Raw genomic sequence first — 55,356 nt, forward strand, 5'->3', positions numbered from 1 at the left:
CCACGTGCCGGTAGGAGCCGAGAACGATGCTCGCCAGCCGTACCGCGTCCAGACCCTTGCCGCGCACGTCACCGATGATCATGCGCACGCCGTAGGGCGTGTCGATCGCCTCGTACAGGTCACCACCGATCTCGGCCGTCGCGGTGGAGGAGATGTAACGTCCCGCCACCGAGAGCGTCCCGACCTGCGGCCCGAGCGGACGCAGCACCGCCTGCTGGGCCACCGAGGCGAGCTTGGTCAGCTCGACGATCTGCTCCGCCTGTCGCTGCCGGACCGACGCCACCGCCACCGCCAGTCCGGTGACGACCGCGACCGCGACCACGCTGACCGGGGTGATCATCGACATCTTCGGCTCGGTCAGGGCGAAGCCGGCCCCGGTCAGGGTCGCCACGACGCCCACCCCCAGCACCACCGGCCAGGAGGCCACTGCGGCGGCCAGCAACGGTACGGCCGACAGCAGCGCGACGTAGTGCGCGAAACGGCCGTCCGCCGCCTCCACCGCCGACACGATCGCGAGCAGGACAAGGGCCGCGCCGAGGCCGGCGCGGGATCCGGGGCTCAGCGGGCGACGGCCCGGCTGGAGGAGTCGCGTGGGTACGAGGAACAGTTTGCCTGATCCACGTGAACCGGTGAATGAACCTGACCCGTCGTCCGAGAAGGTTCTGTCCGGCCGGCCCGTTTGACCGGCCGAATCGGCGCGACCCGGCCCGGTCAGCCGAGGACCTCGTAGCGGACGGTGAGCGCGCCCACGTCGACCGAGGCGATGGTGGCGAACGCGGCCCGGGAGAGGTCGAGGCAGCGGCCGTCGATGAACGGGCCACGATCGTTGATCCGCACCACTACCGACTTGCCGTTGGCCGGGTTGGTCACCCGGACCTTGGTGTTGAACGGCAGCGTCTTGTGCGCGGCGGTCAGTGCGCTCGGGTTGAACGACTCACCGTTGGCGGTCAGCTGCCCGTCGGAGTAGAACGACGCGCCACACGAGCCGCTCTCCAGCACCTTCGGCGCCGCTGTGGTCTTCTTCGCGGTCGGCTTCGGCTTCGGCGGCGGCGCGGTACGGGTCTTGCCCCGGGAGGCGGCCTGCTGCGACCGGATGGCCGACGGGCTGGCGGACACGCTCGGCGAAGGGCTGGCGGTCGGGGAGACGGCCGGGGAACTGGGGGTGAGGCTGCTCGCGGCGGTGGTCGGGGTGAGGTCGAGGGTCGCCTGCCCCGACGAGCCGGAGCCGGAGGTCAGCTGCACGGCACCGACAGTGCCCCCGACCGCGAGGGCGACGCCGACCGCCGCGGTGGCCACGATGCCCGCCGGGGAGGAGAAGATGCGGGTACGGGAGTGCTTGGCTGCCACCGGCCCGGTCCTTTCGTCGTCTGAACAAACCGGGTCGGACCGTAACGAGAGAAGCACTTCCGAAGTCAACGTGATCATTGTGGTATGCCCGTATTTGCACTGGTACGTGTAGCCGATCATCCGACCCGGGGTGGGCCGGCCGGCCCGGGTGCCGACGCACCGACCACGGGTGCCGCAGGATGAGCGGATGCCCGCTGAGCTGACCGCACGCCTGGCCACCCTGTTCCAGTGGATCGACCCCGGTCCGGGCACCAGCCACCTGGTCAGCGACATCTCCGGCTGGTGGCGGGACCCAGCCGTGCTGGCGGAGCTGGGACCGGCCCTGGTCGCGCCGTACCGGGCCGCCAGACCGACGGTGGTGCTCGCTCCGGCGGTCACCGGGCTGCTGCTCGGGCCGTTGGCCGCCACCGCCCTCGGGGTCGGCTTCGTGGCCGCCCACAAACCCGGCGACGGTCGGTTGCCGGCCGGACCGCTCACCTGGGCGCAGAGCCCGCCGGACTACCGGGGCCGGCGGGTCGACCTCGCCGTCCGGGACCGGCACCTCGGCCCCGGCGACCGGGTCCTGGTGGTGGACGACTGGGTGCGTACCGGCGCTCAACTCCACGCCCTGTACGACATCTGCTCCGCACGCGGCGCCGAGGTGCTGGGCACCTCCGTGGTGGCCGTCGACTGCCCGCCGGAGGTCGCGGTCGAGCTACGCGTCACCGGCCTGATCAACGCGGCGGATCTGCCTGCTTGACGGCGTATTGCGGTGCCGGGGTGAGCCTGCTGGCCTAGCCTCGGCAGGATGTGGCCTCGGATCGGTGAACTGCGCACCCTCGCCCTCGGCACCCCCGGTGAGCTGCGGGCGACCCTCAACACCCTGGTACTCGCCGGCGTGAAGACCGCGACGGCCGGGCGGCTCGCCGAGTACGCGGAGGAAGGCGAGGAGTTGGAGCACGTCGGCGAACGGTTGGCGCTTGTCGACGACGACAACGCGCTGGCCGGCATGGTGGAGATTACCGAGGTCGAGGTGGTCCGCTTCGCGGACGTGTCCTGGGACTTCGCCCACGCCGAGGGCGAGGGTGACCGCTCGATCGAGGAGTGGCGGGCCGGGCACTCGGCCTACTGGGCGCGGCTCGGCACCCCTGTCGACGGCGACACCCCGATCGTCTGCCTCCGCCTACGGCTGGTCTCCGCCGGTGAGGGCGGGGTGGCCAGCGGCGACCTCGGCACCTGAGCCGGTCGCGTCGGCAGCGCGGGCTGGCGCCACCGCCCCGCCGTCGGCCTTGTCCCGCCGCTTGTGGTGCGTGGTCAGCCGCGCAGCTCCGGGAGCAGTCGGGTCGCCACGTCCACCAGGACACCCTCGTCGCCCGCGTACCAACTGCTGGCACGCGGCCAGTGCGTCACCACGTCGGTGAAGCCGAGGTCGGCGGCCCGGCCGACCTGGTCGGCGAAGAACTGCGCGCTGCTGAGCGAGAAGACCGGCGCGGCGTCCAGCGAGAGATAACGGTCCAGAGTGGCCGGATCACGGTCGGCCTCGGCCAACGTCCGGTCCATCCGCGCGGACAGTGTCGCCACGCTGTCCCACCAGCCGGCCAGGTCGTTGTCGTCACCGGTGCCAGTGGTCACCCAGCCCTGACCGAAGCGCGCCACCAGCCGCATCGACCGTGGCCCGTTGGCGGCCACCACGAACGGCACCCGGGGCTGCTGCACGCAGCCGGGGTTGTTGCGGGCGTCCACGGCGGCGAACCAGTCACCACGCCAGGTGGTGCCGTCCTCGCGGAGGATCAGATCCAGCAGCTCGGTGAACTCGGCGAAGCGTTCGACCCGCTGGCGCGGTGGCAGCGTCTCGCCGCCCAGCACCGCCGAGTCGAAACCGATGCCGCCCGCGCCCAGGCCGAGCAGCAGCCGACCGGCGGAGACGTCATCCACCGTGGTGATCTGCCGGGCGAACGCGGCCGGGTGCCGGAAGTTCGGCGACGCGACGAGGGTGCCCAGCCGGATGCGGGAGGTCACCGAGGCGGCGGCGGTCAGCGTGGCCATCGAGTCGAACCACGGGCCGTCGACGAGGTCCCGCCAGCCCAGGTGGTCGTACGTCCAGGCGTGGTCGAAGCCCCACTCGTCGACCTGCCGCCAGCGATGCTGCGCATCCGCCCAACGCTGGTCCGGCAGAATCACGATGCCAATCCGCATGATCACCACCCTAGCCGGGCCCGACACCCGCGCCCTAGCATCACGCTCATGCAGGGGAACGGGCCAGCCGTGCGACCGGCGAGCCTTCCGGACGTGCCGGCGCTTGTGGAGTTGCGCCTGGCGAACGCCGAAGCGCACCTCGCACTCGACCCCGACGTCTACCGCCTGCCGCAGCCCGAGGCGGTCATCGAGCACTTCACCGCCGTCCTCAGCAACGCGACCGGCCGAAACGCGGTCCTTGTCGCGGAGCATGACGCGCAGGTGGTCGGGATGGTCGAGGTGCTGCGCCTTACCCGATCTACCGCCGCCACGGCTACGCACCCTCGGGCACCTCCCTGAACAGGCACCTCGGGGGCTAGACCCGGTGCGCCACCGCGCAGGGCACCGCGCGTGCGTGGCTCCCGCTACCGTTCGGCTGTGGACTTACAGTCGCAGCGGGTCGACACCGTACGAGCGTTCGGCACGGTGTCACTGGTCGCCGGCTTCATGACCTCGCTCATCACCATGGCGTCCGACTACGGCGGCCTTGAGCCGCACATCCTCGCCACCTTCCTCATCCTGACCGGCCTCGGTCTGCGGATCGAGGCGGCGATCGTCGACCGGAGGTCGTAGCCCCACCCGCCGGGCCGGGCATCAGGTGACACACGTCACACTTCGACCCGGTAGGGAGCTGTCGTTCGGCTCCGACCCCTCGGGGAGCGACACCCGCGATGAGGTGTCAGCCAACGAGAGGACCAGGCGCGATGACGAAGGTGACAGCACAGCTGTCGGTGTCGGTGGACGGCTTCTACGCCGGCCCACGGTTCGACGGGAACGGCGACTGGATGGACTCGGCGGAGAGCGCCAAATTCTTCCGGATCACCCGGTGGGCGACCGAAGCGGCGGCCTGGCGCGAACGGCAGGGCTTTGCCGGCGGGGAGCAGGACACCAACTCCGAGGTGATCGCCGAGTCGTTCGGCGCGGCCGGCGCGTACGTGATGGGGCGCCGGATGGCCGACGGGGGTGAGATCCCCTGGGGTGAGGAGCCGCCGTTTCGCGCACCGGTCTTCGTCGTCACGCACCGCCCCCGTCAGCCACTGCTGAGAGGAGGGGGCACCAGCTTCACCTACGTCACCGATGGCGTGGCCAGCGCCGTCGAGCAGGCGCGCGCCGTTGCCGGTGGCAAGGATGTCGCGGTTGCCGGGGGTGGCAGCCTGGTGCGGCAGGTGCTCAAGGCCGGCCTGCTCGACGAGTTGGAGTTGCACGTCGTACCCGTCGTGCTCGGCACCGGTCTCCGGCTGTTCGACGCGGACCTCGACCTCGGCGAGAAGGAGGGGGTCGAGCTGACGCCGACCCGCGTCCTGGCCACCCCCCAGGTGACCCACATCCGGTACGCGGTGCGCGGTCGCGCCCCGCTCGTGCTCGACGATCGGGGCAGCGGCGGCGGCCCGACGGCGACCACGAACTGAATCCGACCCGTCAACCTGAGAGGGGATCCTCATGTCGCAACTACTGCGGGTGCAGTGCTTCAACGTGTCACGCGACGGGTTCGGCACCGGAGAGGGGCAGAGCCTGGAACGGCCCTTCGGCCACGCGGACCCCACCCCGCTGTTCTCCTGGCGTGCCGCCACCGCCAGCTTCGTGTATCGCACCGAGCCCGGCGGCACCCGCGGCCTGGACGACTACCTGACCCGCGTCGCCGAGTGCAACATCGGCGCGGAGATCATGGGTCGCAACAAGTTCGGCCCCCAGCGTGGCCCCTGGGAGAACCATGATTGGCAGGGCTGGTGGGGGAACAACCCGCCGTTCCACACGCCGGTGTTCGTGCTCACCCACCACGAGCGCCCGTCGTTCACCCTGTCCGACACCACGTTCCACTTCCTCGACGCCAGCCCGGCTGAGGCCCTGGCGCGGGCCAAGCGGGCAGCCGACGGTCGGGACGTACGCCTCGGTGGTGGGGTGGCGACCATCCGCGAGTTCATCGAGGCCGATCTCGTCGACACGATGCACATCGCCGTCGCGCCCGTCGACCTCGACCGGGGCGAGCGGCTGTGGGACAGCCCCGACGAACTTCTCGACCGCTTCCACCTCGAGTCGGTGCCCAGCCCCAGCGGGGTCACCCATCTCCTGTTCTGGAGACGATGACGGCGCCCTTCCCCAACGCCTGAACGGAAACTGTCCAAGATCTGCGAGGTTTCAGAGCCTGGACAGCACCAGTAATCGGTTGCCGTCGGGGTCGGTGACCCGCGCGGACCGCTCTCCCCAGGGCTGGTCGACCGGCTCCTCGGTGACTGTCGCTCCACCCGTGCGCAGCGCGCCGACGGCCGCGTCGCAGTCGTCGGCGTAGACGCACAACTCCCAGCGGTGCGAGTCGGCCGGCCCGCCAGCCTCCGGGTTGGCGGCCAGGCCGAGTTCGCTGCTGCCCAGCCGGAGAGCGACGAACTCCGGGACACCCTCGTCCGGGAACCGGTAGGTCAACTCGAAGCCGACCACGTCCCGGTAGAACGCGATCAGTCGTGGCAGGTCAGGTGTCGTCACGATCGGAAACGCCTCGGTGAACACGAACCACCTCCACGCCGGACCCTAGCCGGTGCCGAGGTTCGGCAGGAACTACCACTGTCGATCCCCGCAGATGTCAGCACCGCGCTGAAACACTTGCGCAGAATGCTTTGCGATGCAAACCTCTTGGCAGTGCAGCATCCGTGCAGCAGCCTGGAGGTCACCGTGTCGGACCGATCGAGCAGCACCACGCCGAACAGCGGCAACACACCCGCAGAGCTGCTGGCCTCGGTGACCGCCCTCCAGCGGCGTACCCGGGCCGTCCGCAACGCGTACTGGCTGCCGCTGCTGCTGTTCGGCCTCCTGATGGCGGCGGCCGCACCCCTGTACGTCGAGTCGGCCGAACCGCTCGCCATGCGTGTCGGGCAGGACAATCCCGCACTGACCGGCCTGGGTGGGGATTTCCTCGAACGCTCGGCGGCGCTCGGCTGGTACTGGCTGGCGGCGCTCATCGGCGGCTACCTGCTGAGCCTCTGGTGGTATCGGTGGCATGGTGTGCGGGTGGGCGTCCAGACACCGGCTCGGCCGTACGTCATCGCCGGCATCGTGGGCACCATCGTCGGGCTCGTGCTGCCGATCGTGCTGCGGTACCTGCTGCTCAACACGGCGACAGTGATCTCGAACGGGACCAGTTGGGTGACCACACCGCTGCTGGGCATCTCCGATCGCGGCATGATCCCGCACCTGGTCATCGCGGTGGGGCTAGTGGTCCTGGCTCGACTGGAACGCAGCCGTGGCCTGACGGTCGTGGCCGCGGTCTACGCCGCGGCGGTCGTCCTCGTGAACATCTACTTCCAGACCACCGACTTCCAGCCGGGGGACCTGAACCGCCACAGCTTCCTGCTGGCGGCCCTGCTGCCCGCACCGATCCTGCTCGTCGGCGGCGGCCTCGCCCTCCTCAACACGATCAAGAGGTCGGCGTGAGCGGTAACGCGGAGGCCGCCGGCCCGGGCAACGGCGGGCACCCGACGAACGGACTCAGCGACACCGTCCACCAACGCAACAGGCTCGGCATCCTCACCATCGCGGCGGAGGCCGATCGGGTGGAGGTCGCCTACCTGCGCGACGCCCTCGAACTCACCGCCGGAAACCTCTCCCGACACCTCGCCGTGCTGGAGGAGGCGCAACTGATCCAGATCGAGAGGGGCTACCACGGGCGCAGGCCCAAGACCTGGATCAGGATCACCGAGCAGGGGCAGGCCGCGCTGACCGCCGAGATCGAGGCGCTGCGGGAACTCCTCCGTCGCCACCAGGGATTCCGGGCCTCCACCTGACGGGCGGCGGGTCGGGGGCGCAGCGGCGTCCGACCTGAACTGGTCGCCGGAGCGGACCCCTGCCGTGGACGTCGCCGACATCGAGAAACACGGTGTCAGGGGCCGTGTCACGGTCGCGTCAGGGCGGTGACAGGGCGGCCGCCGATGGTAGCTGCATGACGAGTTCAGCGATTGCGGTCTCCGGGCTGCGGAAGACCTACAAGGACAAGGTCGTGCTCGACGGCATCGATCTGGATGTCCCGGCGGGCACGATCTTCTCCCTGCTCGGTCCGAACGGGGCGGGCAAGACGACGACGGTGAACGTACTGACCACGTTGGTGAAGGCCGACGGTGGGACCGTACGCATCGCAGGGCACGACGCCGCCACCCAGGCCAAGGCGGTACGCGCGGCGATCGGTGTCACAGGTCAGTTCGCGGCGGTGGACGAGTTGCTGACCGGCCGAGAAAACCTGGAACTGATGGTGGATCTCAGCCAGGTGCCCGGCAAGGACGGCAGGCGAGTCGTCACGGAGTTGCTGGAGCGGTTCGATCTGGTGGAGTCGGCACAGAAGCCGGTGTCGACCTATTCCGGTGGTATGCGCCGCAAGCTGGATCTGGCGATGACGCTCGTCGGCGACCCGCGGATCATCTTCCTCGACGAGCCGACGACGGGGCTGGATCCACGGAGCCGCCGCACGATGTGGTCGATCATCCGTGACCTGGTGGCCGACGGCGTGACGATCTTCCTCACCACCCAGTACCTGGAGGAAGCCGACCAGCTCGCCGACCGGATCGCCGTGCTCGACCACGGGCGTCTGGTCGCCCAGGGCACGCCCGACGAGCTCAAACGCCAGATCCCCGGCACCCACGTCCGACTCCGGTTCACCACCGTCGCCGAACTCGACGCGGCCGCCCGGGTGCTCGTCGTCTCCACCCGGGACGACGAGGCACTGGCCCTGCGGGTGCCAAGCGATGGCGGCACGGCCTCGCTGCGCGCCCTGCTCGACCGGCTCGACGAGTACGCGATCAGCGCCGAGGGGTTCTCCGTGCGGACGCCCGACCTCGACGACGTCTTCCTGGCCCTGACGGGCAGCCGCACCCAGGAGGTTTCCGCGAAATGAGCACCAAGTCCCACTCGATCGTCATGCTGCGTCGCAACTTCAAGCACATTGCCCGGAACCCGACCTCGGTGTTCAACGCGGTCCTGATGCCCATCGTGATCATGTTGATGTTCGTCTACATGTTCGGCGACGCCTTCAATGTCGGTGTCGACTACATCGACTACGCGACTCCCGGACTGATGCTGTTGGCGGTCTGCTACGGGCTGGGGGCCACCGCGACCGCTGTGAACTCCGACATGACGAAGGGCATCATCAACCGGTTCAAAGTCATGCACGTCTCCCGCGGTGCGGTGCTGACCGGCCACGTCGTGGCCAGCGTGCTGACCAACCTGGTCGCCATCGCGGCGCTCGTCGGGGTGGCCTTCCTGCTCGGGTTCAGCCCGTCGGCGAGCCTCCTCGACTGGCTCGGCGCGATTGGCATCATCGTGCTGCTCGGCTTCGCCGCAGGCTGGCTCACTGTTGCCCTGGGGCTTTCGGCGAAATCTCCGGAAACGGCGGGGCTCGCCTCCGTACCGCTTGTCATGTTGCCGTTCTTCAGCAGCGCGATCGTGCCGGCGGAGAAGATGGGACCCGGGCTGCGGGAGTTCGCGGAATACCAGCCCTTCACGCCGATCATCGAAACTCTGCGCGGATTCCTCAGCGGCACGCCGTCCGCCGGTGACGTGATCCCCGCCCTCGCCTGGTGCGTCGGCATCGCTCTCGTCGGATACCTGTGGGCACGTTCCACGTTCACGAAGCGAGCGTGACCGCGACCAACCGATTCCAGTCCGTCCGACTGCCGTCCCGCGCCGCCTCTGCGAATTCCCCTTCGCCGAGGCGGCGCCGTACTTCCCGCTCGATCCGGGCCACGTCCGGCTGGGAATGATCCTGTCGTCCTCGCACCCCGCTGCTCGCGGTGAGCAGCCGCGCGGCCTGCTCATACTGCTCACCGCGCAGCGCCAGGTCCGCGACTCCGACGAGGGCCCGCGCGATCGAGGGCGCGTGCCCCGTCTCGGCTGCCGCCGCGCAGGCCGAAGAATGGTGCCTGCGCGCCTCATCGAGATCGTCAGCGACATAACCGAGCAGGTCGTGAGTCAGCAGGCGGATGTGCGCCTGCTTCGCTTCGTCGCGCAACAGGGTCGTCGCGACACCGACCTGCCGGACCACCTCTTCGGCATCGCCACGCCAGCGGGCGAGTTCCGCCTGGGACAGGGCCAGCACGGCCAACGCGCCCGGCCAGGTGACCCGCGCCGCGCATCGCCGCGCCTCGGCCATGGCAGCCGCGCTGGACTCCTCGTCGCCGAGCAACCAGTACAGCTGAGCCTGCCGGGACCGCATCCGGATGATGTCCTCGAAGGTGCCGACCTCGGTGACGACCGCTGTCGCCTCCTCGTAGTGCTCGCACGCACCGGCGAACTCACCGCGTACGGCAATCAGCTCCGCCAGCTCGGTCAGGGCGAAGGAGATCCCGAACCGTTCGCCGAGTGCCCGGAACTCGGCGAGCGCCGCCACGAGATACGCGTCCACATCCCGGCCGTCCTGGCCGAGGATGATCCGCATCTTGCCGAGTTGCAACCGGGCCAGTGCGCGTACCCAGGGATCCTCGTCGTGCAGCAGCGGTTCCCAGGCGGGCAGGATCGCGTCCGGGGCTCGCAACATGCGTTCCAGCGGGACGACGAGCGCCATGCCCGGATGGCTGCCGTGGCTGCGCTGGCTGAACTCGTACGCCTTGTGGATCCACTCGGCGGCCTGGTGTTCGTCACCCGGCCCCGAGTTCACGAAGAGCACGACGAGCGCGTACACAGTGGCTCGGATCTCGTCGCTGACGTCGCCGCGCGTCTCGGTGGCCGCCGTGATCAACTCCATGCCTTCGGTGCGGTGGCCACCGAGCCACCAGTACCAGCCGGCACCCGCGGCCAGCCGCATTGCCGCCTGCGCCTCACCGGCGGCGAGGGCACCGCGCATGGCGGAACCGATGTTGTCGTGCTCGACGTCGAGAATGGCGAGCCATTTCACCTGGTCCGCACGGCGAAGCTGCGGCTCCGCGGTCGCGGTCAGTTCAGTGAAGTACGTCAGATGCGCGTGGCGCGTCAGGTCCGATTCCCCCGCCTCGACAAGGCGGTGCGCGGCGTACTCCTTGATCGTGCCGAGCATCCGGTAGCGCGGGGCCTCGTCGCCCTCGGCGACCACCAGCGACTTCTCGGCCAGCGCGGTGACCAGTTCGAGCACATCCTCCTGCTCGACGTCATCGCCGGCGCAGACCCGTTCGGCCGCTTCCAGGCTCGCCCCGCCCGAAAACACCGAGAGCCGGCGCAGGACCGCCCGTTCGGCGTCGGACAGCAGCTCCCAACTCCAGTCGACCACCGCGCGCAGCGTCCGGTGGCGGGGCAACGCGGTACGGCTGCCGCCGGTCAGCAGGCGGAACCGATCGTCGAGCCGCCTGGCGAGTTGGTCGATGGACATGGTGCGCAACCTGGCAGCCGCCAGTTCGATAGCCAGCGGCATCCCGTCCAGCGCCCGACAGATCCGCGCCATCGTCGACAACGTGGGGGCGTCGGCCGCCAGATCCCTGCGCACGGCGCCCGCTCGGTCCCGCAGCAACCGGACAGCGGGAGAGGCTTCGATCCCAGCACTGTCGGCGTGGACGTCCGGCAGGGCCAGCGGCGCGACCGGCCAGAGCGCCTCACCGGTGATGCCGAGCGGTTCCCTGCTCGTCGCGAGGATCCGCAGTCGCCGACACTCCCCCAACAGCCGGTCAGCGAGCACCGCCGCCGACTCGATCACGTGCTCGCAGTTGTCCAGGATCAGCAACGCCTCCCGCTCGCGGATCGCGGCGACGAGCCGGTCGATCAACTCCATGCTCGGTGCGTCGCCGAGCAGAGGGTCCCGGAGTCCGAGCCCCGCGAGCGTCGCCTGCACCACGTCACCATCCGCGCCGATGGCGGCGAACTCGACAAGCCAGGCGCCGTCCGGCAGGCCGTCGAGCATCCTGCGCGCGGTTTCCGTGGCCAGCCGGGTCTTCCCGGAGCCGCCCGGCCCAATCAGTGTCGTGAGCCGGTGTTCGGCGACGAGGGCGCCCACCTCGGCAACGGCCTCGTCCTTGCCGATGAAGCTGCTCAGTTCGGCACGAAGGTTGGTCTTCCTGGTCTCCTCGGGCCGTCGGACCTCACCCCGCAGGAGCGCGACGTGCAGCGCCGAGAGGTCCGGCGAGGGGTCGACGCCCAGCGCGTCGGCCAGTGCCTCGCTCGTGCGCTGGTACACGAGCAGCGCCTCGTTGTCTCTGCCGCTCGCGGCGAGGGCCCGCATCAAGGCGAGAACAAGCCGCTCCCGCACCGGGTACGCGGCCACCAGGTCGGTAAGCTCCGCGACCAACTCCCGGCCGTGGCCGAGGCTGACCTCAACGTCGAAGCGATCCTCCATGGCGGTCAGACGCAGCCTCTCGAGTCGGGTGACCGCCGCGTCGAGCGCCGTGCTGTCGACCAGACCGACGTCCTGCATGGCCGCACCGCGCCACAGGTCGAGGGCCCCGCGCAGCCGCCGTACCCGCTGCGGGCCCTCGTCATCGCGAGCCTGATCGACGAGGCGTTCGAACCGTACAGCGTCGACGACGTCGGGTTCGACAGCCAACCGGTAGCCGTCCGTCTGTCCCTCGATCGACCCCTCCGGCAGCGCCTTCCGCAGCCGGGAAACCAAGCGGTGCAGAGCGTTCGTCGCATCGGAGGGCGGGTGTTCGCCCCAGATCCAGTCGACGAGGGTCCCCTTCGGGACCACGTGACCCGGGTTGAGTGCGAGGGCGGTCAACAGCCCGCGCAGCCGCGCGCCCGGCACGTCGATGAGGGTGCCGTCGTCCGTGCGTACCTCGAATGGACCAAGCATCCCGACCTGCACCTGGCAGATCTTGCCACGAACGTGAAAGGTCTCTGTGTCGCCGACCCCCGCCCCGCCGCCGGCTGACCAGGCTCCTTGCCCATCGCCACGCCGGAGGCTGACCATGTCCGCGGCGTCGAGGCCGCGGCGCGCGGTGTCACCGAGCGCTGTGGAGCCCTGTGGAGTTGTCGTACGACTCGCGGGCGTCGAGCAGCTCGTCCCAGTGCCGCTCGGTCCAGGCGCAGGCAGCCGCGATCGGTTCGAGCATGCTGCGGCCCACCGGCGTCAGCTCGTACTCCACGTGCCGGGCGACCCCGGCAACGACGGTGCGCGTGATCAGCCCGTCCCGTTCGAGGGAGCGCAGCGACTGGGTGAGGACCTTGGGGGTGACGCGGCGCAGCGGCACGCGCAGCTCGGAGAACCGACGAGGCCCCTGCTCCAGACAGCGGATGATGAGCGCCGCCCACTTGTCGCCGAATCGGATCGGATTGAGCGAGGACGGGCACAGCTCGTCGAACATGTCGGCGGGCAGAGGTTGCCTCATCGCCAAACCATAACTGGTATCCCGGTGGTAACCACGACCCTCGATAGCGTCGGCGAACCGGCCGAGCGTGCGGGCTCCGGCCTCTACTGAAAGGCGTAACTCATGAGGATCGTGGTCTTCGGCGCGGGCGGCCGAGCCGGACGGCGCGCCATCGCCGAGGCGCGACGACGCGGCCACCAGGTCACCGCCGTGGTGCGCAACCCCGCTGGCCACAGCGACCTGGCCGACGTGCGGGTGGTGGCAGGCGACGTCGTCGACGCCGGGAGCATCGCGCAGGCAGCCGCCGGGCACGACGCCGCCATCAGTGCCGCCGTCGACCTGTCCGTACCGCCGCACGACTTCTTCATCGCATCGTCGCGCGCGCTGGCCGCCGGTCTGGCCAAGGCAGGTGTACGTCGCCTGGTGGTGGTCGGCCTCGCCTCGATCATGCCCGGGGCGTCCGGTGCCGCCCTGATGGACGAGCCCGGCTACCCGAACGAGTACCGGTCCTTCTACCTGGGTCACGCGGCGGGCCTGGACGAGCTTCGAACCTCCGACCTTGACTGGGCCTACCTGGCCCCCGCCGGTGACTTCGACAGCGACGGCACGCGCACCGGCCAATACCGGCTCGCCGAGCACGGCGACCCAGCCAGTCGGATCAGCTACCCGGACTTCGCGATCGCACTCGTCGACGAGATCGAGGCACCCCGCCACCACCGCGCCGCCGCGAGTGTCCGGGAGCTGTGATGCCCGAGGTCCACGACAGCCCGAACGCCTGGGTCGCTGAGCACATCCGCCGTTTCGAGGAGACCGGCGGACGGCCCCGGCCCGGAGTGAACGACCTGCTCCTGACGACCCGAGGTCGAAAAACCGGCGAACTGCGCCGCACCGCACTCGTCTACGCACGCGACGGCGACCGCTTCGTGCTGGCCGCCTCCAACCGCGGCGCAGACCACCACCCCGCGTGGTACCTCAATTTGCTCGCCGACCCGTACGTCACGGTGCAGGTCGGTACGGAGACCTTCAGCGCGTACGCGCGCCCCGCCACGGCCGGGGAGCGCCCGCGGCTGTGGCGCTTGCTGGTTTCGGCGATGTCGGAGTACGCGGCCTACCAACAACGGATCACACGGGAGATCCCCGTGATTCTCCTGGAACCTGTTCCGAAATGATGCGTACGGACGGTCAGCCCGGTTGGATTCTTCACGCCGCCCTTCGCTGCGGCCGGCTGTCCGCAGCGCCCGTGGAGTGGCCCCTAGCTACCGGTGTCGACCCCTGCATCGAGCGCGCCACGGGTATGTGTCCGCACCCAGGTGATGAACGCCAGTAGCACCAGCAGCAGCGCGCCCCCAGCACCGATCAGGATTGCGTACGGCGCGGTGACGTCAACAACGCTGATCCAGGTCGGCATCCTGTCGACGTGGACGATGCCCAGTCGCTTCGGGTCGCTGCCGTCGTTCGGCGGGGCCAGCACCCCGACAGCGCCGTAGGCGGCGAGCAGCCCGCAGACCGGCCCGATGACCCCCGGCGACCTCGATCCGGCGACGCCGGCCCGCCGCGCCGCGATCCACAAGATCGGCACCAGCACCGCCGTCAGGCCCAACCGCAGATAGGCGAAGCCTCCTTCCAGGAGGGAGGCCATTGCCCCGTTCATGCTGCTGCCGCCGTTGAACAGCTCGGTGAAGTGGCGTAGATCCCAGACCGTCACGGCGGCACGGAACAGCAGCCCGACGCTGAGCACCGCGATGGGGAGCGGCATCCAGGTGAGGTGCTGTCGATGTCGGGGGAGCGCGGTGACGGTCACGGCGACGAATCTATAAGGCAGTTGTGCGTGAATGGTGCTGCTGACGTGCAGATGCCGGATGCTTCGTCGGTGCATCGCGCTGATCCGCGGCTATCGCTCTTTGCTGACCCATTGCTGTCTCAGGGTGGCCAGCAACGTCGAAGGCCCTGACCGGGACTCACGTCCTGACCAGGGCCTTCGCGATGGAGCGGGTGACGGGAATCGAACCCGCACTGTCAGCTTGGGAAGCTGATGTTCTGCCATTGAACTACACCCGCAAGCGGCACCACTGTACCCGAGTGGTCGAGCCTGTGCACCCAGGCACCCCCGCCGGCCGCTCCGACCGACTCGGCGCGGGTCGATCCACTCGGCTTCCTGCAAGTCGGGGCATCCGAGCTGCCGGGACACCGCGACATCACTGGAACGGAGTTGATCATCTCCTCGGGGCGCGGCGGCGCGGGGCGTACGAGCGGTGCCGGCTCCGTCACCACGGAGCCGGCACCGTCTGTCGCTGGGTCGTGGTCAGGCGGCCGTGCACTGGACGACGTCACGGCTGAGGCGGGTCGGGCGCGTCTGCGGCACGGTGAGCGGCGCGGCAGCCGCCGCCGACGGGGCCTGCGGGTCGAGCCAGACCCGAACGGCCGGCCGACCCGGCGCGAGACCCGGAATGCCAGCGGTGTGCTGCTCGCGGCGAGTCAGCATCGCCACGTCGACGGTGAACTCGAACAGTTGCCAGTCGACCTGTGGCTCCGCGCGGGCGCCCTGCGCCAATCGGGCGACTCGCGCCGGATCGGTCACCGGACGGGCACGCCCCGCCACGTACGCCTCGTCGTCGCTCTCCTCCGGAGGGAACGAGTGCAGCGCGTAGCGGCCGTCGCGTTCGAGGTCGCGGCGCTTCGGAGAGTCGATGATGAAGCAGAACAGACCCTCATCGGTGATGACCGGGGAGACCGGATGGACCCGGGGCCCGCCGTCGGCGCGGACCGTGGCCAGGTAGCCGAAGCCCGGCCCGTACTGCTGGAGGAGAACGCGGATCCCGTCGGCGAGTCGGGGCTCGTCGGCGGCGAATTCGGACCAGGAAGCCATGCGAGCATTCTATCGAACAAATGTACGAGCAGCGACCTCGACGCGCTGGTCACCGGCACCGAATCTGGCCAGTTTTGGCAGCGCGGCTATGGTGGTCCGATGCTGCTCTCCGACCGCGACCTGGTCTCCGAGATCAAGGCCGGCACGCTGGGCCTGGAGCCGTTCGAGCCCACCCTGGTCCAACCTTCCAGCATCGACGTACGGCTGGACCGGCTGTTCCGAGTCTTCAACAACCACCTCTACACCCACATCGACCCGGCGATGCAGCAGGACGACCTGACGTCGGCGGTCGAGGTGCCCGACGGGGAGCCGTTCGTGCTGCACCCAGGGGAGTTCGTGCTCGCCTCGACGCTGGAGGTCATCTCGCTGGGCGACCAGCTCGCCGGCCGGCTGGAGGGCAAGAGTTCACTGGGACGGCTCGGGCTGCTCACGCACTCCACCGCCGGCTTCATCGACCCCGGCTTCTCCGGTCACGTCACGCTGGAACTCTCGAACGTGGCGAACCTGCCCATCACCCTCTGGCCGGGCATGAAGATCGGGCAGCTCTGCATCTTCCGGCTCTCCTCGCCGGCCGAGCACCCGTACGGCTCGGCGGTCTACGGCTCGCGCTACCAGGGGCAGCGGGGGCCGACGCCGAGCCGCGCGTGGCAGCACTGGCGCATCTGGCCCACCCGCTGAACCCGTGACGACGAGGGCCCGCCGCGACGAATCGCGACGGGCCCTCCGGTCATCACCCTCGATCAGCCTGGACGGCCGTAGCTGTGGATCGGGCCGTCGTCGACCTTCTTCATCTTGACCGGTTGACCGGCCTGCGAGGCGTGCACCACCCAGCCGCCGCCGACGTACATGCCGACGTGGTGGATGTCGCTGTAGTAGAAGACCAGGTCGCCGGGGCGCAGGTCGGCCTTGCTGACGTTCTTGGTGACGCGGCTCTGCGCGGCGGCGTTGTGCGGCAGGGACACCCCGGCCTTCGCCCAGGCGGCCAGCATCAGCCCGGAGCAGTCGTACGAGTTCGGGCCCTCGGCACCCCAGACGTAGGGCTTGCCGATCTGTGCGCAGGCGAACTTGACAGCAGTGCCGGCGGCGCCACCGGGGTAGCTGCCGGGGCAGGGCGCCGGCCGCAACGGACCGCCGCCACCGCTGCCGTACACCTTGAGGCGCAGCTTCTGCAGCTTGTCGATCTCCTCGTTGATCTGCTTCTTCTTCGCCGCCAGCTGAGCCTCGGTGCGGGTCAGCTGGGCCACCATCTCGTCGAGCGGCGCCTTCTGCGCGGCCAACTCGTCGCGCAGGTCGGCCACCTCGCGGATGTCCTGCTGCTGGTTGTGCGCGAAGCGGTCGAGCATCTCGAGTTGGCCGACCACCTCGCTGGGTGACTGGCTGCCCAGCACCGCGTTGACGGTCAGCACGGTCTCGCCCTTGTAGGCGCGCACGGCCAGGGCACTGACCTTGTCCATCGCGGCGTCGACCTGACGCTCCAGTGGGGCGATCCGGGCGGCCAGCGCCTGGGCCTGCCTGCGCTTGGCGGCGAGGTCGATCCGGGTGGCGTTGTGCTGTTCGATGATCGGTTCGAGTTTGTTCCAGTCGGCGTCGATCTGGCGCTCGATCTCGGCGACGGACGGGTCGGCGTGGGCCGCCGTGGCGCTGCCGGTCAGGACGACGGCGACGCCGGCCAGTGCGGCGAGCGCGGTGGTGAAGCGGGACCAGCGTGGGCGCGGCGTGATCGACACCGGGCCGGCTGCTGCCGACCGCTCGGACGACGGCCGCGGGGCATGGAGTGCCACCGGGGTTCCGTACTCCTTCTTCCTGACCGCCTACCGGGTTAGCTGACGGGTTCGGGCGGGAAGTCGGCGCCCTACCGCAGTGGCTGCGGATTCACCCCGGGGGGACATGGGTCCCCGGTTCGTTCGGAAACGACTCGGCGGTGTCGGTCCGTTACCGCCCGGGCTGGACGGAGCTGCTATCGGGCCGACGAATGACCAGAGTAGAGACGCTTGTTACCACTCCGCAACCCGTGCGGCAGTGACACTCCGTACCGATCGGAGAGGGTCACCGACCGTACGTGAAGATTTCTTTCCCGACGAGTCGACGCATGGAAAGGTATTGACGCGGACTCCCGACCGGCGCGAAGGTGACGTCATCTTCACCCGCGAAATCTAGGGGGTTCGATGCACCATCCAACCCTGCTCGCCGGCCGGCGTGCACTGCTCGCCGCCGCCGTGGTCGCCGCCGCGACCGCGGTCCCACCACCCACCAACGCCGCCGCCGCACCCACCGCCGACCGCCAGCAGCAGTACGCCGCCGCGGCGGCCGAGTACGGCGTACCGACCGACGTGCTGCTCGGCGTCTCCTACCTGGAGTCCCGCTGGGACAGCAACGCCGGCACACCCAGCACCAGCGGCGGTTACGGCCCCATGCACCTGACCGACGCCCGACACGTGGCCGCGCTGCCCGTGGGCGGCCACCACGACACCGGCACCGAGGACCCACGCGGCGACGACTCCCGTACCGCGCTGGCACCCGCGCCCCGGCCGGCCGGAAACCCGGCGCCACCGGCCGCCGCGTTGCAGACCGTGGATGCCGCCGCCGCACTGACCGGCGCGGCCCCCGACGCGCTGCGCACCGACGCCGACGTCAACATCCGGGGCGGGGCCGCGCTGCTGGCCTCGTACCAGCGGGAGTTGGGCGCACCGGTCGGTGCCGGCACCGACCCGGCCACCTGGTACGGCGCGGTGGCCCACTACGCCGGCGCGGACAGCGCCGACGCCGCGGCGGCCTTCGCCGACGAGGTCTTCACCACCATCGGCGCCGGCGAGTCGCGGGTGACCGACGACGGCCAGCGGATCACGCTGCCGGCCCGCGCGATCCGCCCGGAGCGCTTCTGGCTGGACCGACTGGGTCTGCGCCGGCTCGCCCGCCCGGACGGGCTGGAATGCCCCCGGACCATCTCCTGCGAGTGGATCCCGGCGCCCTACGCGGCGTTCGGCGACGGGGACTACGGCAACCACGACCTGTCCGACCGGCCCGCCCGGCAGAAGGTCGAGTACATCGTCATCCACGACACCGAGGGAAGCTGGGCCACCACCCTGCAACTCGTCCAGGACCCGACCTACGTGAGCTGGCACTACACGCTGCGCTCCGTGGACGGGCACATCGCCCAGCACGTCAAGACCAAGGATGTCGCCTGGCACGCCGGCAACTGGTACGTCAACGCCAAGGCGGTCGGGCTGGAGCACGAGGGCTTCGCCGCGCAGGGCACCTGGTACACCGAGGCGATGTACCGGACCTCGGCGAAGCTGGTCCGGCACCTCGCGCTGCGGCTGGGCGTCCCGCTGGACCGCCAGCACATCATCGGCCACGACAACGTGCCCGGCACCATCGCCGCGAACGTCCGTGGGATGCACTGGGACACCGGCCCGTACTGGGACTGGACCCACTACTTCGAGCTGCTGCACGCGCCACGGTTGGACACCGGCACCCCGGCCACCGGTCTGGTCCGGATCGACCCGGACTTCGCCACCAACCAGCCGGCGTTCGTCGGCTGCGTGACCGCCGGCGTGCCGTGCGCGCCACGCGGCTCCTCGGCGGTGGTGCTGCGCTCCGCGCCGGCCGCGGACGCGCCACTGGTCAACGACATCGCGCTGCGCCCCGACGGCACCCCGAACACCATGGAGGTGTCGGATCACGGCGCTCGCGCCTCCGCCGGCCAGACGTACGCGCTGGCCGGGCGGCAGGGTGACTGGACGGCGATCTGGTACCTCGGGCAACGGGCCTGGTTCCACAACCCGGCGTCCGCGCCCACCGCCAGCTGGACCGTCGGTCTGGTGGCCACCCCGAAGCCCGGCCGGGCCACCATCCCGGTCTACGGGCGGGCCTACCCGGAGCAGGCGGCCTATCCGGCCGGCGTGCCCTACCAGACGATCTCGCCACTGCAGTACACCCTGGCCGCCGGGCAGCGGTACGCCGTCGGCGCGGTGCTGCCGGGTGAGTACTACCGGGCCAGCACTGTCGACGGCTCCTCGCCCGGTGACTGGACGGTGATCCGCGGCAAGAACCGGTACGCGCAGATCCAGTTCGGCCACCGCATCATGTACGTCGACCTGGCCGACGTGCAGCTCGTGCCGTCCCCGGTGGGCGCACCCCGCTGAGCACCACGACGGCCCCCGGTCGGTGACCGGGGGCCGTCGTGTCGCACGTTGTGGATCAGGGTCTCCGGAACCCGGCGACGGGCATCGTGTTGATGCTCGACACCTGCACCGGTTTACCGGCACGTGGTGCGTGCACCATCTGGTTGTTACCCAGATACAGCCCGACATGACTCAGGCCGGAGAAGAAGAAGACCAGGTCACCGGGGCGGGCGTCGGCTCGCGCGACGGCCTTCCCCTCGTTCCACTGGTCACCGGTGTGGTGGGTGAGGGAGATCCCGGCCGCCTTGTAGGCGTACTGGGTCAACCCCGAGCAGTCGAACGAGTTCGGGCCGGTGGCACCCCAGACGTACGGCTTGCCGACCTTTCCGCAGGCGGTCCTGATCGCCGTGCGGGCGGCCGCGCTGACCACCCCGTTGATGGTCGGGCAGGCCGCGGTCACCACAGTGGTCTTCGGCATCGACGCCTCAAGCTGCTTGATCTCGGCGTCGATCTGCTTCTTCTTCGCCGCCAGCTCGTTCTGCTGCTTGGTCTGAGTGGTGATCAGGGCGTCCAGCTTCTGCTTCTCGCCGTCGTACTTGGCCCGCACGGCAAGGACGCCCTCGACCTCCTTGCGCTCCTGCGCGGCAAGCCGGTCGAGGATGGTGAGCTGCTCGGTGAGCGTGTCCGGCTTGGCGCTGACCAGCAGTGCGCCAATGTCGTGCGACGGGCCCGAGATGTAGTAGCGGGAGGCGAGATCGCCGACCCGGTTGAGCGCCAACTCGCTCTGCAACGCCAGCGGCTCGATCTTTTTCTGTAGGTCCACCGACTTCTGCCGATTGACCTTCAGCTGCGCCCTGACCTTGTTGTACTGCTCGATAGTGGGCTCCAACTGCTCCCACTTCTTGTCGATCTGCGCTTCGATCTCGTCGACCGTGGGCGCGGCGTGCGCCGGGGCGGCAAGCAGGCCCGCGCCGACCACCGCGGCGGCGACCAGGACGAGCAGACGGTGACCAGCCCGGCGTAGACCACCCGGCCGAGCAGACGCATTCAGGTCGTGACGATGAGGGGGCATGGTTGCCACCGGCACCGACTCCTTTGCAACCGACCGCCGGGCGCCTCGCGTGAGGGAAGGGCCGAGGCAGACGACCCACAGCGGTCGGTGCCTCACATTAGGGAAGCGCGGGGCGGTAATCAAGGCGAGTGGAGAAACCGTCACTGTCGTGCAACCGCTTGCACACCAAGGGTATTGGCGTATCAACCAACGATTGCCGTCAATACATCATCAAGAGTGACCACACCGAGCGGGCGCCGGCCGTCGCTGACCAGCACCATGTGCCGCCGTTCGCGGCGCATGGCCAGCAGCAGATCCGCCAGCGTACGCTCCGGCGGCACCACCGCCAGCGGTCGGTAGACCTGGGCCGGCACCGGCGACCGGCGACCCTGCCCGGCGTACCCGAGCACGTCCTTGACGTGCACGAAGCCGAGCACCCGACGGGTCGACCGCTGCACCACCGGGAACCGGGACCGGCCGGTCCGGGTCGCCAACACCTCCAACGACGCCGGCGAGACGTCCTCGGCCACCGTCACCACCGTCGACCACGGCTGTAGGGCATCCGCCGCGGTGCGGCTGTGCAGGGCCAGGGCACCGGTGATCCGCGCGTGCTGCTCCTCGTCGAGCAACCCCTCGGTGCGGGCCTGCGAGACGAGCCCGGCCAACTCCTCGGCGGTGAACACCGTCTTCACCGCCTCGGACGCCTCGATCCGCCAGATCGCGAGCACCCGGCGGGCCGCCCACTTCATCGCGAGCAGCAGCGGCTTGGTGGCCACACAGAACGCCAGCATCGCCGGGCCGAGCCAGAGTGCGGAGACCTCCGGACCGGCCAGCGTGATGTTCTTCGGCACCATCTCACCGACGACCGTGTGCAGGAAGACCACCACGCCCAGGGCCAGCACGAAGGCCACCGGGTGTACCGCCCGCTCGGGCAGGCCGGCCGCGTGGAACGGTGGCTCCAGCAGGTGCGCCAACGCCGGCTCGGCGATCGCGCCCAGGCCCAGCGAGCAGACAGTGATGCCGAGCTGCGCGCCAGCGATCATCAACGGGATCTGGTTCATCGCCGACAACGCCCACCGGGCCCGCTTCGACCCGGCGGCCAGCGGCTCGATCACCGTGCGGCGGGACGCGATGAGCGCGAACTCACTGCCCACGAAGAACCCGTTGCCGAGGAGCAGCAGGACGGTCACCAGCAGCTCAGTCATCGTCGTCCGGTTCCGCCGGGCGCAACACCCGGACCTGCTCGATCCGGTGCCGTTCCACCTCGACCACCGTGAACTCCCAGCCGCTCGCCTCGACCGTCTCGCCGGCCAACGGGATGTGCCCGAGCTGGGCCATCAGGAAGCCGGCCAACGTCTCGTAGGGCCCCTCGGGGAGCCGGAAGCCGGTCTGCTCGGCCACCTCGTCGGAGCGGAGCACCCCGTCGACAAGCACGGTCCGCTCGCCACCGGGCACGGTCAACTCGACCGGGTCGGGGTCGTCCACACTCGCCGGGTCGAACTCGTCGGCGATCTCCCCGACCAACTCCTCGACGAGGTCCTCGATCGTCACCACGCCGTCCGTGCCGCCGTACTCGTCGACAACGATGGCCAGGTCGGCCCCGGCCGCCTTCAACGCGGCCAGCACGCCGTCCAGGTTGAGGCTCTCCGGCACGTACACCGGCTCACGGGCCACCGAACCGACGATGGTCGACGCCCGGTCGGCCAGCGGCACGCCCAGCGCGTCGGGCACCCCGGCCACGCCGGTCACCAGGTCCAGGGTCTCCTCGTACACCGGGAACCGGGTCCGCCCGGTCTGCCGGGACTGCTCAAGCAACTCGGCCACGGTGGCCGTGGCACGCAGCGCGACCACGTCCACCCGGGGGGTCATCGCCTCGGCGGCCCGCTTGTCGCCGAACCGGATGGTACGACGCAGCAGCATCGCGGTGTCGGTCGGCAGCGCGCCGGCCCGAGCCGAGATGGCCGCCAGCAGGCCCAGCTCCTCCGGCGAGCGGGCGCTGGCCAGCTCCTCCTGCGGCTCGACGCCGAGCGCCCGGACCAGCCGGTTAGCGGAGCCGTTCAACCCCCGGATCAGCCAGCCGAACGTCCGGGAGAAGGTGTGCATCGGACCGGCAGTGGCCAGCGCCGCCGGCATGGGCCGGGCCAGCGCCGCGTTCTTCGGCACCAGCTCACCGAAGAGCATGGAGAGCAGCGTGGCGAGGGCCAACGCCAGGAACGGGGTGAACCGCTCGGTGCTCTCCCCGGCCAGCGGGTGCAACAGCGGGGTGAAGAGCCGCGCCAGGGCCGGCTCGGCCAGGTAACCGGTGAGCAGTGCGGTGATGGTGATGCCGAGCTGCGCGCCGGAGAGTTGGAAGGAGAGTTCGCGCAGCGCCGCGCGTACCGTCAGGGCGGCCTGGTCGCCCGCGGCGGCCCGCCGGTCGATCTCCGCGCGGTCGACAGTGACCAGGGCGAACTCGGCCGCGACGAAGAACGCGTTGCCCGCGGTCAGCGCAACGAAACCGACCAGGGGCAACAGCGTCGTCAAGAGTAGGCCGTCGATGTCGCCTCACCTCGGCGAGATTCTTGCACGACGGCGGCGGACCCTGAGGGCCGCCGCCGTCGATGTGCAGAACCCCCGGGGGTACGCGCCTCAGCCGCCGACCGGCGCCGTCTCCCGGCCGCCCTGCGGCTGCTCCGGCTTGACCGAACGGAGCAGCACGCTCGCCACGTCGACGACCTCGACCTGCTCGCCGGCGCCCTTGCCGTTGACCCCGTCGTTGAGCATCGTCGAGCAGAACGGGCAGCCGACAGCGACCGTCTTCGCCCCGGTGGCCATGGCCTCCTCGACCCGGTCCACGTTGATCCGCTTGCCGATCTTCTCTTCCATCCACATCCGCGCGCCGCCAGCGCCGCAGCAGAAGGAACGCTCGCTGTTGCGGGGCATCTCGGTGAGCTCGCCGGCGATGGCGTCACCGAGAACCTCACGGGGGGCCGCGAAGACCCGGTTGTGCCGACCGAGGTAGCAGGGGTCGTGGTAGGTGACGCCGCCGTCGACCGGCTGCACCGGGGTGAGCTTGCCGGTGGCGACCAGGTGGGCAAGCAGTTGGGTGTGGTGGACCACCTCGAACTCGCCGCCGAGCTGGCCGTACTCGTTGCCCAGGGTGTTGAAGCAGTGCGGGCAGGTCGCGACGATCTTGCGCTTGGCCTTTTCGCGGCCCTCGAACGCCTCGTTCAGCGTCTCCACGTTCTGCTGGGCGAGCATCTGGAAGACGAACTCGTTGCCGATCCGCCGCGCCGGGTCGCCCGAGCAGGTTTCGCCCTCGCCCAGGATCGCGAACGTCACGCCCGCCTCGTTGAGCAGCGTGGCCACCGCGCGGGTGGTCTTCTTGGCCCGGTCCTCGAACGCACCGGCACAGCCGACCCAGAAGAGGTACTCGAAGTCGTCCACCTCGCCGACCCGGGGCACCTCGAAGTCGAGACCCTTGGTCCAGTCCTCGCGGGTGTTCGGCGGGGCGCCCCACGGGTTGCCCTTGTTCTCCAGGTTGCGCAGCATCACGCCGGCCTCGGAGGGGAAACTCGACTCGATCAGCACCTGGTAGCGGCGCATGTCGACGATGTGGTCCACGTGTTCGATGTCCACCGGGCACTGCTCGACGCAGGCGCCGCAGGTGGTGCAGGACCAGAGCACGTCCGGGTCGATGACACCGCCCTCCTCGGCGGTGCCGATCAACGGCTTGTCCGCCTCGGCCAGGGCCAGCACGTCCAGGTGGGCGAGCTGCGCCTGGGTGGCCTTCTCCTCGCCGGTCAGATCCTTGCCGCCGCCGGCCAGCAGGTAGGGCGCCTTGGCGTACGCGTGGTCGCGCAGGCTCAGCACGAGCAGCTTGGGTGACAGCGGCTTGCCGGTGTTCCAGGCCGGGCACTGCGACTGGCAGCGGCCGCACTCGGTGCAGGTGCTGAAGTCCAGTAGGCCCTTCCAGCTGAACTGCTCGACCTGGGCGACGCCGAACTGGTCCTTCTCCGGGTCGGCCTCCTCGAAGTCGAGCGGCTTGCCCTGGCTCGTCATCGGGCGCAGCGCACCGAGGCCGGAGCCGGCCGGCCTGGTCGGCTCACGCTTGAAGAAGATGTTGGGGAACGCCAGGAAGCGGTGCCAGGCGACGCCCATTGTGACGTTCAGCGAGATGACGATCAGCCAGGTCATCGAGATAATGATCTTGATGGCGGCGGCGACGCTGACCCCGTCCGCCCAGTCGGGCAGCACCGCACCGACCGCGTGACTGACCGGGGTGGCCCAGAACGGGAACTCGAAGTGGTCCGTGGCGACCTTGAAGCCCCGGATCACGAACCCGAAGATCAGGACCAGCAGCACGATCCACTCGACGAAGTAGCCCTGCCACATGGTCGAGCCGGTGAACCGGGACCGCCCGCCCGGCCGGGTCGGCCGGTTGCGCAGCCGGATCGCCATCAGCACCACGATGCCGACCAGGCCCAGCACCCCGATGATCTCGGTGACCAGGCCGAAGATCGTCCAGTGCCCGACGACCGGCAGGCCACCGTCCGTGGTGACCACCTCGAAGTACGCCTCGAGCACCAGCAGCGACAGCACGACGAAGCCGACCATCACGAACCAGTGCGCGGCGCCCACCACGCCCCACTTGAGCATCCGGGTGTGGCCGGCCGTCTCCACCAGCATGGTCCTGGCACGAGCGACCTTGTCGGTGAACCGTTCCGGTGCGGGCTGCCCGAGCCGGATGACTGCCACCATCTTCAGGACCGCACGCACCGCAAGCCACACCGCCACGGCGGTGATGGCGGCCGCGAGGATCGTGGTGACGATCTGGACGCTGCCCATCGAGTTGGCCTCCCCGGTCTGCTGCCTGATGACCTCGCTCTGCTCGGTCATGCAGTGCAGCCTACGCGAAGGTTACCCAGCAGTAACGTGAGTCATCTCGCAGTAGGCCACGCTGCCTGCGGACACCCTAGGGGGCCCCATCCGATCCTGCCGGGCAGGGGCACGGTGGGGTGACGTGGAACCGCCGACGCGACGGCCCCGAGCCGGCTCAGCGCCAGCGGGAGAGCAGCGCCAGCGACGCGACCATCGCGCCGAAGCCGACAGCGAGGTTCCAGTAACCCCACGCCATGACCGGGTACTCCTGCTCGGACAGGTAATAGAGCACCAGCCAGCCGATGCCGACGACGATCAAGGCGACCGCGGTGACCGGCAACCACACCGGGCTAGGCTTGCGCGTCGACGCCGCCGTCGTCGGACGGACGTCCGTCGGCGGGGTGTACACCTTCTTCTTGCGGACCTGAGACTTGGGCACGACGCTCTCCAGAGGGGTGACGACCTCGTCCGGCCTGACAACCGGGCGCGGGGGCGACGGTCCATGGCCAATAATGTTCGACAGCTAGCGTAGTCCCGATTGCCCGTCCGGACCATGAATGGGGTCAGGCCGGCGCACGGAGTGACCGAAAAAGGCGGGACTGTTCGCATCACCGGCCCGGCCGGGGCGGACCGATCCACGACACGCGGAAGGAACGCTCGGTGGAGTACACATCCGGCGCAACCTCCTGGCAGAAGGTCCTCCGACGGGCCGCCGCCGGGCTACTGCCCCGGCGACCGCGTCAACGCCGACCGGGCTGGTCGATCGGGGTGCCCCTGATCGCCGCCGCGGCGGGGCTGCTCTTCACCACCACCGCGACCACCGCTGGCGGCACCGCGCTGCGTGAGGACCGACGGCCCCAGCTCAACCAGCTCATCGAGGACCGGCGCGAGCAGGTGGCGGCGAGCGAACGCCGGGCCGCCACGCTGCGCGACGAGGTCCAGCAACGGACCAACACGCTGGCCGGCTCGGACGCCCCGATCAAGGATCAGCAGGATCGCGCCCAGGGCAGCCTCCAGGCCGCCGGGTTCACCGCCCTCGCCGGGCCGGGGGTCACCGTCGAGCTGAACGACGCGCCGCAGCTCGACCAGACCCAGTCGGACGCCGACAACGACGACCTGGTGGTGCACCAGGCGGATGTGCAGGCGGTGGTCAACGCGCTCTGGGCCGGCGGAGCGGAAGCCGTGTCAATCATGAACGTCCGCGTGCTCGCAACCAGCGCGGTACGCTGCGTCGGTAACACCCTGCTGCTCCACGGCCGGGTGTACTCCCCACCGTTCAAGATCGTAGCGATCGGCGATCCCGCTGCCCTCCAGCAGGCCCTCGCCAGCTCTCAGGGAGTCCAGTGGTTCAAGGACGCGGTCGACGACTACCAACTCGGCTACAAGGAAACGGCATCAACGGTGCGAGTCCCGGCATTCGAGGACTCGACCTCCCTACGCTCGGCCACGGTGCCTAAGTGAGCGCGCCCGACGAGCGCCGCGACGGGCGGCACCGGGACCAGGCCGACGATCCGACCGCCTTCCTACCCAAGGTTGACCGGCCCGAGCCGGCGCCGGTTCGGCCGACCCCGGCCGGCAACTGGCCCGAGCCGATGCTGCCCGCCCGGCCCGATGCGTCGCGCCCGCCGGCCACGCCTGAGCCTCCCCGCCCGGCCGACCCGACCCCCGGTCCCCGGGGTGTCGAGGCACCCCCGCCGTGGCCAGGCAGCACCGCCCCCCGACCCGGGCCGCACGGAGGGTCCGACGGTCCGCCCGCGGCCGGCCGGCCGGCCGTGACCAACCCGGGCCCGCTACGGCCCGCCGCCCCGATCCGACCCCCCACGCCCACCGGCCCGTCCACCCGACCGGCGCCCGGGGCCGCCGCGCCCACCCATCCGGCAGCGCCGGCCACCGGTGGCGCGTCAGGTGCCACCGGGACCCCCCCGAGCACGCCCGGTGGGATGCCGACCCGGCCGACGACCTCCGGCACGCCGGGTCAACAGGCCCCGTCCGGCCCCCCGACGCCACCGCTTGCCGACTCACCGACCGCGTTCATCCCCCAGATCACCGCCCGGCCCGCACGCCCGACCGGCTCCCCTGCCGCTTCGTCCGCGCCCGGCCCGGATGCCTCCTCTTCCGCCGGGGCGACCCGTGTCCCGCCCACCGGGCCGGGCCGGGCCCCCGCCACCGGGCCGGATCGCGTCGCCGACCCGGCCGCCACCGCCTTGATTCCCGCCGTGCCCGCCACCCCCACCACCCGCCCACCAACGATGGACTCGACAGCGCTGATGGGTGCCGTCCCCCGCACGGCAGGCCCCCAGGAGCCGACCGGTGGCGGCGACAACCCCGGCGAGCCGCCCCGGCCCCGGCGCGGCGAGCGGGTGGTCCAACTCCGGCCACACCAGACCGGCGAGGGCTACAAGAGCGTCTACTCCGAGCTCACCCGCCCGTCGTTCGGCTCCCGACTGCGCACCGGCGTCCGCGTCACCGGCGAAATCCTGATCACCTTTGGCCTGGTGGTGCTGCTCTTCGCCGGCTACGAGGTGTGGGGCAAGTCGGCAATCGTCGACGCCCACCAGCACGACCTCAACAAGGCACTGGCACAGGCGTGGGGCCCGACCGACGACCCGACCGTCGCTCCGTCGGTCGGGCCGAGCGTCAAACCGTCGCCCCCGGTACGCGGCAAGCCGCTCGCCGGCCTCTACATCCCCAAGCTCGACAAGAACTGGGTAGTGGTCGAAGGCGTCACGCAGCAGGACATCCGCTTCGCCCCGGGCCACTACCCGGGCAGCGCCCTGCCCGGCCAGGTCGGCAACTTCTCCGTCGCCGGCCACCGCAACCGGGCCACCTTCTGGCGGCTGGACGAACTCGACGAGGGCGACGCGATAGTGGTCGAGGGCAAGACCGACTGGTACGTCTACCTGGTGTCGCGGTCGCGGATCGTCCGGCCCACCCAGGTCGAGGTGGTGGCGCCGGTGCCCGGCGAGCCGGACAAGAAGCCGACAAAGCGGATGCTCACCCTGACCACGTGCAACCCGAAGTTCGACAACTACCAGCGCCTGATCATCCACGCCGAGCTGGACCGCACCCAACCCAAGTCGGCGGGCCGCCCGGCGGAGCTGGGAGGCTGACCCGATGTATGCGTTCATCTGGCGCAAACTTCCCTTCGGCCTGGCCGGAAAGCTGATCGGCTCGGTGCTGCTGGTGGCCTCCACGGTGGCCCTGCTCTGGTACTTCGCCTTCCCCTGGGCCGAACCCCTGTTGCCCTTCGACGACGTGCAGGTCGAGTCCGGCGTCCCCGCGGAAACGGGCGACGGCGGCCCGGCGACCGGCGACGCCCCGGCGGGCGACGAGCACGAGCTGCCGTACGACACCGACCAGAACAACCCCGCGCCGCCCTCCCCGAGCAGGTGACAATGCGCATCCTGGTGATCGACAACTACGACTCGTTCGTCTTCAACCTCGTGCAATATCTCGGCCAGCTCGGCGTGGCCTGCGAGGTCCGCCGCAACGACGAGATCGACGTCGACGCGGTGGGCAGGGTGGGCGCGGCCGGCATCCTGCTCTCACCGGGGCCGGGCAGCCCCGACCGGGCCGGCATGTGCCTGGACGTCATCCGCCAGTACGCGGGCGAGCTGCCGATCTTCGGTGTCTGCCTCGGTCACCAGGCGATCGGCGAGGCGTTCGGGGCGACAGTGACGCGCGCACCCGAACTGCTGCACGGCAAGACCTCCGAGGTACGGCACCAGTCGGTCGGCGTACTCGCCGGCCTGCCCGACCCGTTCACCGCCACCCGGTACCACTCGCTCGCGGTGTTGCCCGAGACGCTCCCGGACGAGCTGGAGGTCACCGGCTGGACCGGCTCCGGCGTGGTGATGGCGATGCGGCACCGGACCCTTCCGATCGAGGGCGTCCAGTTCCACCCGGAGTCGGTGCTCACCGAGGGCGGCCACCTGATGCTTGCCAACTGGCTGGCCGGTTGCGGTCACCAGGAGGCGTTGGAGCGCGCGCCCGCGCTGGCCGCCGAGGTCGACGCCCGCCGCCGGTCGGCCTTCGCCACCACCTGAGGCTCCGCCGCTCGATCAGCGGTCAGCACCCTGGCCGGTCACGACGCGCAGCGCGTCCTGCACCGCCGGACTCGCGGGCGAGTGGATCGCTGGCGGGCGACCACGGACCGTGTCCCATGCCGCCTTGCCGCTGGCGAAGTACTCCCGGATCGACTTCTCGACGAACATGAGCCGTCCGCAACCGTCGCACCGTGCGGTGACCCCGTCGACGTCGAGGCCGAGCTGCCGGCACAGTGTCACCGCCCGGGGCAGATGAAAGGACTGGGTCACGATCAGGGCCCGCTGGACGCCGTACACCTCGCGCGCTCGGGCGCAACTGTCGTACGTGTCCAGGCCGAACGGGTCGGCCACCACGCGACGCGCGTCGACACCGAGTCCGGTGAGATACGCCGTCATCACCGCTGGCTCGTCACCCGACGTGCCGCCGCCGTCGCCCGACACGAGCACGACCTTGGCCCGCCCGCTGGTCACCAACTCGGCGGCGGTCTCCAGGCGGCCGGCGAGCCGGTCACTGGGCCGTTGCCGATCGGCCGCCACGGCGGTACCGAGGACGATCACCACGTCGGCGGTCGGCGCGTCGGCCTCGTCGTACACGTGGTCGCGGGCGGCGATCGTCGTCCACAGCCACGGAAGACTGGTGAGCAGCAGCGCGACGACCGCCAGGATGGCCACGCGTCCGCGGCGTCGAGGACGTCGGCTCACCACCGACCCGACGCCGGACACATCGGCGTCACTCACACCGCCGCCTGAGCCTGCCACCGGCCGGCCAGGGGCTCCGCCCACGCGCCCTAGTCCTCGGGCAGCCGGCTCGGCGGGGGCGGGATCGGCAGACCGAGGCCACCCCCGCCGCCGGGCGTGGTTGGCGTGGCCGTCGGCGTGCCGGTCGGCGTCCCGGGGGTCGGCGTCTCGACCACCTTCTCCGGGATGCTGATCTCGATGGTCACGGTCCTGTCCTTGGCCAGTTCGGTGCCCGCGTTCGGACTCTGCTTCTGGACCCGACCCGCACGGTCCGCCGGCACCTCGTCACCATCGCGGAACTCGACCTTGTAACCCGCCTCGCGAAGCTCCTCGGCGGCCTCGTCCCGGGTCGAGTTGATCACATTGGGCACCTTGCTGACGTTGCCCCTGGAGACCTCGACGATCACCTTGCTGCCCTGCGCGACGGTGGTCCCCGACGGCGGAGTCAACTTCAGCACGGTGCCCTTGGTCGCGGGGTTGTCCACCTGCTTGTCCTGGACCACCAACCCCTGGCCCTCAAGCTGGGACTTGACGTTCTCGTACTGCGAATTGATCAAACCAGGGGGGATCTTCACGTCGGGCTTGCCGTCGCAGAGCTGAATGGTCACCGTGCCGGACTGCGCCAGCCGAGTGTTCGGTGCCGGATCCTGCTTGGCGACAGTGTCCTTCGTACAGTCGTTGTCCCGGACCGGCTCACCCAGCTTCGGCTGAAGGTTGGCGGCCTGGATCTCGGCGACCGCGACCGCCTGGCTCTTGCCGGTGAGGTTCGGCACCGCCTTGTTGGCCTTCTCCTGCTGCTGGTTCCAGAGCAGGGCGGCGACCAGGGCGATCACCGCCAGCACGCCGACCGCGCTGAACGTCGCGATCAGCCAGGAGGACGCCTTGCGCTGGCGCGGGTCACCCACCCGGGCCATCTGCCCGGTCTGCGGCCCACCGGCGGCAACCGGGTAACCACCCCGGCCGCCGGCCGGGGCCATCGCCACCGTCTCCGCCTCGCGCAGCACCGGGGTGGCCAACACGGGCCGGCCGGCGGCGGCGCGGAGCAGGTCGGCACGCATTTCGCCGGCGCTCTGGTAGCGGTTGAGCGGATTCTTCGACAGCGCCTTCAACACGATCGCGTCGACCGCCGGGGTGACGTCCGGGTTGATGTCGCTCGGCGTTGGCGGTGTCTCCCGTACGTGCTGGTAGGCAACACTGACCGGGCTGTCCCCGACGAACGGCGGGTGCCCACAGACCAGCTCGAAGAGCACGCAGCCGGCCGCGTACACATCGGAACGGGCGTCGACGGCCTCACCGCGCGCCTGCTCCGGGGACAGGTACTGCGCTGTGCCGATCACCGCGCTGGTCTGTGTCATGGTGGTCGCGCCGCTGGCCAACGCGCGGGCGATGCCGAAGTCCATCACCTTGACCTGGCCGGTCTGGGTGAGCATCACGTTGCCGGGCTTGATGTCCCGGTGGATGATGCCGTGCCGGTGGCTGAACTCCAGCGCGGCGCACATGTCGGCACAGATCTCCAGCGCCCGACGCGGCTGTAGCCGGCCCTCGGCGCCGAGGACCTCCTTCAAGGTCAGACCGTTGACGAACTCCATCACGATGAACGGCAGTGTCTCGCCGGTCGGCGCGGTCTCCTCACCGGTGTCGTAGACCGCGACGATCGCCGGGTGGTTGAGCGACGCGGCGTTCTGCGCCTCCCGGCGGAACCGCATCTGGAACGTCGCGTCCCGGGCCAGGTCGGTCCGGAGCATCTTGATCGCGACGTCCCGACCGAGCCGGAGATCGCGACCGCGGTGCACCTCGGCCATGCCGCCGTAGCCGAGCAGCTCGCCGACCTGATACCTGCCACCGAGCAGGCGGGCCTGCGCTGTCATCGCGTCTGTCGTCCTTCGCTCGTCGTCGTCCCGCCGTCACCCGGCTGGAGTCGTATCTCCCGACGGTACGACGTCTGGGTCGGATCGTCGCGCCCGTCGAGTCGCAGCGCGCCGGACGTCGCGGTGCGCGCACTCGTCCCGACGGGTTCGCCGGCCTGCGACTGCTTCTTCAGGTTGTAGGAAATCACGCCGGAGCAGAGCAGGACCAGCACGGCCAGGAAGATGGCGAGGAGCACCATGCCGGGCCGGGACCGTCGGGGCTCGGGGGACGGCGCCGACGGGACGGCCTGCCGGGCGTACGCCGCCGGTTGTTGCTGCCGGGGCGGTGCCGACGGCACCGCCGCGGCACCGCGCGGGTATCCGTTCGGTGCGGCCGGCGGCCGGGCGGACGGGACGGACGGCGCGACGGCGGTGGGGCGCGGCTGCTGGGCCGACGCGACAGCGGTCGGCCTCAGTCCGGCGGCCGGCGGACGGGCGCCCGGCGGACGCATCTGATGCGCCTGCGGCACCTGGGCCCGACCGGGCGCGGCCGGCGAGGCCGGCGCCGCGGAGACCGGCCCGGAGTTGCCACCGGCCCTGGCCTGCTGGGAGAGCGCGGCCTTGAGCTGACGGGCGACCCCGGCGAGGGCGGCGGCGCTCGGCCAGCGTGCGGCCGGGTCCTTGGCCAACGCCCGTTCCACAAGCGCGCGGACCTGCGGGGGGATGTCGGCGGGCAGCGGCCGGGGCGTCTCCCGCACGTGCCGCATGGCGATGTCGAGCGGGTTGTCGCCCTCGAACGGACGTCGCCCGGCAAGGCACTGGTAGGCGACCACGCCGAGCGCGTACACGTCCGACGCCGGGCTGGCCACGCCGCCGGTGGCCTGCTCGGGTGAGATGTACGAGGCGGTGCCGAGCACCGAACCAGCGGCGGTGAGCTGGCCGACCAGGTCGGAGCGGGCGATGCCGAAGTCGGTGAGCACCAGCGTGCCGTTCGGCCGGACCAGCAGGTTGCCCGGCTTCACGTCGCGGTGCACGATGCCCTTCTCGTGCGCGGCGTGCAACGCGTCCGCGGCCTGCGCGACGAGGGCCATCGTCCGGGCCGGGGTGAGCCGGCCGACCCGACTCAGCGTGGACGACAGCGCGTCGCCCTCGACGTACTCCATGACCAGGAACGCGATCTGCTGGTCGTTGCCGAAGTCGTAGACGTCAACCACCCCGGGGTGGTTGATCGTGGCCATGGTGCGGGCCTCACCGCGGAACCGCTCGGCGAAGTCCGGGTCGTCGAGCAGGGCCGGGAGCAGGCTCTTGACCGCGACCGTCCGGCCGAGCACCTGGTCCGTGCCGCGCCAGACGTCGCCCATGCCGCCGCTGGCGATCCGCTCGTCGAGACGGTAGCGGTTGCCGAGCTGGACGCCGGGGCTGAGCATGTCAGCGACCCCCAGGGTCGGCGATGGCGCCCCGCATGATCTGGCCGGCGATCCGGGCTGCCTCACCGCTGCCACCAGGGCCGGCCTGCTCGAGCATCACGCAGACCGCGGAGACCGGCGTGCCGTTCTTGTCCAGTGCGAAGCCGATGAACCAACCGTGGTCGGGTCGGTCCGGCGCGGACTGCGCGGTGCCGGTCTTGCCACCGACCGTGTAACCGCTGATCGCGGCCTTCCGTCCGGTGCCGTTCTGGACGACGCTGACCATCATCTCGCGCAGGTCGGCGGCGATCTGCGGCTCGACGGGCTGACGCAGCTCCCGCGGCTTCGCTGTGTAGTAGCTGGTGGTCCGATCCGGGGCGAGCCACTGCTGGACCAGGTACGGCCGCATCTGGCTGCCGTTGTTGGCGATCGCCCCGGCGATCATGGCGCCTTCGAGCGGGGTCATCCGGACGTTGTTCTGGCCGATCGAGGACTGGGCCAGTGCGGCCTGGTCGGTGCTGCCGTCCGGGTTCTGGATGTCCCCGGTCCGGCTGGCCGCCGTGGGCAGACCGCCTTCGCCGAGGTGACCGACGGTGAGGTCGTCCTGCTCGAAACCGAACTGGCGGGCCTTCTCCTTGATCGTGTCGGCGCCGAGCCGCACGCCGAGTTGCGCGAAGCCGGTGTTGCACGACTCGGTGACCGCCTCCAGCAGGGTGACCTTGGGCTGCGGGCAGATCGACGGATCGGCGTTGCGGATCGGGGTGCCGGAGGTGGGCGGCGTCCAACTGGCGCCGGCCGGGATCTGGGTGGTCTTGCTGACGCCGTTCTCCAGCGCCGCCGCGGCAACCACGATCTTGAACGTGGAGCCCGGCGGCAGCGTCTCGCTGAGCGCCCGGTTCTTCAGCGGACCCGTCGGGTCCTGATCCAGCTTGTTGAACGCCGCGGCCGCCTCGTTGCCATCGTGGCTGGCCAGCGGGTTCGGGTCGAAGCTGGGCATGGAGACCAGCGCCTGCACCGCCCCGGTACGCGGGTCGATGGCGATGGCCGCGCCCCGCTTCGCCCCCACCTGGTTGTTACGCAGCTGGTTGTAGGCCGCATCCTGAGCCCGCTTGGAGAGCGCGAGCAGCACGTTGCCGCCACCGGTGTCGTCGCCGGTGAACATGTCCTTCAACCGGTCGCCGATCAACTGGTCGCTGGTGCCGGCCAGGAAGTCGTTCTCCACCCGCTCGACGCCCTGCTCCGCCAGATTGACCGGCTTGTAGCCGAGCACGTGGGCGTACTCCGCGCCGCCCGGGTAGCTGCGCAGGAACTTCAGCTTGCCGCTGGTCTCCTTGCTGGTGGCCAGCGCGGTGCCGCCGGCCTCGATGTTGCCGCGCTTGCGCTTGTAGTCGGCAACCTGGACCCGACCGTTGTAGTCGCTGGTGCGGTACTCGTCGGCCTTCTGGAACTGCACCCAGTTGAGGTTCGCGAAGAGCAGGCCGAACAGGACCATGACGACGACGCCGACGCGGCGCAGTGGTGCGTTCACGGCTTGATCACCTCCGTGGGAGCACCGTGCAGCTGCTCCGGCGCGCCACCGGCGGGTCGGGCAGCCTTGCTGGCGCTCCCGGCGACCGGCCGGCGGGCTCCGTCGGAGACCCGCAGCAGTACCGCGATGAGCAACCAGTTGGCCATCAGCGACGAGCCACCGGCGGACAGGAACGGGGTGGTCTGACCGGTCAGCGGGATGAGCTTGCTGATCCCACCGACGATCACGAAGACCTGGAGGCCGAGGGTGAACGCGAGACCGCCGGCGAGGAGCTTGCCGAACGAGTCCCGGACCGCGAGCGCGGCCCGCAGGCCCCGCTCCACGATCAACAGGTAGACGACAAGCAGGGCCGAGAGACCGAAGAGGCCGAGCTCCTCACCGAGACCGGCGAAGATGAAGTCGTTCTGCACCTCGGGCAGGATGTCCGGTTGGCCACCGCCCGGCCCGGCGCCGAAGAGCCCACCCGTGCCCAGGGCGAGCAGCCCCTGCACGAGTTGGTAGCCCTTGTCGGTCGGGTCGGCGAACGGGTCCAGCCAGATCTCCGCCCGGACGTAGAAGTTGGCGAACGGGCCGCCGACTGTCGAGCCGAGGACGTAGGCGAGGTAGGCCCCACCGAAGAAGAGGACCAGACCGATAAGCAGCCAACTGACCCGTTCGGTGGCGATGTAGAGGGTCACCACGAACATGCCGAAGTAGAGCAGCGAGGTGCCCAGGTCCTTCTCGAAGACGAGGACCAGGAGGCTGACCAGCCAGACGCCGACCACCGGGCCGAGGTCGCGCCCGCGCGGGAAGTCGATGCCGAGGAACCGTCGGCTGGCCAGCGACAGCACCTCGCGCTTGCGGACCAGGTAGTAGGCGAAAAAGACAAGCAGCGCCAGCTTGGCGAACTCACCCGGCTGGATCGAGAAGCCACCCACCCGGATCCACAGCTTCGCACCGTTGATCTCGGAGATGCTCGACGGCAGCACCGCGGGGAGCATCACCAGCACGATGCCGGCCAACCCCAGGGTGTACGCGTACCGGGAGACCGAACGGTGGTCGCGCATGAGGGCGAGCAGACCGGCGGCAAGAATCACCGCCGCGAGCGTCCACGCCAGCTGCCGACCACCGATGCCGGCGAAGATGGCCAGGCTCTCCCGCTCGGCCACCGGGGCGTCGCCCAGGTCGATCCGGCGCAGGAAGCCCACGCCGAGCCCGTTGAGCAGGGCCACCGCCGGCAGCAGCGCCGGATCGGCGAACGGGGCGAGGAACCGGATGACCAGGTGCAGTCCAAGGAAGACCGCGCCGAGCGCGGCGGCGGGCATCCAGAAGTCCGGGGTGACGGTGTCCAGCAGGTTCGCCTCGACCGTCGCCCCGTACGCGGCCACCAACGCCATGGCGAGCAGCAGCAGGGACAGCTCGGCGTTGCGGCGCGACCGCGCCAGGCGTACGCCGGACTGCTCGCCCGCGGTGGCGGGCGAGGGTGCCGGTGTGGCCGCTACGGTCACAGGTGGAGTCCTCGGGATCTCAGCCGACGCTCACTCAGGAGACCGGCAACCGGCCGGGTCGAGCGCCGGCGTGGCCGAGTCGGAGGGCGTGTTGTCGGGCGTGGTGGACGAACCGGTCGCACCGACAGCGGCGGTGGCACCGACGGTCGGGCTCGCGCTGACAACCCCGTTTGAGGTCGGAGACGCGATGGTGCTCGGGCTGCCGTTCGGGCTCGGCGGTGGATCAGCCGGTGTCGGCGTGCCGCCCGCCGCGGCGGTCGGATCGAGCGGGCAGAGCGGTTTCAGGTTGGGGTTGCTCGGGGTGTCGCTTGTCAGCTCGGAGAGCTGGCGCTCGGCGTCCGGCTCGCTCTTGGCCCGGATGCCGACCTTGACGGTGTCCTGCGCCGCGACAGTGAGGTCGTCCAGTCGGGTGCCGCTGCGGCGGTGCACTGTGGAGAGGTCCATCCCGGCGATCTGACCCTGGACGCCACGGAAGACGGCGACCTGGCCCTCCTCGGTGGCTCCCACGTAGTACTGCCGCTGGGTGTACGTCCAGCCCGCGAAGGCCCCGCCACCGAGGATCACCAGCAGGGCCAGCGCCATGGCGGCGGTCCGCACCGGGCGGCGCTTCGGCCGGTCCGGTTCGTCGTCCGAGGTCGCTGGCTCCTCGGGCGCGGGCGGACGCGGCGCGGCGAGCGCCGAGGCTCGGGCGGCCGGAGTGGAGTCGTCCGCCGAGGTCGCCATACCGCGGTCCCGAGCGGCGGCACCGCCGACGATCGGGCTCGCCTCGACGATGTCCTGATCCGTGGCATCGGCGATGATCACGGTGATGTTGTCCGGTCCGCCGCCGCGCAGCGCGAGCTGCACCAGCCGCTCGACGCACTGCTGCGGGTCGGTGTATTCCCGCAGGGTCTCGCCGATGGTTTCGGCGCTGACCACACCCGACAGGCCGTCGCTGCAGATCAGGTACCGGTCGCCGGGCAGCACCTGGCGCACCGAGTATTCCGGGTCGATGTCCCGGCCGTCGAGGGCCCGGGTGAGCAGCGACCGCTGCGGGTGGCTGCTCGCCTCCTCGGCGCTGATCCGCCCTTCGTCGACGAGCATCTGGACGTACGTGTCGTCCTTGGTGATCTGCGCGAAATCGCCGTTGCGCAGCAGGTAGGCCCGCGAGTCGCCGATGTGGACCATCCCCAGCTTGCTGCCGGTGAAGAGGGTCGCCGTCAGCGTGGTGCCCATCCCCTCGAGCTGCGGGTTGGCGTCCACCGTGTCGCGGAGTTGTTGGTTGGCGGTGCCCACGGCCGAACGCAACGCGTCGACGAGAGCGTCCCCGGGGACGTCCTCGTCGAGCGGCGCCATGGCACCGATGACGATGTTGCTGGCGACGTCACCGGCGGCCATGCCGCCCATGCCGTCGGCAACGGCGAGTAGCCGCGGTCCGGCGTAGACGGAGTCTTGATTACCGTCTCGGATCAGACCGCGGTCGCTGTGGGCCGCATAGCGCAGGGTCAGAGTCATGGCCGTAATTCGAGGGAAGTGCGGCCGATCCGGATCGGCACGCCGAGGGGGACGGGGGTTGGTCCGGTGACCTTAGCGCGATCGAGGTACGTGCCGTTAGTCGAGCCAAGATCCTCGACGTACCACTGCCCGTCACGCGCCATGAGCCGGGCGTGTCGCGCGGAGGCGTAGTCGTCGGTGATGACCAGGGTGGAGTCCTCAGCTCGACCAATGGTGATCTGTGCCTCACCGAGAGTGATCCTGGTGCCGGCCAGCTGACCGGCTGTCACTACCAGCTGGTGCGCCGCCCTGCCCCGTTTCACCTTCGCCGGCTTCGCCGCCTGCCCCGTCGAGGCGCCGACCGCGCGCGGCGCGGCAACCAGACGACCGGAGCGGGCGCCCGCGAAGAGATCCCTCCGGATCACGCCGACCACTGTGAACACGAAGATCCACAGCAGGATCAGGAACCCGAACCGGGCAACCGTGATGACCAGTTCCGGCAAGGCGGGTCAGCCGTCCACGCGGAAGGTCAGCGTCGTCGTGCCGAGCTGGACCATGTCACCGGGATTGAGTGCGACAGCGGAGACCCGCTGCCCGTTGACCATGGTGCCGTTTGTCGACCCCAGATCGGTCAGCACGACCTGGCCCCCGTCGAAATCCAACCGGGCGTGTCGCCGGGAGATGCCGACGTCGGGCAGACGCAGGCTGGCCTGATCGCCGCGACCGATCACCGTCGACCCCATCTGAAGGGGGTAGGTGCGACCGTCGCCGGAGACCAGCCGCACGTTGCGACCACCACCGTGCCCGGGCGGAGGGCCGTAGCCACCACCCTGGTCGTACGCGGGGTAGGCGGGCGGGCCGGCGTCATAGCCGGGCGCCGACACCGGGGCGACCTCGCCGCCGGTGTAGACCTCGGCTGTGACACGGAACATGCCCGTGTCCAGGCCCTCGCCTCGCTCGATCTCGACGATCACGTCGCCATAGACCGTCCAGGCCTGCTCGCCGATGAACTCCGCCTGCGACTGGGCCAACTCCTGGGCCAGCGCAGCGGCGTACGGCGCCAGCCGACTGTGGTCGAACGGCGAGAGATCGATCACGTAGCGGTTGGGCACCAACGTGCGCCCACCGGCCAGGATCGCCTTGTGCGCCTCGGCCTCCCGCTGCATGGCGTTGAGGATCTCCACGGGGTGGACCACCCCTTTGAAGACCTTGGCGAAGGCCCCTTCGACCAGGCCTTCCAGACGCTTCTCGAAGCGTTGCAGCACGCTCACCGGCTCCTCCTCGGGTCCCGAGGACATGATGGTATCCGGCCGGCGCGCGCGCAGCTCACACGCCGCTCGGCCAGGTGCTCTCGGCCCGTTCGGAAGGGCCGGGACTGCCGTGCTAATCTTTCGTCCGCCACGAACGGTAATCGTTCGTGGCGAGCGTCTGGGACAGCGTAGTATTCCCGAGGCCGCTGGAGACAGCGGGGCCGGGGCGGCTACAGTGTTCCGGGTCGTGCCACGGGGATGTGGCGGAATGGCAGACGCGCACGGTTCAGGTCCGTGTGCCCGAAAGGGCGTGGGGGTTCAACTCCCCCCATCCCCACCACCGACGAGGGCTCCGCTTACCGCGGGGCCCTTCCGTCATATCGGGGCGGGCCGGACGTCACGCTATGCTGCGATGGATTCTGCCTCCGATGGACCAGGAGTGGCGTGTGAGTGTCGCGTTGGTGACAGGGTCGGGTGGCCTGATCGGCTCCGAGGCGGTCCGGCACTTCGCCGGCCTCGGTCTGGACGTCGTCGGCATCGACAACGACATGCGCCGGTATTTCTTCGGCGAGGACGGCTCCACATCCTGGAGCCTTGAGCGGCTCGCTCGTGACCTGGGCGACTCGTACACCCATTTCGCCGTGGACATCCGGGACCGGGACGGCCTGGAGCAGGTTTTCAAGAAGTACGGCTCGGACATCGCCGTGGTGATCCACAGCGCTGCTCAGCCGAGCCACGACTGGGCGGCCAAGGAGCCGTACACGGACTTCGACGTGAACGCCGGCGGCACGCTCAACATCCTGGAGAACACCCGCCGGCACGCGATCGACGCGCCGTTCATCCACTGCTCGACAAACAAGGTCTACGGCGACCGGCCCAACAGCCTGCCGCTCATCGAGCTGGAGACACGGTACGAACTGCCCGAGGACCACCGCTGGTATCAGGGCATCACCGAAGAGATGTCGATCGACCACTCGCTGCACTCGGTCTTCGGCGCCTCCAAGGTCGCGGCGGACGTGATGGTCCAGGAGTACGGGCGCTACTTCGACATGAAGACCGCCTGCTTCCGGGGCGGCACGCTGACCGGTCCGGCGCACTCGGCGGCGGAGCTGCACGGGTTCCTGGCGTACCTGATGCGCTGCGTGATGGAGGGTCGGACATACAACCTGTTCGGCTACAAGGGCAAGATGGTCCGGGACGCGATCCACTCCCGTGACGTGCTGACCGCGTTCGAGGCGTTCTTCCGGGCCCCGCGCTCCGCGGAGGTCTACAACCTCGGTGGCGGCCGACACTCCAACACCTCCCACATCGAGGCGTTCCGGATCGCCGAGGAGATCACCGGCCGCGAGGCGCGGATCAACTACGTCGAGCAGAGCCGCACCGGCGACCACCAGTGGTATGTCAGCAGCATGGCCCGGTTCGAGGAGCAGTACCCGGACTGGAAGATCACTTACGACGTGCCGATGATCCTGCGGGAGATCTACGAGGCCAACGTCGGTAAGTGGGTATTCAAGGCATGACCGCGCGGACCAAGCGCAACGTGCTCGGCGTCCTGGTCGACGCCACCGACTACGCGACGGCGACCGATGCGGTGGTGACAGCGGCGCACGAGCGGCGTCCGCTCGCGCTTACCGCGTTGGCCGTGCACGGCGTGATGACCGGGGTGCTCGATCCGGCGCACAACGCGCGGCTCAACTCCTTCGACGTGGTCACGCCGGACGGGCAGCCGGTGCGGTGGGCGCTCAACCTGCTGCACCACGCCGGGCTCTCCGACCGGGTCTACGGGCCGACGCTGACCCTGCACGTGCTGTCGCGCTTCGCCGACGAGGGGCTGCCGGTCTACCTGTACGGCTCGACCGAGGAAACCCTCGGCCGGTTGATCCCGGCGCTGGAGCGGATGTTCCCGGCGTTGAAGATCGCCGGGGTGGAGCCGTCCAAGTTTCGGGCCGTCCAGCCGGGCGAGGACGTCGAGATCGCCGACCGCATCCGATCCAGTGGCGCCCGGCTGGTCCTGGTCGGGCTGGGCTGCCCGCGCCAGGAGGTCTTCGCGTACGCCATGCGACCGCTGCTGGACATGCCGTTGATGGCTGTCGGCGCGGCCTTCGACTATCACGCCGGGTTGCTCCGCCAGCCCCCGCGCTGGATGCAGCGTGCCGGGCTGGAGTGGTTCTGGCGTCTCGGTCTGGAGCCGAAGCGGCTCTGGCGCCGCTACGTCATCCTCAACCCGGCCTACCTGAGCCGGCTCGTCGCCCAGAAGGTCGGCCTGTGGAAGGCCCGCCCGCCGGCGCCGGCCAGCGAGCGGCCGGCGACCTTCTCGGTCTGATCCAATCCGTACGGCACGAGGCCCCACCCGGTCCACCGGGTGGGGCCTCGGTCGTGGGAGACCGGTCAGACGGTCAGGGTCCAGGTGTTGATGTAGCCGGTGTCGGCGGCGTAGGTGTCCCGCACCTGAAGTCGCCAGATGCCGTCGGCGGCCTCACCCGAGACGTTGACCGTGTACGTGGCGATCACGTTGTCGGCGCTGTCCGAGGTGCTGCTGTTCTTCAGCCGGTACGCGCTGCCGTCCGGCGCGAGCAGGTCGATGACCAGGTCACCGCGGTACGTGTGCACGATGTTCACAGCGACTGTGGAGGCCGACGAGGCGTTGCGTCCACAGCCGGAGATGGTGATGGAGCTGGTCACCGCCGAGCCGGCGTCCGGGATCGACACGTCGGAGCCGTTGGTGCCGGTGCAGCCGGTGGGCGGCGGCGGGGTGCTGCCGGTGCCCACGTAGAGCAGCAGGTTCGGCGAGCCCGAGCCGGGGTTGGTGACCACGTTGGGTGTCGCATTGGCCACCAGTTGGTTGCGGACCTGCGCCGGGGTCCAACTCGGGTTGGCGCTGGCCACCAGGGCGGCCCCTCCGACCACGTGCGGGGTGGCCATCGAGGTGCCGCTGATCGTGTTGGTCGCGGTGTTGCTGGTGTACCAGGCCGACGTGATCGACGAGCCGGGCGCGAAGATGTCCAGGCAGGTGCCGATGTTGGAGAACGACGAGCGGGCATCCGAGCTGGTCGTCGAGCCCACCGTGATGGCCTCCGTGGTACGCGCCGGCGAGGTGTTGCACGCGTTCGCGCCGTTGTCGTTGCCGGCCGCCAGGCCGTACGTCACACCCGAGGCGATCGAGTTGCGCACGGCGTTGTCCAGTGAGGTGTTCGCGCCGCCGCCGAGGCTCATGTTCGCCACGGCCGGCTTGATCGCGTTCGCGGTGACCCAGTCGACGCCGGCGATCACACCGGCGTTGGTGCCGCTGCCGGCGCAGTTCAGCACCCGTACGCCGACGAGTTGGACGGCCTTGGCCACCCCGTACGTGGATCCGCCGACGGTGCCGGCCACGTGTGTGCCGTGCCCGTTGCAGTCGTCGGCCGCTCCGCCGTCCACGGCGTCGTAGCCGGAGGTGGCCCGGCCGCCGAAGTCGTTGTGGGAGAACTTGATGCCGGTGTCGATGATGTAGGCGTGCACGTTGCTCGCCGTGTTGGGGTAGGTGTAGGAGCTGTCCAGCGGCAGGTTGCGCTGGTCGATCCGGTCCAGGCCCCAGGAGGGTGGGTTGGCCTGCGTGCCGGAGATGGACACGGTGTGGTTCTGCTCGACGTACGCCACCGCCGGGTCGGCCGCGATCCGCGCCGCCGCGCTCGCGCTCACCGTGACCTCGAACCCGCGCAGCGCAGCGCCGTAGGTGCGGGCCACAGTGCCGCCGTGGCGGCCGGAGAGCCGCTTCGCGGTGTCGCCGACCCGGTCGCGGGCCACGGCGCTGTCCTTGAGAACGACGATGTAGCTGTCCGGCACGGCGGTGGCTCCGCCGGCTGCCCTGACCACACCGGCAGGTTCGGCGGCCAGGGCTGGCGTGCCGACGGCCAGCACCGTCGCCGTGACCACCCCGACCAGTACGGACCTTCGTGGAAGACCCATCTCCTACCTCCCTCTGACCGATGGCGGAACGTGACCACCGGTCCCAACATCAATCGACGCTTGCCGATCTAGCTGAGGGTAAGTCAGCGACCGGGCAGTTGGACATGTCGGATCATCCATATCTCCGTGCGATGACCCCTACGGGCCGGACGTCCGGGGCGGACGGGGGACCGGCCCGGATTCGCCGCACCGTGATTCGGGTAAAGACTCTCGAACATGGAGAGTCACCTCACCATCCTGCTTCCGGTCGCCGCCATCTGGTTGGCGGCCGGCGTTGTCGCCGACGGGCTTCCCCGGCTGCGCAACACCCGCGTGCTGCGCCGGCGTACCGGATGGTTGCTGGTGCTGGCCTTCACCGGCGTGGCGCTCACCGCGGCCGTGCTCGCCGGCGGTCTGTTCAGTGCCGGCACCGCGCCGGTCGACCGGGCCGCCGCCGGGCTCACCCTGGCCGCCGGTCCGGCACTGGTGGCGACGGTCTGCTCGCTACGACGGATCCGCCGGCTGTGGGCCGGGGCGGGCGCGTTCGCCAGCGCCCCCGGCACGCCTGCGCCACACGGGCTGCGCGCCGCAGCGGCCCACCCGCTCGTCGGCTTGCCGCTACAGGTGACCGCGCTGGCCACGGTGCCGGCGGTGATCGGAGCGGTCGGCACCGACCTCGGAGCCGACCCGGGTGTCACCGGGCCGGCGATCACCGTGGGCGCGCTCGCGGTGATCGCCATCGGAGTCCGGCACGCGCTACGGCACAGCCGGTTCGCCGAGCGGGCACAGCCCGACGCTCCGCGATCAGCGCGGACGGCCAGCCCCCTGCACGTATAGCAGTTCCAGGATCGCCCTGGTCGCCTCGAACCAGCGGTCCAGCCAGGCCGACGGTGGCAGGCTGCCCTTGGGCGGCAATTCCATCAGCAGGCCGCGAAGCAGCGGATGGTCGGCCAGCGATCCGCTGGGCTCCATCGGCCAGCCGCTGGGCGGAAACGACGGCTCCACCAGTGGGTTCGGGTCCAGCGAAGGCAGCGAGAGCGGAATATCCGCCGACTCGGAGGCCGACGTGTCCCGCCCGCTCATCTCCTGGTCGGTCGACACCACCTCGGTCAGTACGCTGTCCCGACGCGCTCCGCGGTACTTTCCACCGAACCGCTCCGGTTTGCCCGGACCGTTGGTGAGATTGTCTGACCCGATCGTCGTCATCCGTCTCGCCTACCTCGCTCGGTTGCCGGTCGGTGCGACGGGTCGTCGACCTGCGCCGTACCGACCAGTTCAACGAGACGGGCCGCCTGTGGCGACGGGAATCCCGGCGGAACCTCGCCGACCGTCCCAACCCGCCCGGCCCTCCCCGGACACGGCAAGGCCCCCGTCCGGATCCGAATCCGGACGGGGGCCTCAGTTGACCACTCGGTCAGGCCGCGCCGAACGCACCGCCTCGGGTGCCGCCGACGAAGGCGTGCCAGTCATTCGGTGCGAAAACCAGGGCCGGGCCCGCCTTGTCCTTCGAGTCCCGCACTCCGACCGCCCCCGTCACGTACGCCACCTCCACGCAGTTGTCACAGTTCGGCCCGCTCTTCGAGCTCTTGAACCATGCTGCCTGCGTCAGGTCCACGGGGAACCTTTTGGTCGCCATTTCCACAACGGCTCCTCTGCCAGTTTTGCGATGTGTGCGACGGACTCCTCTGGACGTATGGCCGCAGCGCGGATGTGATCGAAGATGAAGCTGTACTTCTGCAGTTCGTCGCTCTTCTCGAGGAAAAGCCCACCCGTGGCGTTCTCCGCGTACACAACATCCGGATCACCGGGCTCAGGGAAGCTGAGGATCGTGAAGGTGCCGTCCATGCCGGCGTGCGCGCCTACCTCGAAGGGCAGGATCTGCAGCGTCACGTTCGGCAACTCGGCCACCTCGACCAACCGCTTGAGTTGGCCACGCATCACCTCGTCTCCGCCTACCGGCCGACGTACCACCGCCTCATCGAGTACCACCCACAGATCGACCGGATCGTCCTGGGTCAATAACGACTGACGGCCCAGACGGACACGCACCCTCTGGTGCACCTGATCGGCGGTGAAGTCTGGCCGAGCCGCTCGGATCATCGCCCCGGCGTACTCCTCGGTCTCCAGAAGACCCGGCACGACCTGCTGTTCGTACGCCCGGATCGAACTCGCCGCCGCCTCCAGCCCGACGTACGCGCCGACGAGCACCGTGCTGTACGGATGCCACCAACCTTTTTGTCGGGCCTCCCGGGCGATCTGCACCAGCTCGTCGCTCTCGGCACCCACCACCCCGTAGATCCGCAGCATGTCCCGGACGTCGCGAGGCGTGGCGGTGGTGTGCCCGGTCTCGATCCGGGAGACCTTCGACGCCGAGCACTCCAACTGCTCGGCGACCACCTCGATGGTGATCCCGGCGGACTCACGCTGGCGGCGCAGCTCGGCACCGAGCCGCCGCCTTCTGATGGTGGGACTGCGCCGCTCACTCATCGCGGAACCCGTGAGTCGCTGGTCCCCGCCGCTGGCTGCTCGACCCCACTCGGGCTACCTCCGGTCGACGCGCCACTGGCTGGCACCCGCCGGGGGCGCGACCGTCGTCCGGCGAGCGTTCGCGACAAAGGGGGTGGTGCCGGTCCTCGGCCGGCCGCGACGGGCGAAACCGGCTCCCAGTGTGCCGTCCGTACGCGGAAGGCTTCAATAGGCCTTTCGCGGGACTCGCTCACGTATCGGCAAAAGTCGACGTGCAACTTGCATCAAGCACGTCCCTGATGCACTCTGTCCGTATGGCACGGGTTACTCAGCGTCTCGGTCCGCTCCCTCGCAGTGGTGACCCCACCGAGGCGGGGAAGCCCGACACGGCGCGGGCCCGGCCGGCACGACCGAGACCTGCTCCGGGGTAATGACCCCGCCGCTGCAAGCCGGCAAGCTGCGGCGGCGGGCGCGGTTCCCGGAAGCATCCGGGTGGTGGTCGGGTGGCGGCACGCCACCAGCGAGGTACGGCCCGGCCACCACCATCCGCACCACCGGTTCACGAGGCACGACCCCGTCACCGGCCGAGACGTCCCCCGTTCAGGCACCGCCGGCACAGCTGCCGGCCAATCCTCCCCTGGAGCCCATGTGCTTCCCCGCACCGGTGACGTACTGCTCGTGACTCGCGCGGCGAGTGTCCAGTTCCTCAGGTCCATCAAGTTCCGGGTGATCCGGGTGCTGGACTGGCCCACCTACGACGGTTGGCTCTGGCTCGACGGCTACGAGTTGAACGCCGCGGGCGACGCGGTCAGCCGACGGTCGATCTTCGTCCAGCGGAACGGGTTGCAGCAACTGCAGGCCGCCCCCGAGCCCCGCCCGCACACCGTCCGGGCCCGGCGACCGGTCACCCGTACCCCGCTCCGGGTCGGCTGACCGACCCGACCCGATCCGCCGCCGGTGGGCGTGCCGTCGCCATAGAATTGGTACGCCCACCCCGGCACCGTTCCACCCGCGCGTCCAGGACCCTGACCCTGGGATGGTCATGGTCAATCAGCCCGCCCTGCGGCGGCACCACAGCTCCCGTATCGCCTATGCATGTGGACTGCTCGCTCTCCTCGGGGCGATGGTCACAGCCCTGATCCTCGTCCGCGACCCGGCGATGTCGTCCACCCGGCTGACCGCACCGGTGCCCGCACCGGAGATCACCGTGATCGACGATCACCCGCCGACGGACGGCGGTCCACCGGCAGCCGAGGAACCCGACTGGCTCGGCGCCGACGCCTCGGACAACCATGCCGCCGCCACCGAACCGACCGGGTCGGTGGCCGGCCGTGGCGCCGGCGGCCAGTCCGACGGCCGTCAGCAGCTCGGCGAAGCGGCTCCAGCCGGGCACACCGCGACGGACACCCGCCGCTCCCTGTTCTGGTCCGGGATCTTCGGCCTCACCATCTCACTGGCCGGTCTGGGCCTGGTCGGCACCCGCCGGCGAATGTGGTGACCACCGGTCAGGGCGTGCTCGTCACCGTCGGGCTCGGCGCGGTCGGGCTCACCCCGGTCGAGGGCCGGGCCTGGGAGATGATCAACAACACCTCGTCGTCGGTCGAGACGGGCGTGCCCGTTCCCGGCTCGGTGCCCACCACAGTCCCCGGCGGCAGCTCCGACGGCCGGTACACCACCTGGTAGGCAAGGCCGAGCCGGCCCAGCAACCCCTCGGCGGTGGCCTGCGGCAGGCCGGTGAGCGGCGGCACCGGCACCTCGACCGGCGCGCTGGTGGCCGGCGGGCTGCTCGGCGCCTCGCTGGTCGGCGCCGCCGAGGAGGGCGACGCGCTGGTCGGCGCGGCACTTGTGGCACTGGCTGGCGGGACTGACGGGGTGGAGCCCGGATCGTCCCGGTCGTCATCCTGCTTGGCGAGCACCAACCAGAGCGCCCCGCCGAGCAGGCCGGCGAGCAGCAGCGCGAGAACACCCCACAGGATCGGCAGCCACCATCGCCGACCGCCCTGCTCCTCGACGTACCACTCCCCGGCGGGTTCGTCCGGCCGGGGCGGCCGAACCTCGGCCCGCCCGGACCACGACGGCGAGGTCGGCCGCTCCGCAGGTAGCCGCGTCGTCTGGTCGGCAGGCGTGGCCGGTGGGACCGAAGTGGTCGGCGTGCCCGGCGGCGGGGTGGCGGCGGAACGGTCGATCGGCATGGTCTGGTCAGGCGACCCGGCGGGACGAGCCGGGACAGTCCGGTCGATCGGCGCCGTCTCGTCCGGCTCGCTGGTCGGTCGGGTCGGTAGCGGTGGCTCCGCCCGGTCGGCGGCCGGTGGCAGTGGGCGGGTCCGGTCGTCGTCGTGCTCGCCGGCGGGAGGCTCCTGGCGGTCGTCGCTCATCGCACGTCCTTTCCCGAACCGGACGGGCGTCATGGCCCTCGACCGTCAACCTAGTCGCCCAACCTGCCGTCGGCGGGGATCAGCGTGCCGAGCCGCGCCGGCCGCGGGCGCGTCGCTCCTCCTCGGCACCCACCCCGGCTGCGACGACGATCAGCTCACCGGTCTCAGCTCAGAAGGTCGGCTTCGCCGTCGGTTGTTCGGGGGCGCCCGCCCCACACCAGATGCTGACCTCGTCGTTCCACCGGGCCGGCCCGTCCTCGACCGGCTCCTGCCGGGCGACCTTTCCACTGCGGCCGCTGAGGTAACGCGGGTAGAGGCCCTCGTCGACCAACTCGTCGACGGCTTTGGCGCAGTCCTTTCCGACCACGTCCGGCACCTCGGCCGCGGGCGCTGGCCCGGCCACCTGAAGTTGCACGGTCGTGCCCCGGGCAACCTCGGCGCCCACGGCCGGCGAGGTGCTCTCGACCGTACGACCGGCTCCGCCGCCGAAGACCAGCCGCCAGCCCAGCCGCTGCTCGCGCAGCATGTCCCGGGCCTGCACGAAGTCGGTGCCGACCACCGGTGGCACGGTCAGGCCGGCTCCCCTGGTCGCCGTGGCGGAGGTCCGGACGGCCGACGGCGTGGTCCGGCCGGTGCTCGGCCGAGGTGCGGTCGCCCGGCTGGTCGGCGGGCTGGTCGTGGTCGCGGCGGCCAGCGGATCCCCCGGGGGTTTGTCGCCGTCGCCGGCCAGCAGCCAGCCGCCGGTCGCGCCGATCGCGGCGAGCAGCACAACGGCCAACCCACCACCCAGCAGCACGCTGGCCCGGCTCGCGCCGCCGCCCGCGGCATCCTGCGGGTCCGTGCTCGTGTCCGTCATACCGCCCACCGCCTCATCACCGGCGACCGTACCGCCCGCCGCCCAATCCGCCGCACCGACGGTCCGTCCATACCGGCGGGTCGTTGCGACTCGCCGCGCCGACGACGGGACGTTACGCTGCCCGGCATGGCCAGACAGGGCTGGGGAGTGTCGATCGCAACAGCGATCGGGGTCGCTGCCGGCGCGGGCGCCGCGCAACTGGGCTTCGGCTACGGGCTCGGCGTCATCACCTGGACGCCCACCGATGCCGGAGCCACCGACACGGCCTGGGCCGACGGCCTCGCCTGGGCCACCTGGCTCGCCGCCAGCTCGACGGTCCTCGGCGCGGTCTGTGCGCAGCGGCTCCACCAACGCGGGACGCCGAGGACGGCCAAGCCGCCGATGACCGGTCCGGAGGCGACCGAGGTTTCCGACTCGGCGACCGCCGCGGATCCACCTGCCGCCGACAACACCGGCCCGGAGCCGACGGACAGCCGATCGCCGCAGGTGGCCGAGGCGCCGTCCGCCGAGCGGGGTGGGTTGCTGCGGCGGGTGGTCCTGGCGCTCGGCGCCGGGATCGGCGGGCTGGTCACCGTACTGCTGATCGCCGTTCCCGCGCGGGTCGCGACCGGCGCCGACACCGGGGCGCCGCAACGGACCGCCGCCGTGCAGGCGACGCTGGGCATCCTGATCGGCGTGCTCGTCGCCAGCTGGGCGCTTCGCTCCCGGGCCGCCGCGATAAACGTGACAGCGACTGCCGCCTGGCTCTGGCTGCTCGCGGTGGTCTCGGTGATCGACGGGGTACGCGTCGGACGCGGGCTGACCGGCGCCCAGCTCGGCACCTGGCGGCTCGATCCGGACCACCCGCGGTACTGGATCTCCGACCAGCTCTACTGGCCCGGCGCGCTGTTGGCACTCGTGCCCGCGCTGCTGATCGGCGTGCTGGCCGCCCGGCGGACGGCCCGGTCGGCCGGGCACCGCGTCGGGGCCGCGGCCTCCGGGGCTGCCGGTCCGGTGCTCGTCGCGCTCGCCTACCTGACCACCCTGCCGCACTGGTCGACGCTGGGTCCCGCGCAGCTCTCCACCCAACTGATCGCCCCGTACGCGGTGATCGCCGGGATCGGCGGCTCCGTGCTCGCCGCTGTCCTCGCCGATCGCGCCGAGCGGAGTCGGGCGGCCCACCGGAGCGCGGCTGCCTCGGCCACGAGGACGGACCCCCGCCCGGCTGCTCAGGTCGACTCGACCGGGGCCACCGTGGACGGGCCGACCCCGGCCCATCGGGCCGACCCGGCTCCGACAGCCCAACCCGACTCCGAGTCGTCGACTTCCGGCTTGTCCGCCGACACCGCGGGCCGGCGCGGCAGAGCCGACACCGCACCGCGGACGACCAGGACGGGCTCCGCAGCGGGCGAGGGTGCCGTACCCCGGGTGCCCACGCCGCGTACCGAGCCGGATCTCTCCGGTCCCGCCGAGGCCGCGGAGGATCCGCCGCCGAGCGGTCGACGCCCCCGCGCAACACGCCGATCCGCCCCTCCCACCACCAGCGACTGAGCCCAGCCGCCGGGCGGCGGTGGGGTCAGGGCACCGGCCAGGTGTGGACGGGTTCGTTGGCGCGCTGGAGTTCCGCGTAGCGCTGAACCATGTGGTGCAGCGCGGCCGATCGGTCCATGCCCTGCCGCCGCTCCGCCGCCCACACTGCCTCGGTCTGCCAGACGGCACCGTTGCGGCCGGTGCGGCAGCGCTGCTCGATGATGCCGAGCAGCCGGTCCCGCTGCTCCGGGGCGACGCCGAAGCCGTCCAGGCCGGCCGCGGCGGTGGGCAGCAACCGCTCCAGCACCAGCTTGGTGACCGGCACGTCGCCGAGCCCGGGCCAGTGCAGCACGGCGTCGAGGCCACGTCGGGCGGCGGCTTGGAAGTTCTCCTCGGCGGAACTGAAGGTGAGTTGGCTCCAGATCGGGCGGTCCGCCTCGGCCAGACCCCGCGCCAGCCCGAAGTAGAAGGCCGCGTTGGCGAGCATGTCCACCACCGTCGGGCCGGCCGGCAGCACCCGGTTCTCCACTCGCAGGTGCGGCCGGCCGTTCATGATGTCGTAGACCGGGCGGTTCCACCGGTAGACAGTGCCGTTGTGCAGCCGCAACTCCCCGAGCTGCGGCACACCGCCGGCATGCAGCACCTCCACCGGGTCCTCGTCCTCGCAGATCGGCAGCAGCGGCGGAAAATACCTGACGTTCTCCTCGAAAAGATCGAAGATCGAGGTGATCCACCGTTCGCCGAACCACACCCGGGGCCGTACGCCCTGGGCCTTGAGTTCGTCCGGACGCGTGTCGGTGGCCTGCTGGAACAGGGCGATCCGGGTTTCGGCCCACAGTTGACGCCCGTACAGGAAGGGGCTGTTCGCCCCGATCGCCACCTGCACCCCGGCGATGGCCTGGGAGGCGTTCCAGTAGTCGGCGAAGCTGTCCGGTGCGACCTGGAGGTGGAACTGGAGGCTGGTGCAGGCAGCCTCGGGGGCGATCGAGTCGGTGTGCGTCCGCAACTGCTCGACGCCACGGATGTCCAGCTCGATGTCCTCGCCGCGGGCGCCGACGATCTGGTCGTTGAGCACCCGGTAGCGCTCGTTTGTGGAGAGATTGTCCTCGACCAGGTGCCCCTCGGTGAGGGTGGGCAGGATGCCGACCAGGACGATCTTCGCGTCGGACCTGGCCGCGCGCTCGTCGGCTCTGGAGAGGCTGCCGCGCAGGTCGTGCTCGTAGTCGGCGAAGCCGGTGCCCTCGATCAGTCGGGGTTCGGCGTTGAGTTCCAGGTTGAACTGCCCCAGCTCGGTCTGGAACAGCGGGTCGGCGATGTCGGCGAGGATCTCTTCGTTGCGCATCGCCGGCTCGGCCGCCGAGTCGACCAGGTTGAGTTCGATCTCCAGGCCGGTCATCGGCCGGTCGGCGTCGAACCCGAAGTCGTCAAGCATGAGGGCGAAGACATCCAGGCACCGCCGCACCTTCTGCCGATAGCGGACGCGATCATCCCGGGTGAAGGCGCCCTGCGAGACGTCCCTGCCCATGTGTCCTCCCGGCAGCCGGCGCAGTCGGGATTCTTCCGTCCCGGAAAGCGCATTGTGAACCCTCCACGGTAAGAGCGCCCACCTGACCGGGCCAGAGGCCGACGGCGGTGTTCCGACATCGACCGGAGCGGACGCACTCGTGGCGCCATCTGTACCCCGTTCGTCGACCCACCGGACGCGATGGCGGCGCGAGCAGGTCGTGACAAATACCACGACGACGACACCGGGCCCACGCCGAGGTGCGGCGTGGGCCCGGTGTACCGGCGATACGGGGCAGATCAGGCCTGGCGGACGGCCTCGCCCTCGATCTCGATCTTGATCTTGCGGCTGACCAGCACGCCCCCGGTCTCCAGGGCGACGTTCCAGGTCAGGCCGAACTCCTCGCGGTCGATCTCGGTGCTCGCGGAGAAACCGAAGATGTCCTGACCGAACGGGCTGCGGCCGACACCCTCGAACTCCACCTCCAGCTCGACCGGCCGGGTAACGTCCTTGATGCTCAGCTCACCGGTGAGCACGAACTCGCTGCCACGACGGGACTTGACCCCGGTGCTGCGGAACTCGAGCGTCGGGAACTTCTCGGAGTCCAGGAACTCGGGGCTGCGCAGGTGTGCGTCCCGGTCGGTCTGGGTGGTGTCGATGCTGGCCGCCTGGATGGTCGCGACGACCGACGACTGCAGCGGGTCCTCGGCGATGGTGATGGTGGCGGTCGCCTCCTTGAACTCACCGCGAACCTTGCTCACCATCATGTGCCGGGCAACGAAGCCCACCCGCTTGTGCGCCACGTCGAGGGCGTAGGTGCCAGCCGCCGGGATGGTGAGGCCGTCCCAGTCGCGGGTAACCGCATCGATGCTGCTGGTCATGCTGCTGTCCTCCAGGAGATTGTTTAGTAGCCCAACGACTGCTGGAGCAAATGTAACCGCAACAATATTCCCTCTGTCAAGTACTGGTAGGATTAACGAGTGACCAACGTCTTCGACGATCCCCGGATCACCGCCGTCGGCCTGCTCTTCGAGGCACACGCCGGGCTGTCAGCCCGGTTCACCGCCCAACTCGAGGAGCACGGCCTCTCCGCGGTCGAGTTCGAGGTCATCACCCGACTGGCCCGCTCGCCGGGCAACCAACTACGAATGACCGACCTCGCCGCGCAGACCTCGTTGTCGACGAGCGGCGTGACCCGGGTGGTGGACCGGATGGAACGTGACGGGTTGCTGACCCGGCGGGCCTGCCCGAACGACCGACGCAGCTCGTACGCGGTGGTCACCTCCGCCGGGATGCAACGACTGAACGAGACGCTACCCGGGCATCTACAGATGATCGAGCAATGGTTCACCGGCCAACTCGATCCGGAGGCACTGGCGGCCCTGCTCGACGGGCTGCGGCGGGTGCGCGACGCCGCGCATCCGTGCGCCACCGCCGGCAGCGACGACATCAGCCCCGAGCAGGAGACCGCCCCCACCCGGCCCTGAGCACCGGGCGTCGACGGTTGCCAGCACCGGCAGAAAGACCGGCAGAACTGAGCCGGCCAAGCCGAAGAATTCGGCCTAACCCGACTTTCTGCTCCCGCGGCGGTGGCAGGCTTCCTGCACCGGGGATTCACCGGGGGGTGACGGCGCGGGCGAACAGCGAGGGGTAGCACCAAGGGGGCTCTTCGTCCGCGCCACTCTCCCCGCCCGCGTGCGAGGGCACCGGGCCCGCCTATGGCGCTTCCGGGCCACTGCGGGCGGCCGTCAGCGCGTAGAGCAGTCCCGACTCCTGCGGCAGCAGCCGAATGCCGCTCTCCTCGCAGACCCGTTCCAGCCGCTCCAGGATCGCCGGGTCCGCGGTGCTCGCCGCCAGTCCCACAAGCGCCTCCACCACGTCTCGGCGCTCCTGACCTTTGGCGTCGGCGGCGGCGGCGAACCACTCGGCGGCCAACTCCCGGTCGCCCCGGTGCAGCGCCAGATTCCCTTCGATCAACGCACAGAGCCCCGCCTCCGGGCCGCCCGCGGACAGCGCCGCGTCCTCCGCGCGTTGCCTCGGTGCCACAGTCCGCCGGGCCGGCGCTCGCGGTGAATCGGCCGCCACCACGCGCAGCTCGGTGAGCACCTCTGTCGCTTCCGCGGCCCGCCCGTCCTGAGCGAGCGCCAACCCGATCTTCCCGAGCACCCGACTGCGGCGTTTCGGATCACCCAGCTCGGTCAACGCCGCGATCGCCCGCCGGCCCTGGTCGACGGCGTCCGCGTACCAGCCCTCCAGGCGGGCGACCTCGGCTCGATTGACCCAGGCCTGCACCCGAAGGCGATGCTCCCCACTCTCGGCGGCGAGCCGGTCCATCGCGGCGAGCCTGCGGCGGGCCGCGGCCAGGTCACCGGATCGGATCTCGTGCCAGGCAAGACTGTGCTGGGCCACCGCCAGATCCCGGGTACGTCCGTTGCGGGCGGCCAACCGCAGCGCCGTCTCGGCCTGCTCGCGAGCCTCGTCCTGCCCGCCGACGGAGATCAGCAGGGTGCCGAGGACGTCTCGCGCCTCCAACTCTCCGGTGACATCGCCGGCCTGTCGGAAGATGTCCAACGCCGCACGCGCCGTCGACAGCTCCTCGGCGCCCGCACCGTGCTCGGCCGCGAGCCGGGCAACCCCGAGCGCGGCCCAGCCACGCAGGATCGGATCGGCGTCGGCGGTCCGCGGGTCCGCCAGCAACCGCCGCAGCCACCGTCGCCCGGCGACGTCGCGCCCACGGAACCGCCACCAGCGGGGCAGGCACGCCGCCAGCCGCAGCGCGGTCAGCGGGTCGTCAGTGGTCGCGTGGGCCAGCGACGAGCTGATGTCACTGCTCATCTCGTCCAGCCGGTGCACCGCCTCGGGCAACCGGGGGCCGACCAGGTCGTTCGCGGTCCGCGCCACCAGGCGCGCGATCACCTCGGCGTGCCGACGTCGGATGCAGGTCAGCTCACCCGCGCCGGCCGCCTGCTCGACAGCGTAGTCGCGGACCGCGTCGAGCAGCCGGAACCGGAACGGTCCGGTGCCGCGTACGCTCAGCAACCCGAGCTCGACGAGCCGGTCCAGCAGCGGAACGGGGTCGATCGCCACAGTGCCGTCCCGGTCGGCCTCGTCGCCGAGCATCTCCTCGGCCAGCTCCACCGACCAGCGGTCGTCGAACACGGCAAGCTGCCGCAGCGCTGCCCGCTCATCGGGCGCCAGCAGTCGGTAGCTGGTCGCGACCGCGTCGCGCAGGGTGGCCGACAC

The 55,356-nt window shown here is 70.5% G+C and carries 55 protein-coding genes, 2 tRNA genes, 1 pseudogene and 1 riboswitch (1 of these 59 only partly in view); of the genes and pseudogenes, 26 read left to right on the forward strand and 32 right to left on the reverse strand.

Annotated features, from left to right (window positions below; all coding sequences use genetic code 11):
* Both ABZU25_RS07335 and ABZU25_RS07340 read right to left on the reverse strand, forming a co-directional pair.
* A pseudogene (locus tag ABZU25_RS07335) lies at positions 1–607 on the reverse strand (serine/threonine-protein phosphatase); the annotation flags it as partial.
* A 104-nt stretch (positions 608–711) separates the two neighbouring features.
* On the reverse strand, positions 712–1,347 hold the full coding sequence (locus ABZU25_RS07340) for a septal ring lytic transglycosylase RlpA family protein (RefSeq protein WP_355028465.1): 636 nt from the start codon (positions 1,345–1,347) through the stop codon (positions 712–714).
* Between the two features lie 187 nt (positions 1,348–1,534).
* Between ABZU25_RS07340 and ABZU25_RS07345 the strand changes: the two genes are divergently transcribed.
* Together ABZU25_RS07345 and ABZU25_RS07350 are read left to right on the forward strand one after the other, a co-directional pair.
* Positions 1,535–2,086 (forward strand): phosphoribosyltransferase family protein, encoded by a 552-nt coding sequence (locus ABZU25_RS07345; protein WP_355028466.1) that lies wholly within the window; start codon positions 1,535–1,537, stop codon positions 2,084–2,086.
* Between the two features lie 48 nt (positions 2,087–2,134).
* Positions 2,135–2,566 carry an ASCH domain-containing protein gene (locus ABZU25_RS07350; protein WP_355028467.1) on the forward strand — a complete coding sequence of 144 codons (432 nt, stop codon included), beginning with the start codon at positions 2,135–2,137 and terminating at the stop codon, positions 2,564–2,566.
* A gap of 74 nt (positions 2,567–2,640) precedes the next feature.
* Here the strand turns inward: ABZU25_RS07350 and ABZU25_RS07355 are convergent, their stop codons facing one another.
* On the reverse strand, positions 2,641–3,522 hold the full coding sequence (locus tag ABZU25_RS07355; RefSeq protein ID WP_355028468.1) for an LLM class flavin-dependent oxidoreductase: 882 nt from the start codon (positions 3,520–3,522) through the stop codon (positions 2,641–2,643).
* Between the two features lie 48 nt (positions 3,523–3,570).
* Here ABZU25_RS07355 and ABZU25_RS07360 point away from each other — a divergent pair, with 48 nt between their 5' ends.
* The 4 genes from ABZU25_RS07360 (at position 3,571) to ABZU25_RS07375 (ending at position 5,646) form a co-directional block, all read left to right on the forward strand.
* Positions 3,571–3,861: a hypothetical protein gene (locus tag ABZU25_RS07360; protein WP_355028469.1), complete on the forward strand. Its 291-nt coding sequence runs from the start codon at positions 3,571–3,573 to the stop codon at positions 3,859–3,861.
* Between the two features lie 78 nt (positions 3,862–3,939).
* The gene (locus ABZU25_RS07365; RefSeq protein WP_355028470.1) at positions 3,940–4,134 is read left to right on the forward strand and encodes a hypothetical protein; all 195 of its coding nucleotides are present in this window, start codon (positions 3,940–3,942) and stop codon (positions 4,132–4,134) included.
* A 131-nt stretch (positions 4,135–4,265) separates the two neighbouring features.
* Entirely contained in the window at positions 4,266–4,970 is a 705-nt protein-coding gene (locus tag ABZU25_RS07370; protein WP_355028471.1) for a dihydrofolate reductase family protein, read from the forward strand.
* Between the two features lie 31 nt (positions 4,971–5,001).
* Positions 5,002–5,646, forward strand: a complete 645-nt coding sequence (locus ABZU25_RS07375; RefSeq protein ID WP_355028472.1) for a dihydrofolate reductase family protein — start codon at positions 5,002–5,004, stop codon at positions 5,644–5,646.
* Positions 5,647–5,697: 51 nt separating this feature from the next.
* Here the strand turns inward: ABZU25_RS07375 and ABZU25_RS07380 are convergent, their stop codons facing one another.
* On the reverse strand, positions 5,698–6,063 hold the full coding sequence (locus ABZU25_RS07380) for a VOC family protein (RefSeq protein WP_355028473.1): 366 nt from the start codon (positions 6,061–6,063) through the stop codon (positions 5,698–5,700).
* A gap of 162 nt (positions 6,064–6,225) precedes the next feature.
* Here ABZU25_RS07380 and ABZU25_RS07385 point away from each other — a divergent pair, with 162 nt between their 5' ends.
* The 4 genes from ABZU25_RS07385 to ABZU25_RS07400 all read left to right on the forward strand — a co-directional run bounded on the left by ABZU25_RS07385 (position 6,226) and on the right by ABZU25_RS07400 (position 9,180).
* Positions 6,226–6,984, forward strand: coding sequence for a hypothetical protein (locus tag ABZU25_RS07385; RefSeq protein ID WP_355028474.1), 759 nt, complete (start codon positions 6,226–6,228; stop codon positions 6,982–6,984).
* On the forward strand, positions 6,981–7,334 hold the full coding sequence (locus tag ABZU25_RS07390; RefSeq protein WP_355028475.1) for a transcriptional regulator: 354 nt from the start codon (positions 6,981–6,983) through the stop codon (positions 7,332–7,334). Before ABZU25_RS07385 ends, ABZU25_RS07390 begins: the two co-directional genes overlap by 4 nt.
* Before the next feature lie 155 nt (positions 7,335–7,489).
* Positions 7,490–8,434, forward strand: a complete 945-nt coding sequence (locus tag ABZU25_RS07395; RefSeq protein WP_355028476.1) for an ATP-binding cassette domain-containing protein — start codon at positions 7,490–7,492, stop codon at positions 8,432–8,434.
* Entirely contained in the window at positions 8,431–9,180 is a 750-nt protein-coding gene (locus ABZU25_RS07400) for an ABC transporter permease (protein ID WP_355028477.1), read from the forward strand. Before ABZU25_RS07395 ends, ABZU25_RS07400 begins: the two co-directional genes overlap by 4 nt.
* Here the strand turns inward: ABZU25_RS07400 and ABZU25_RS07405 are convergent.
* Both ABZU25_RS07405 and ABZU25_RS07410 read right to left on the reverse strand, forming a co-directional pair.
* Positions 9,164–12,301 carry a BTAD domain-containing putative transcriptional regulator gene (locus ABZU25_RS07405; RefSeq protein WP_355028478.1) on the reverse strand — a complete coding sequence of 1,046 codons (3,138 nt, stop codon included), beginning with the start codon at positions 12,299–12,301 and terminating at the stop codon, positions 9,164–9,166. The two genes, ABZU25_RS07400 and ABZU25_RS07405, sit on opposite strands and share 17 nt — an antisense overlap.
* Before the next feature lie 136 nt (positions 12,302–12,437).
* Positions 12,438–12,824, reverse strand: a complete 387-nt coding sequence (locus tag ABZU25_RS07410) for a helix-turn-helix domain-containing protein (RefSeq protein ID WP_355028479.1) — start codon at positions 12,822–12,824, stop codon at positions 12,438–12,440.
* A 102-nt stretch (positions 12,825–12,926) separates the two neighbouring features.
* Between ABZU25_RS07410 and ABZU25_RS07415 the strand changes: the two genes are divergently transcribed.
* Positions 12,927–13,550, forward strand: coding sequence for an NAD(P)H-binding protein (locus ABZU25_RS07415; RefSeq protein WP_355028480.1), 624 nt, complete (start codon positions 12,927–12,929; stop codon positions 13,548–13,550).
* Positions 13,550–13,972 (forward strand): nitroreductase family deazaflavin-dependent oxidoreductase, encoded by a 423-nt coding sequence (locus ABZU25_RS07420; protein ID WP_355028481.1) that lies wholly within the window; start codon positions 13,550–13,552, stop codon positions 13,970–13,972. The genes ABZU25_RS07415 and ABZU25_RS07420 overlap by 1 nt, the downstream gene beginning before the upstream one ends.
* Positions 13,973–14,055: 83 nt before the next feature.
* On the opposite strand, the gene ABZU25_RS07425 is transcribed toward ABZU25_RS07420, so the two are convergent.
* The 3 genes from ABZU25_RS07425 to ABZU25_RS07435 all read right to left on the reverse strand — a co-directional run bounded on the left by ABZU25_RS07425 (position 14,056) and on the right by ABZU25_RS07435 (position 15,669).
* On the reverse strand, positions 14,056–14,679 hold the full coding sequence (locus ABZU25_RS07425; RefSeq protein ID WP_355028482.1) for a hypothetical protein: 624 nt from the start codon (positions 14,677–14,679) through the stop codon (positions 14,056–14,058).
* A 108-nt stretch (positions 14,680–14,787) separates the two neighbouring features.
* A tRNA-Gly gene (locus ABZU25_RS07430) sits at positions 14,788–14,861 on the reverse strand.
* A gap of 244 nt (positions 14,862–15,105) precedes the next feature.
* Positions 15,106–15,669 (reverse strand): pyridoxamine 5'-phosphate oxidase family protein, encoded by a 564-nt coding sequence (locus ABZU25_RS07435; RefSeq protein ID WP_355028483.1) that lies wholly within the window; start codon positions 15,667–15,669, stop codon positions 15,106–15,108.
* Positions 15,670–15,768: 99 nt separating this feature from the next.
* Here ABZU25_RS07435 and dcd point away from each other — a divergent pair, with 99 nt between their 5' ends.
* Complete coding sequence (gene dcd, locus ABZU25_RS07440) at positions 15,769–16,347, forward strand: dCTP deaminase (protein ID WP_355028484.1); 579 nt, start codon at positions 15,769–15,771, stop codon at positions 16,345–16,347.
* A 62-nt stretch (positions 16,348–16,409) separates the two neighbouring features.
* On the opposite strand, the gene ABZU25_RS07445 is transcribed toward dcd, so the two are convergent.
* Complete coding sequence (locus ABZU25_RS07445) at positions 16,410–17,396, reverse strand: NlpC/P60 family protein (RefSeq protein WP_355028485.1); 987 nt, start codon at positions 17,394–17,396, stop codon at positions 16,410–16,412.
* A 67-nt stretch (positions 17,397–17,463) separates the two neighbouring features.
* Positions 17,464–17,600: riboswitch (cyclic di-AMP (ydaO/yuaA leader) on the reverse strand.
* A gap of 234 nt (positions 17,601–17,834) precedes the next feature.
* Here ABZU25_RS07445 and ABZU25_RS07450 point away from each other — a divergent pair.
* Positions 17,835–19,814 carry an N-acetylmuramoyl-L-alanine amidase gene (locus ABZU25_RS07450; protein ID WP_355028486.1) on the forward strand — a complete coding sequence of 660 codons (1,980 nt, stop codon included), beginning with the start codon at positions 17,835–17,837 and terminating at the stop codon, positions 19,812–19,814.
* Between the two features lie 55 nt (positions 19,815–19,869).
* Here the strand turns inward: ABZU25_RS07450 and ABZU25_RS07455 are convergent, their stop codons facing one another.
* The 5 genes from ABZU25_RS07455 to ABZU25_RS07475 all read right to left on the reverse strand — a co-directional run bounded on the left by ABZU25_RS07455 (position 19,870) and on the right by ABZU25_RS07475 (position 26,143).
* On the reverse strand, positions 19,870–20,880 hold the full coding sequence (locus tag ABZU25_RS07455; protein WP_355028487.1) for an NlpC/P60 family protein: 1,011 nt from the start codon (positions 20,878–20,880) through the stop codon (positions 19,870–19,872).
* Between the two features lie 167 nt (positions 20,881–21,047).
* Positions 21,048–22,049, reverse strand: a complete 1,002-nt coding sequence (locus ABZU25_RS07460; RefSeq protein WP_355028488.1) for a hemolysin family protein — start codon at positions 22,047–22,049, stop codon at positions 21,048–21,050.
* A complete protein-coding gene (locus ABZU25_RS07465) occupies positions 22,042–23,367 on the reverse strand; it encodes a hemolysin family protein (protein ID WP_355028489.1) in 1,326 nt (441 codons plus the stop codon). Before ABZU25_RS07465 ends, ABZU25_RS07460 begins: the two co-directional genes overlap by 8 nt.
* Before the next feature lie 105 nt (positions 23,368–23,472).
* A complete protein-coding gene (locus tag ABZU25_RS07470) occupies positions 23,473–25,671 on the reverse strand; it encodes a (Fe-S)-binding protein (RefSeq protein ID WP_355028617.1) in 2,199 nt (732 codons plus the stop codon).
* Between the two features lie 208 nt (positions 25,672–25,879).
* Positions 25,880–26,143 (reverse strand): cell division protein CrgA, encoded by a 264-nt coding sequence (locus ABZU25_RS07475; RefSeq protein ID WP_355028490.1) that lies wholly within the window; start codon positions 26,141–26,143, stop codon positions 25,880–25,882.
* A 221-nt stretch (positions 26,144–26,364) separates the two neighbouring features.
* On the opposite strand from ABZU25_RS07475, the gene ABZU25_RS07480 reads away from it, so the two are divergent.
* The 4 genes from ABZU25_RS07480 to ABZU25_RS07495 are packed head-to-tail and all read left to right on the forward strand — an operon-like array spanning position 26,365 to position 29,750.
* Complete coding sequence (locus tag ABZU25_RS07480; RefSeq protein ID WP_355028491.1) at positions 26,365–27,165, forward strand: DUF881 domain-containing protein; 801 nt, start codon at positions 26,365–26,367, stop codon at positions 27,163–27,165.
* Entirely contained in the window at positions 27,162–28,814 is a 1,653-nt protein-coding gene (locus tag ABZU25_RS07485) for a class E sortase (RefSeq protein ID WP_355028492.1), read from the forward strand. Before ABZU25_RS07480 ends, ABZU25_RS07485 begins: the two co-directional genes overlap by 4 nt.
* A 4-nt stretch (positions 28,815–28,818) precedes the next feature.
* Positions 28,819–29,097, forward strand: a complete 279-nt coding sequence (locus ABZU25_RS07490; RefSeq protein ID WP_355028493.1) for a hypothetical protein — start codon at positions 28,819–28,821, stop codon at positions 29,095–29,097.
* Positions 29,098–29,099: 2 nt separating this feature from the next.
* Entirely contained in the window at positions 29,100–29,750 is a 651-nt protein-coding gene (locus tag ABZU25_RS07495; protein WP_355028494.1) for an aminodeoxychorismate/anthranilate synthase component II, read from the forward strand.
* 15 nt (positions 29,751–29,765) lie between these two features.
* On the opposite strand, the gene ABZU25_RS07500 is transcribed toward ABZU25_RS07495, so the two are convergent.
* Genes ABZU25_RS07500 through ABZU25_RS07535 form a run of 8 tightly spaced genes read right to left on the reverse strand, consistent with a single transcriptional unit; the run spans position 29,766 to position 39,527 of the window.
* The gene (locus ABZU25_RS07500) at positions 29,766–30,488 is read right to left on the reverse strand and encodes an ElyC/SanA/YdcF family protein (RefSeq protein WP_355028495.1); all 723 of its coding nucleotides are present in this window, start codon (positions 30,486–30,488) and stop codon (positions 29,766–29,768) included.
* A 50-nt stretch (positions 30,489–30,538) separates the two neighbouring features.
* Complete coding sequence (pknB, locus tag ABZU25_RS07505) at positions 30,539–32,356, reverse strand: Stk1 family PASTA domain-containing Ser/Thr kinase (protein WP_355028496.1); 1,818 nt, start codon at positions 32,354–32,356, stop codon at positions 30,539–30,541.
* The gene (locus ABZU25_RS07510) at positions 32,353–33,762 is read right to left on the reverse strand and encodes a protein kinase (protein ID WP_355028497.1); all 1,410 of its coding nucleotides are present in this window, start codon (positions 33,760–33,762) and stop codon (positions 32,353–32,355) included. The genes pknB and ABZU25_RS07510 overlap by 4 nt, the downstream gene beginning before the upstream one ends.
* Before the next feature lies 1 nt (position 33,763).
* Positions 33,764–35,269 carry a penicillin-binding protein 2 gene (locus tag ABZU25_RS07515; protein WP_355028498.1) on the reverse strand — a complete coding sequence of 502 codons (1,506 nt, stop codon included), beginning with the start codon at positions 35,267–35,269 and terminating at the stop codon, positions 33,764–33,766.
* Positions 35,266–36,756 carry an FtsW/RodA/SpoVE family cell cycle protein gene (locus tag ABZU25_RS07520; protein ID WP_355028499.1) on the reverse strand — a complete coding sequence of 497 codons (1,491 nt, stop codon included), beginning with the start codon at positions 36,754–36,756 and terminating at the stop codon, positions 35,266–35,268. The genes ABZU25_RS07515 and ABZU25_RS07520 overlap by 4 nt, the downstream gene beginning before the upstream one ends.
* 30 nt (positions 36,757–36,786) lie before the next feature.
* On the reverse strand, positions 36,787–38,250 hold the full coding sequence (locus ABZU25_RS07525; protein WP_355028500.1) for a PP2C family serine/threonine-protein phosphatase: 1,464 nt from the start codon (positions 38,248–38,250) through the stop codon (positions 36,787–36,789).
* On the reverse strand, positions 38,247–38,732 hold the full coding sequence (locus ABZU25_RS07530) for an FHA domain-containing protein (RefSeq protein WP_355028501.1): 486 nt from the start codon (positions 38,730–38,732) through the stop codon (positions 38,247–38,249). Before ABZU25_RS07530 ends, ABZU25_RS07525 begins: the two co-directional genes overlap by 4 nt.
* Positions 38,733–38,738: 6 nt before the next feature.
* Positions 38,739–39,527 carry a DUF3662 and FHA domain-containing protein gene (locus tag ABZU25_RS07535; protein ID WP_355028502.1) on the reverse strand — a complete coding sequence of 263 codons (789 nt, stop codon included), beginning with the start codon at positions 39,525–39,527 and terminating at the stop codon, positions 38,739–38,741.
* A 206-nt stretch (positions 39,528–39,733) separates the two neighbouring features.
* On the opposite strand from ABZU25_RS07535, the gene ABZU25_RS07540 reads away from it, so the two are divergent.
* The 3 genes from ABZU25_RS07540 to ABZU25_RS07550 all read left to right on the forward strand — a co-directional run bounded on the left by ABZU25_RS07540 (position 39,734) and on the right by ABZU25_RS07550 (position 41,802).
* Positions 39,734–39,819, forward strand: a tRNA-Leu gene (locus ABZU25_RS07540).
* Between the two features lie 64 nt (positions 39,820–39,883).
* Positions 39,884–40,999, forward strand: a complete 1,116-nt coding sequence (locus ABZU25_RS07545) for an NAD-dependent epimerase/dehydratase family protein (protein WP_355028503.1) — start codon at positions 39,884–39,886, stop codon at positions 40,997–40,999.
* On the forward strand, positions 40,996–41,802 hold the full coding sequence (locus tag ABZU25_RS07550) for a WecB/TagA/CpsF family glycosyltransferase (protein ID WP_355028504.1): 807 nt from the start codon (positions 40,996–40,998) through the stop codon (positions 41,800–41,802). Before ABZU25_RS07545 ends, ABZU25_RS07550 begins: the two co-directional genes overlap by 4 nt.
* A gap of 65 nt (positions 41,803–41,867) precedes the next feature.
* Here ABZU25_RS07550 and ABZU25_RS07555 read toward each other — a convergent pair whose 3' ends face one another.
* A complete protein-coding gene (locus tag ABZU25_RS07555; protein ID WP_355028505.1) occupies positions 41,868–43,424 on the reverse strand; it encodes a S8 family serine peptidase in 1,557 nt (518 codons plus the stop codon).
* Between the two features lie 216 nt (positions 43,425–43,640).
* On the opposite strand from ABZU25_RS07555, the gene ABZU25_RS07560 reads away from it, so the two are divergent.
* A complete protein-coding gene (locus tag ABZU25_RS07560; protein ID WP_355028506.1) occupies positions 43,641–44,240 on the forward strand; it encodes a hypothetical protein in 600 nt (199 codons plus the stop codon).
* Here the strand turns inward: ABZU25_RS07560 and ABZU25_RS07565 are convergent.
* The 3 genes from ABZU25_RS07565 to ABZU25_RS07575 form a co-directional block, all read right to left on the reverse strand.
* Entirely contained in the window at positions 44,208–44,609 is a 402-nt protein-coding gene (locus tag ABZU25_RS07565) for a hypothetical protein (RefSeq protein ID WP_355028507.1), read from the reverse strand. The genes ABZU25_RS07560 and ABZU25_RS07565 overlap by 33 nt on opposite strands.
* A gap of 208 nt (positions 44,610–44,817) precedes the next feature.
* The gene (locus tag ABZU25_RS07570) at positions 44,818–45,039 is read right to left on the reverse strand and encodes a DUF397 domain-containing protein (RefSeq protein WP_355028508.1); all 222 of its coding nucleotides are present in this window, start codon (positions 45,037–45,039) and stop codon (positions 44,818–44,820) included.
* Complete coding sequence (locus ABZU25_RS07575) at positions 45,009–45,890, reverse strand: helix-turn-helix transcriptional regulator (RefSeq protein ID WP_110562910.1); 882 nt, start codon at positions 45,888–45,890, stop codon at positions 45,009–45,011. Before ABZU25_RS07575 ends, ABZU25_RS07570 begins: the two co-directional genes overlap by 31 nt.
* Before the next feature lie 627 nt (positions 45,891–46,517).
* Between ABZU25_RS07575 and ABZU25_RS07580 the strand changes: the two genes are divergently transcribed.
* Positions 46,518–46,802 (forward strand): hypothetical protein, encoded by a 285-nt coding sequence (locus tag ABZU25_RS07580; protein WP_355028509.1) that lies wholly within the window; start codon positions 46,518–46,520, stop codon positions 46,800–46,802.
* Positions 46,803–46,905: 103 nt separating this feature from the next.
* Entirely contained in the window at positions 46,906–47,367 is a 462-nt protein-coding gene (locus ABZU25_RS07585) for a hypothetical protein (protein WP_355028510.1), read from the forward strand.
* Positions 47,368–47,374: 7 nt separating this feature from the next.
* Here the strand turns inward: ABZU25_RS07585 and ABZU25_RS07590 are convergent, their stop codons facing one another.
* Entirely contained in the window at positions 47,375–48,244 is an 870-nt protein-coding gene (locus ABZU25_RS07590; RefSeq protein ID WP_355028511.1) for a PASTA domain-containing protein, read from the reverse strand.
* A 169-nt stretch (positions 48,245–48,413) separates the two neighbouring features.
* Positions 48,414–49,100, reverse strand: a complete 687-nt coding sequence (locus tag ABZU25_RS07595; RefSeq protein WP_355028512.1) for a PASTA domain-containing protein — start codon at positions 49,098–49,100, stop codon at positions 48,414–48,416.
* A gap of 126 nt (positions 49,101–49,226) precedes the next feature.
* Between ABZU25_RS07595 and ABZU25_RS07600 the strand changes: the two genes are divergently transcribed.
* The gene (locus ABZU25_RS07600; RefSeq protein WP_355028513.1) at positions 49,227–50,630 is read left to right on the forward strand and encodes a hypothetical protein; all 1,404 of its coding nucleotides are present in this window, start codon (positions 49,227–49,229) and stop codon (positions 50,628–50,630) included.
* 25 nt (positions 50,631–50,655) lie between these two features.
* Here the strand turns inward: ABZU25_RS07600 and ABZU25_RS07605 are convergent, their stop codons facing one another.
* Together ABZU25_RS07605 and ABZU25_RS07610 are read right to left on the reverse strand one after the other, a co-directional pair.
* On the reverse strand, positions 50,656–52,134 hold the full coding sequence (locus ABZU25_RS07605; RefSeq protein ID WP_355028514.1) for a glutamate--cysteine ligase: 1,479 nt from the start codon (positions 52,132–52,134) through the stop codon (positions 50,656–50,658).
* Positions 52,135–52,412: 278 nt separating this feature from the next.
* On the reverse strand, positions 52,413–52,994 hold the full coding sequence (locus ABZU25_RS07610) for a YceI family protein (protein WP_355028515.1): 582 nt from the start codon (positions 52,992–52,994) through the stop codon (positions 52,413–52,415).
* Positions 52,995–53,093: 99 nt separating this feature from the next.
* Between ABZU25_RS07610 and ABZU25_RS07615 the strand changes: the two genes are divergently transcribed.
* Positions 53,094–53,600, forward strand: coding sequence for a MarR family transcriptional regulator (locus tag ABZU25_RS07615; protein ID WP_355028516.1), 507 nt, complete (start codon positions 53,094–53,096; stop codon positions 53,598–53,600).
* A 229-nt stretch (positions 53,601–53,829) separates the two neighbouring features.
* On the opposite strand, the gene ABZU25_RS07620 is transcribed toward ABZU25_RS07615, so the two are convergent.
* Positions 53,830–55,356, reverse strand: the 3' portion of a protein-coding gene (locus ABZU25_RS07620) for a helix-turn-helix domain-containing protein (protein WP_355028517.1). 1,149 nt of this gene lie beyond the right edge of the window; 1,527 of the gene's 2,676 nt are visible here — the last part of the coding sequence; its start codon lies beyond the right edge, outside the window; its stop codon occupies positions 53,830–53,832.

The organism is Micromonospora sp. NPDC005215 (assembly GCF_040607915.1).
In the GTDB taxonomy this organism is placed as follows: Bacteria; Actinomycetota; Actinomycetes; order Mycobacteriales; family Micromonosporaceae; genus Micromonospora.

Bases quoted from the DNA above. Each gene is read 5' to 3' on its own strand.
- ABZU25_RS07345 (WP_355028466.1), top strand. From the start codon at position 1,535: ATGCCCGCTGAGCTGACCGCACGCCTGGCCACCCTGTTCCAGTGGATC.
- ABZU25_RS07350 (WP_355028467.1), top strand. From the start codon at position 2,135: ATGTGGCCTCGGATCGGTGAACTGCGCACCCTCGCCCTCGGCACCCCC.
- ABZU25_RS07355 (WP_355028468.1), bottom strand. From the start codon at position 3,522: ATGCGGATTGGCATCGTGATTCTGCCGGACCAGCGTTGGGCGGATGCG.
- ABZU25_RS07360 (WP_355028469.1), top strand. From the start codon at position 3,571: ATGCAGGGGAACGGGCCAGCCGTGCGACCGGCGAGCCTTCCGGACGTG.
- ABZU25_RS07370 (WP_355028471.1), top strand. From the start codon at position 4,266: ATGACGAAGGTGACAGCACAGCTGTCGGTGTCGGTGGACGGCTTCTAC.
- ABZU25_RS07375 (WP_355028472.1), top strand. From the start codon at position 5,002: ATGTCGCAACTACTGCGGGTGCAGTGCTTCAACGTGTCACGCGACGGG.
- ABZU25_RS07395 (WP_355028476.1), top strand. From the start codon at position 7,490: ATGACGAGTTCAGCGATTGCGGTCTCCGGGCTGCGGAAGACCTACAAG.
- ABZU25_RS07400 (WP_355028477.1), top strand. From the start codon at position 8,431: ATGAGCACCAAGTCCCACTCGATCGTCATGCTGCGTCGCAACTTCAAG.
- ABZU25_RS07410 (WP_355028479.1), bottom strand. From the start codon at position 12,824: ATGAGGCAACCTCTGCCCGCCGACATGTTCGACGAGCTGTGCCCGTCC.
- ABZU25_RS07415 (WP_355028480.1), top strand. From the start codon at position 12,927: ATGAGGATCGTGGTCTTCGGCGCGGGCGGCCGAGCCGGACGGCGCGCC.
- ABZU25_RS07420 (WP_355028481.1), top strand. From the start codon at position 13,550: ATGCCCGAGGTCCACGACAGCCCGAACGCCTGGGTCGCTGAGCACATC.
- ABZU25_RS07425 (WP_355028482.1), bottom strand. From the start codon at position 14,679: ATGCACCGACGAAGCATCCGGCATCTGCACGTCAGCAGCACCATTCAC.
- ABZU25_RS07435 (WP_355028483.1), bottom strand. From the start codon at position 15,669: ATGGCTTCCTGGTCCGAATTCGCCGCCGACGAGCCCCGACTCGCCGAC.
- dcd (WP_355028484.1), top strand. From the start codon at position 15,769: ATGCTGCTCTCCGACCGCGACCTGGTCTCCGAGATCAAGGCCGGCACG.
- ABZU25_RS07450 (WP_355028486.1), top strand. From the start codon at position 17,835: ATGCACCATCCAACCCTGCTCGCCGGCCGGCGTGCACTGCTCGCCGCC.
- ABZU25_RS07460 (WP_355028488.1), bottom strand. From the start codon at position 22,049: ATGACTGAGCTGCTGGTGACCGTCCTGCTGCTCCTCGGCAACGGGTTC.
- ABZU25_RS07470 (WP_355028617.1), bottom strand. From the start codon at position 25,671: ATGGGCAGCGTCCAGATCGTCACCACGATCCTCGCGGCCGCCATCACC.
- ABZU25_RS07490 (WP_355028493.1), top strand. From the start codon at position 28,819: ATGTATGCGTTCATCTGGCGCAAACTTCCCTTCGGCCTGGCCGGAAAG.
- ABZU25_RS07495 (WP_355028494.1), top strand. From the start codon at position 29,100: ATGCGCATCCTGGTGATCGACAACTACGACTCGTTCGTCTTCAACCTC.
- pknB (WP_355028496.1), bottom strand. From the start codon at position 32,356: ATGACAGCGCAGGCCCGCCTGCTCGGTGGCAGGTATCAGGTCGGCGAG.
- ABZU25_RS07510 (WP_355028497.1), bottom strand. From the start codon at position 33,762: ATGCTCAGCCCCGGCGTCCAGCTCGGCAACCGCTACCGTCTCGACGAG.
- ABZU25_RS07525 (WP_355028500.1), bottom strand. From the start codon at position 38,250: ATGACTCTGACCCTGCGCTATGCGGCCCACAGCGACCGCGGTCTGATC.
- ABZU25_RS07535 (WP_355028502.1), bottom strand. From the start codon at position 39,527: ATGTCCTCGGGACCCGAGGAGGAGCCGGTGAGCGTGCTGCAACGCTTC.
- ABZU25_RS07545 (WP_355028503.1), top strand. From the start codon at position 39,884: ATGCTGCGATGGATTCTGCCTCCGATGGACCAGGAGTGGCGTGTGAGT.
- ABZU25_RS07550 (WP_355028504.1), top strand. From the start codon at position 40,996: ATGACCGCGCGGACCAAGCGCAACGTGCTCGGCGTCCTGGTCGACGCC.
- ABZU25_RS07555 (WP_355028505.1), bottom strand. From the start codon at position 43,424: ATGGGTCTTCCACGAAGGTCCGTACTGGTCGGGGTGGTCACGGCGACG.
- ABZU25_RS07560 (WP_355028506.1), top strand. From the start codon at position 43,641: ATGGAGAGTCACCTCACCATCCTGCTTCCGGTCGCCGCCATCTGGTTG.
- ABZU25_RS07565 (WP_355028507.1), bottom strand. From the start codon at position 44,609: ATGACGACGATCGGGTCAGACAATCTCACCAACGGTCCGGGCAAACCG.
- ABZU25_RS07570 (WP_355028508.1), bottom strand. From the start codon at position 45,039: ATGGCGACCAAAAGGTTCCCCGTGGACCTGACGCAGGCAGCATGGTTC.
- ABZU25_RS07575 (WP_110562910.1), bottom strand. From the start codon at position 45,890: ATGAGTGAGCGGCGCAGTCCCACCATCAGAAGGCGGCGGCTCGGTGCC.
- ABZU25_RS07585 (WP_355028510.1), top strand. From the start codon at position 46,906: ATGGTCATGGTCAATCAGCCCGCCCTGCGGCGGCACCACAGCTCCCGT.
- ABZU25_RS07590 (WP_355028511.1), bottom strand. From the start codon at position 48,244: ATGAGCGACGACCGCCAGGAGCCTCCCGCCGGCGAGCACGACGACGAC.
- ABZU25_RS07595 (WP_355028512.1), bottom strand. From the start codon at position 49,100: ATGACGGACACGAGCACGGACCCGCAGGATGCCGCGGGCGGCGGCGCG.
- ABZU25_RS07600 (WP_355028513.1), top strand. From the start codon at position 49,227: ATGGCCAGACAGGGCTGGGGAGTGTCGATCGCAACAGCGATCGGGGTC.
- ABZU25_RS07605 (WP_355028514.1), bottom strand. From the start codon at position 52,134: ATGGGCAGGGACGTCTCGCAGGGCGCCTTCACCCGGGATGATCGCGTC.
- ABZU25_RS07610 (WP_355028515.1), bottom strand. From the start codon at position 52,994: ATGACCAGCAGCATCGATGCGGTTACCCGCGACTGGGACGGCCTCACC.